The 57671-nt window shown below is 33.3% G+C and carries 52 protein-coding genes, 1 tRNA gene and 1 pseudogene (2 of these 54 cut by a window edge); 27 read left to right on the top strand and 27 right to left on the bottom strand.

Annotated features, from left to right (window positions below; genetic code table 11):
- From IPJ23_16140 to IPJ23_16190, 11 genes are all read right to left on the bottom strand, one after another.
- Positions 1-277 carry the 5' portion of a Type 1 glutamine amidotransferase-like domain-containing protein gene (locus tag IPJ23_16140; protein MBK7632200.1) on the bottom strand. The gene continues 1799 nt to the left of window position 1, outside the view, so only the first 277 of its 2076 coding nucleotides appear in the window; the start codon lies at positions 275-277; the stop codon falls past the left edge of the window.
- A 12-nt stretch (positions 278-289) separates the two neighbouring features.
- Positions 290-1507: a hypothetical protein gene (locus IPJ23_16145; protein ID MBK7632201.1), complete on the bottom strand. Its 1218-nt coding sequence runs from the start codon at positions 1505-1507 to the stop codon at positions 290-292.
- A 12-nt stretch (positions 1508-1519) separates the two neighbouring features.
- Positions 1520-2515: a PorV/PorQ family protein gene (locus IPJ23_16150; GenBank protein ID MBK7632202.1), complete on the bottom strand. Its 996-nt coding sequence runs from the start codon at positions 2513-2515 to the stop codon at positions 1520-1522.
- Between the two features lie 18 nt (positions 2516-2533).
- On the bottom strand, positions 2534-5278 hold the full coding sequence (locus IPJ23_16155) for a hypothetical protein (GenBank protein MBK7632203.1): 2745 nt from the start codon (positions 5276-5278) through the stop codon (positions 2534-2536).
- Positions 5279-5301: 23 nt separating this feature from the next.
- Positions 5302-7761, bottom strand: a complete 2460-nt coding sequence (locus IPJ23_16160) for a TonB-dependent receptor (GenBank protein MBK7632204.1) — start codon at positions 7759-7761, stop codon at positions 5302-5304.
- Positions 7761-8627: a MurR/RpiR family transcriptional regulator gene (locus IPJ23_16165; GenBank protein MBK7632205.1), complete on the bottom strand. Its 867-nt coding sequence runs from the start codon at positions 8625-8627 to the stop codon at positions 7761-7763. Before IPJ23_16165 ends, IPJ23_16160 begins: the two co-directional genes overlap by 1 nt.
- A 43-nt stretch (positions 8628-8670) precedes the next feature.
- Positions 8671-9786, bottom strand: coding sequence for a T9SS type A sorting domain-containing protein (locus IPJ23_16170; GenBank protein ID MBK7632206.1), 1116 nt, complete (start codon positions 9784-9786; stop codon positions 8671-8673).
- A gap of 53 nt (positions 9787-9839) precedes the next feature.
- Positions 9840-11252: a putative basic amino acid antiporter YfcC gene (yfcC, locus tag IPJ23_16175; protein ID MBK7632207.1), complete on the bottom strand. Its 1413-nt coding sequence runs from the start codon at positions 11250-11252 to the stop codon at positions 9840-9842.
- Positions 11249-12103: a cyanophycinase gene (locus tag IPJ23_16180; GenBank protein ID MBK7632208.1), complete on the bottom strand. Its 855-nt coding sequence runs from the start codon at positions 12101-12103 to the stop codon at positions 11249-11251. Before IPJ23_16180 ends, yfcC begins: the two co-directional genes overlap by 4 nt.
- Before the next feature lie 5 nt (positions 12104-12108).
- Positions 12109-13203: a M20/M25/M40 family metallo-hydrolase gene (locus IPJ23_16185; GenBank protein ID MBK7632209.1), complete on the bottom strand. Its 1095-nt coding sequence runs from the start codon at positions 13201-13203 to the stop codon at positions 12109-12111.
- Between the two features lie 103 nt (positions 13204-13306).
- Positions 13307-13660, bottom strand: coding sequence for a hypothetical protein (locus tag IPJ23_16190; GenBank protein MBK7632210.1), 354 nt, complete (start codon positions 13658-13660; stop codon positions 13307-13309).
- Between the two features lie 122 nt (positions 13661-13782).
- On the opposite strand from IPJ23_16190, the gene IPJ23_16195 reads away from it, so the two are divergent.
- The 7 genes from IPJ23_16195 (at position 13783) to IPJ23_16225 (ending at position 20635) form a co-directional block, all read left to right on the top strand.
- Positions 13783-14424: a TetR/AcrR family transcriptional regulator gene (locus IPJ23_16195; GenBank protein ID MBK7632211.1), complete on the top strand. Its 642-nt coding sequence runs from the start codon at positions 13783-13785 to the stop codon at positions 14422-14424.
- A 2-nt stretch (positions 14425-14426) separates the two neighbouring features.
- Complete coding sequence (locus IPJ23_16200) at positions 14427-15689, top strand: TolC family protein (GenBank protein ID MBK7632212.1); 1263 nt, start codon at positions 14427-14429, stop codon at positions 15687-15689.
- A gap of 20 nt (positions 15690-15709) precedes the next feature.
- A complete protein-coding gene (locus IPJ23_16205; protein MBK7632213.1) occupies positions 15710-16609 on the top strand; it encodes an HlyD family efflux transporter periplasmic adaptor subunit in 900 nt (299 codons plus the stop codon).
- 1 nt (position 16610) lies between these two features.
- A complete protein-coding gene (locus IPJ23_16210) occupies positions 16611-17561 on the top strand; it encodes an ABC transporter ATP-binding protein (protein MBK7632214.1) in 951 nt (316 codons plus the stop codon).
- A 103-nt stretch (positions 17562-17664) separates the two neighbouring features.
- Positions 17665-18408, top strand: a complete 744-nt coding sequence (locus IPJ23_16215) for an ABC transporter ATP-binding protein (GenBank protein MBK7632215.1) — start codon at positions 17665-17667, stop codon at positions 18406-18408.
- 5 nt (positions 18409-18413) lie between these two features.
- Positions 18414-19520, top strand: coding sequence for an ABC transporter permease (locus IPJ23_16220; GenBank protein MBK7632216.1), 1107 nt, complete (start codon positions 18414-18416; stop codon positions 19518-19520).
- Complete coding sequence (locus IPJ23_16225) at positions 19517-20635, top strand: ABC transporter permease (GenBank protein ID MBK7632217.1); 1119 nt, start codon at positions 19517-19519, stop codon at positions 20633-20635. Before IPJ23_16220 ends, IPJ23_16225 begins: the two co-directional genes overlap by 4 nt.
- Before the next feature lie 127 nt (positions 20636-20762).
- On the opposite strand, the gene IPJ23_16230 is transcribed toward IPJ23_16225, so the two are convergent.
- On the bottom strand, positions 20763-21689 hold the full coding sequence (locus IPJ23_16230; protein ID MBK7632218.1) for a hypothetical protein: 927 nt from the start codon (positions 21687-21689) through the stop codon (positions 20763-20765).
- 268 nt (positions 21690-21957) lie between these two features.
- On the opposite strand from IPJ23_16230, the gene IPJ23_16235 reads away from it, so the two are divergent.
- From IPJ23_16235 to gpmA, 13 genes are all read left to right on the top strand, one after another.
- The gene (locus IPJ23_16235; protein ID MBK7632219.1) at positions 21958-23250 is read left to right on the top strand and encodes an adenylate/guanylate cyclase domain-containing protein; all 1293 of its coding nucleotides are present in this window, start codon (positions 21958-21960) and stop codon (positions 23248-23250) included.
- A 72-nt stretch (positions 23251-23322) separates the two neighbouring features.
- Positions 23323-23757 (top strand): thioesterase family protein, encoded by a 435-nt coding sequence (locus IPJ23_16240; protein MBK7632220.1) that lies wholly within the window; start codon positions 23323-23325, stop codon positions 23755-23757.
- Between the two features lie 20 nt (positions 23758-23777).
- On the top strand, positions 23778-24725 hold the full coding sequence (locus tag IPJ23_16245) for an AEC family transporter (GenBank protein MBK7632221.1): 948 nt from the start codon (positions 23778-23780) through the stop codon (positions 24723-24725).
- Positions 24726-24930: 205 nt separating this feature from the next.
- Complete coding sequence (locus IPJ23_16250) at positions 24931-25245, top strand: MTH1187 family thiamine-binding protein (protein ID MBK7632222.1); 315 nt, start codon at positions 24931-24933, stop codon at positions 25243-25245.
- 144 nt (positions 25246-25389) lie between these two features.
- A complete protein-coding gene (locus IPJ23_16255) occupies positions 25390-27690 on the top strand; it encodes a putative monovalent cation/H+ antiporter subunit A (protein MBK7632223.1) in 2301 nt (766 codons plus the stop codon).
- Entirely contained in the window at positions 27690-28103 is a 414-nt protein-coding gene (locus IPJ23_16260; protein ID MBK7632224.1) for a Na+/H+ antiporter subunit B, read from the top strand. The genes IPJ23_16255 and IPJ23_16260 overlap by 1 nt, the downstream gene beginning before the upstream one ends.
- Positions 28103-28465: a Na+/H+ antiporter subunit C gene (locus IPJ23_16265; protein MBK7632225.1), complete on the top strand. Its 363-nt coding sequence runs from the start codon at positions 28103-28105 to the stop codon at positions 28463-28465. The genes IPJ23_16260 and IPJ23_16265 overlap by 1 nt, the downstream gene beginning before the upstream one ends.
- Positions 28465-29973 carry a Na+/H+ antiporter subunit D gene (locus IPJ23_16270; GenBank protein ID MBK7632226.1) on the top strand — a complete coding sequence of 503 codons (1509 nt, stop codon included), beginning with the start codon at positions 28465-28467 and terminating at the stop codon, positions 29971-29973. Before IPJ23_16265 ends, IPJ23_16270 begins: the two co-directional genes overlap by 1 nt.
- Positions 29973-30449: a Na+/H+ antiporter subunit E gene (locus tag IPJ23_16275; GenBank protein ID MBK7632227.1), complete on the top strand. Its 477-nt coding sequence runs from the start codon at positions 29973-29975 to the stop codon at positions 30447-30449. The genes IPJ23_16270 and IPJ23_16275 overlap by 1 nt, the downstream gene beginning before the upstream one ends.
- A complete protein-coding gene (locus IPJ23_16280) occupies positions 30446-30718 on the top strand; it encodes a cation:proton antiporter (protein MBK7632228.1) in 273 nt (90 codons plus the stop codon). The genes IPJ23_16275 and IPJ23_16280 overlap by 4 nt, the downstream gene beginning before the upstream one ends.
- A complete protein-coding gene (locus IPJ23_16285) occupies positions 30715-31062 on the top strand; it encodes a monovalent cation/H(+) antiporter subunit G (protein MBK7632229.1) in 348 nt (115 codons plus the stop codon). The genes IPJ23_16280 and IPJ23_16285 overlap by 4 nt, the downstream gene beginning before the upstream one ends.
- 64 nt (positions 31063-31126) lie before the next feature.
- The gene (locus tag IPJ23_16290; GenBank protein MBK7632230.1) at positions 31127-31432 is read left to right on the top strand and encodes a zf-TFIIB domain-containing protein; all 306 of its coding nucleotides are present in this window, start codon (positions 31127-31129) and stop codon (positions 31430-31432) included.
- A gap of 94 nt (positions 31433-31526) precedes the next feature.
- Positions 31527-32273, top strand: coding sequence for a 2,3-diphosphoglycerate-dependent phosphoglycerate mutase (gene gpmA, locus IPJ23_16295; GenBank protein MBK7632231.1), 747 nt, complete (start codon positions 31527-31529; stop codon positions 32271-32273).
- A 107-nt stretch (positions 32274-32380) separates the two neighbouring features.
- Here the strand turns inward: gpmA and IPJ23_16300 are convergent, their stop codons facing one another.
- Entirely contained in the window at positions 32381-33346 is a 966-nt protein-coding gene (locus tag IPJ23_16300; protein ID MBK7632232.1) for a hypothetical protein, read from the bottom strand.
- Positions 33347-33608: 262 nt separating this feature from the next.
- Between IPJ23_16300 and IPJ23_16305 the strand changes: the two genes are divergently transcribed.
- Together IPJ23_16305 and IPJ23_16310 are read left to right on the top strand one after the other, a co-directional pair.
- Positions 33609-34028 carry a hypothetical protein gene (locus tag IPJ23_16305; protein MBK7632233.1) on the top strand — a complete coding sequence of 140 codons (420 nt, stop codon included), beginning with the start codon at positions 33609-33611 and terminating at the stop codon, positions 34026-34028.
- Between the two features lie 127 nt (positions 34029-34155).
- A complete protein-coding gene (locus IPJ23_16310) occupies positions 34156-35199 on the top strand; it encodes a PorV/PorQ family protein (GenBank protein MBK7632234.1) in 1044 nt (347 codons plus the stop codon).
- 82 nt (positions 35200-35281) lie between these two features.
- On the opposite strand, the gene IPJ23_16315 is transcribed toward IPJ23_16310, so the two are convergent.
- From IPJ23_16315 to IPJ23_16325, 3 genes and pseudogenes are all read right to left on the bottom strand, one after another.
- Positions 35282-35812 (bottom strand): TlpA family protein disulfide reductase, encoded by a 531-nt coding sequence (locus IPJ23_16315; protein ID MBK7632235.1) that lies wholly within the window; start codon positions 35810-35812, stop codon positions 35282-35284.
- A 20-nt stretch (positions 35813-35832) separates the two neighbouring features.
- Positions 35833-36060: a hypothetical protein gene (locus IPJ23_16320; protein ID MBK7632236.1), complete on the bottom strand. Its 228-nt coding sequence runs from the start codon at positions 36058-36060 to the stop codon at positions 35833-35835.
- Between the two features lie 120 nt (positions 36061-36180).
- Positions 36181-37673 (bottom strand): annotated as a pseudogene (locus IPJ23_16325) (glycosidase).
- Between the two features lie 453 nt (positions 37674-38126).
- On the opposite strand from IPJ23_16325, the gene IPJ23_16330 reads away from it, so the two are divergent.
- The 4 genes from IPJ23_16330 to IPJ23_16345 all read left to right on the top strand — a co-directional run bounded on the left by IPJ23_16330 (position 38127) and on the right by IPJ23_16345 (position 42139).
- Entirely contained in the window at positions 38127-39110 is a 984-nt protein-coding gene (locus tag IPJ23_16330) for a hypothetical protein (GenBank protein ID MBK7632237.1), read from the top strand.
- Positions 39111-39123: 13 nt separating this feature from the next.
- A complete protein-coding gene (locus IPJ23_16335; GenBank protein ID MBK7632238.1) occupies positions 39124-40071 on the top strand; it encodes a hypothetical protein in 948 nt (315 codons plus the stop codon).
- A 53-nt stretch (positions 40072-40124) separates the two neighbouring features.
- The gene (locus tag IPJ23_16340; GenBank protein ID MBK7632239.1) at positions 40125-41264 is read left to right on the top strand and encodes a hypothetical protein; all 1140 of its coding nucleotides are present in this window, start codon (positions 40125-40127) and stop codon (positions 41262-41264) included.
- Positions 41265-41371: 107 nt separating this feature from the next.
- Positions 41372-42139 carry a hypothetical protein gene (locus IPJ23_16345; GenBank protein MBK7632240.1) on the top strand — a complete coding sequence of 256 codons (768 nt, stop codon included), beginning with the start codon at positions 41372-41374 and terminating at the stop codon, positions 42137-42139.
- 6 nt (positions 42140-42145) lie between these two features.
- Here IPJ23_16345 and hisN read toward each other — a convergent pair whose 3' ends face one another.
- The gene (gene hisN, locus IPJ23_16350; protein ID MBK7632241.1) at positions 42146-42907 is read right to left on the bottom strand and encodes a histidinol-phosphatase; all 762 of its coding nucleotides are present in this window, start codon (positions 42905-42907) and stop codon (positions 42146-42148) included.
- A 108-nt stretch (positions 42908-43015) separates the two neighbouring features.
- Between hisN and IPJ23_16355 the strand changes: the two genes are divergently transcribed.
- Positions 43016-43102: transfer RNA gene (locus tag IPJ23_16355), tRNA-Ser, on the top strand.
- Positions 43103-43244: 142 nt separating this feature from the next.
- Here the strand turns inward: IPJ23_16355 and IPJ23_16360 are convergent.
- From IPJ23_16360 to IPJ23_16405, 10 genes are all read right to left on the bottom strand, one after another.
- On the bottom strand, positions 43245-46712 hold the full coding sequence (locus tag IPJ23_16360) for a hypothetical protein (protein MBK7632242.1): 3468 nt from the start codon (positions 46710-46712) through the stop codon (positions 43245-43247).
- Positions 46713-46829: 117 nt separating this feature from the next.
- The gene (locus IPJ23_16365; protein ID MBK7632243.1) at positions 46830-47438 is read right to left on the bottom strand and encodes a T9SS type A sorting domain-containing protein; all 609 of its coding nucleotides are present in this window, start codon (positions 47436-47438) and stop codon (positions 46830-46832) included.
- An 836-nt stretch (positions 47439-48274) separates the two neighbouring features.
- Positions 48275-49876: a T9SS type A sorting domain-containing protein gene (locus tag IPJ23_16370; protein MBK7632244.1), complete on the bottom strand. Its 1602-nt coding sequence runs from the start codon at positions 49874-49876 to the stop codon at positions 48275-48277.
- Between the two features lie 96 nt (positions 49877-49972).
- The gene (locus IPJ23_16375) at positions 49973-51094 is read right to left on the bottom strand and encodes a glycosyl hydrolase family 17 (GenBank protein ID MBK7632245.1); all 1122 of its coding nucleotides are present in this window, start codon (positions 51092-51094) and stop codon (positions 49973-49975) included.
- A gap of 37 nt (positions 51095-51131) precedes the next feature.
- On the bottom strand, positions 51132-52295 hold the full coding sequence (locus tag IPJ23_16380) for a hypothetical protein (GenBank protein ID MBK7632246.1): 1164 nt from the start codon (positions 52293-52295) through the stop codon (positions 51132-51134).
- Between the two features lie 16 nt (positions 52296-52311).
- Positions 52312-54000 (bottom strand): glycosyl hydrolase, encoded by a 1689-nt coding sequence (locus IPJ23_16385; GenBank protein MBK7632247.1) that lies wholly within the window; start codon positions 53998-54000, stop codon positions 52312-52314.
- 13 nt (positions 54001-54013) lie between these two features.
- Positions 54014-54907: a glycosyl hydrolase gene (locus tag IPJ23_16390; protein ID MBK7632248.1), complete on the bottom strand. Its 894-nt coding sequence runs from the start codon at positions 54905-54907 to the stop codon at positions 54014-54016.
- A gap of 12 nt (positions 54908-54919) precedes the next feature.
- Positions 54920-55402 (bottom strand): universal stress protein, encoded by a 483-nt coding sequence (locus tag IPJ23_16395; GenBank protein MBK7632249.1) that lies wholly within the window; start codon positions 55400-55402, stop codon positions 54920-54922.
- A gap of 52 nt (positions 55403-55454) precedes the next feature.
- Complete coding sequence (locus IPJ23_16400) at positions 55455-56492, bottom strand: substrate-binding domain-containing protein (protein MBK7632250.1); 1038 nt, start codon at positions 56490-56492, stop codon at positions 55455-55457.
- Positions 56493-56512: 20 nt separating this feature from the next.
- Positions 56513-57671 carry the 3' portion of an MFS transporter gene (locus tag IPJ23_16405; protein ID MBK7632251.1) on the bottom strand. 314 nt of this gene lie beyond the right edge of the window, so the window shows 1159 of its 1473 coding nt (coding positions 315-1473); the start codon falls outside the window, past its right edge; its stop codon occupies positions 56513-56515.

Consider the following 57671-nt stretch of genomic DNA (forward strand, 5'->3'; position numbering starts at 1 on the left):
TTGCAGCTGCAATTGTAGCTATGGTTTTATTGTAAGCAGTATCAGCACCGAATGAAATAAAATAAGTAGGAAGCCATTCCGTTGCACTACTTGCACCAAGGATAATAATTTTTCCGCTATCTGATTTTTGAACTACCCAACTATATGGTGCATCACTCCAATCATTATAATCTTCACTACCGCCGCCAATTGCACAAACATAGCCTTGAGCATTTAGATTAAGAGTAAGATTATAAAATAAAATGAAAAGGAAGATTATTTTAGATATTAATTTCACTATGGGCGGTCATCAATTAAGATGAAACTTTGATTTGATTTCATTGTAAACATCGTTATCAATCCAATTATAAAATTTTTTTGCTTCAGAATATTTGAACCCATTTTTTCTAAAATCGGTTAAAATACTTTTTGCTTTCGCAAGAACTTGTTCCTCAATTGGAATCAATTTTTGACGAACACCCGAATTTTCTTTATTCATCAGCGCAGATAAATTTAAATAATTTTCACTAGCATCATTTTGTGATGAAAAAACTTTATCCTTCAACTGAAGCGCAACATTGCATAAAGGTGCATTGCCGGTTTCATCTGCTTGTAGAACTTTAGGCATTGTTCCATCTTCAAGAAGCCAAACGGGAATTATAACTGACGTAAGTGGAAAACCGAGTATTGTCCACATTGTTGTATAAGATGCAGATTCACCTTTTTTAATTCCTTGCACAACTATTGCCGCAGAACTGGAATGTCTTGGAATGTAATCTCTGAAGAAAATGTAATTTGATTCTTTCGCATTTGCAGGTAAGGATTTTTCGAGATCAGTTTTTGTAAACGAATGAACTAGACATCTTGGAACATCATTTATTAAAAATTCAAATGATACTTTTCCATCCTTTGTTTGATTTTCAAAAAGTTCGCTTGCGGTAGTATATCTTATATAACCATAACCTTTGTTTTCTTCACCAGCAATAGAAAAGTTAGTTCTTATAAGATATCCATTTGGTGCAACTGAAGGGTTATTTACATCATACTTTATAAATTTATAATTGTCAGTTTCATAATACGCTGCTCCACCGTTTGCATCGATAACTCCAAAGTTTGCTTCAACACCAAGAGGTTTTGATAATCCATTTAACATTTTCTCAAAATCTTCAAGTGTTGCACAAGTTTCCAAAGCCAATTTCATAATCCTGCCTTCAAGATCAGAAAGTGTTGTTGTGTCATCCATCTTCAAGTTGTAAGATGCTGAATTCATAATTCCAAAACCAGCAGCATTAAATCCACACCAAACATCTTTGTTTTCCTTATCTTCAGAATTAACAAGTCCTATGAATCTATATTTCCCATCAAAGAAATAAACTAATTTATTTTGTAAAGCATCTGCATCACGATTTTTTAACAGTAATGGTCTTCCATCTTCAGTTACTTTGCCGGATACTACAGCAGTTGTGCAAGGGTTAATCGAAATACTTGCAGTTAAAAAAATAAATAATGCAAATAATTTTTTTTTCATAAATCAATCTTTTTAAAAACTTAAATTAACAGATATCCTATGAACACTTGGCAAAATATCATATAAGGAAAATGCATAATCAAAATAAACTGCACTGCCGCCTAACGGAACATTAGCGCCGGCACCAAATGTAAAATCCTGATCATCGTAATTATATTTATAACCTGCACGAACAAAAAATCTATCGAAAAAGGAAAACTCAGTACCAAAATGTGCACGTTCAGCATTATCATTTGGATGAGTTACATCAATAGCACCTTTCATCTTTACAAAATCATATTCAAATACATCAAATCCAATTCCCACTTGAAAGTTTAACGGCAGTGGAAATTCTTGAGTATTTAAACTGCTGGGAATTAATCTGGTATTAGGATAATTCTCGTCCTTTGATGCCGTAAAATCAAGATCCGGACCTTCAAATTTCATATCAGCACCAAAATTTGTCATAGACATTGCGATAGTAAGATTTTGAAAATCTAACCTATATTGAGTCCCGATATCAAAGGCTACACCAGTTGCAGATTCATTCCAGATTCTCTGATTTATATATTTTACAGTTACGCCAACACTAAATCTATCCGTTAAATACTTTGCATACGAAATTCCAAGGGCAATATCACCGGCATCAAAATATCTTCCTGTTCCGTTTGGTTGCTCTTCAGTTGTTATCTCCATATCACCAGATGTAAAAAGGACCATACTGGCAGCGAACACACCCACATCACCTGCATTATAAACCAATGAAGCCGCATTAAAATCAAATAGATCAAACCAATTCATATAAGAAAAATGAGCCTGAACATTATTCACTTTTACTATCCCTGCTGGATTCCAGAATATAGCTGATGCGTCATCTGCAAGTCCAACAATAGCGCCACCCATTGCTTCTGAACGTGCACCTACAGGCAATTGAAGAAACTGAGCCCCGGAAGTGCCAAGATTTGGATTTTGAGCCATGGCAGTTCCAAAATAAATTATTGTTAACAAAATTATGGTTGATATTTTCATATAATCTCCTGCATCAGCTTATTTGATTATTGCAAATCGTTCTTTGTACTCGGAATCTTTTGTCTTAACGACATAGATATACATTCCGGCAGCTAATTCTCTTCCACCTTCTGTTCTCAAATCCCAGGCTTCAGTACCATTTGTTGCATTGTGCTCAAGTGTTTTTATCAAGTCAGCATCAATAGTAAAGATGTAAATAGTACATTCAGGAGGAAGATTTACAAATTGAATTTGTCTCAAGGGTTCTTTTCTTAACTCACCAAATTCAGGTTCATAGAGAGACGAAACTAAATATGGATTTGGCACCACTCTAATCTTATTCAACTCATTTGCAACTTGTTGAATATCCACCTTTGATCCTGCAATTTTAAGTGAATAAGAATCTTTAATATTTGGCTGCACAGGTTTAATTGTCTCAACAGAAAATTTATTTCCTGCTGCGGGCGGTGAGTTTGTCGGAAAAGTAATTTGCCCTTCGATTCCATCAAAGTAAAAAGTATCGCCGGAATACAATGTATCCAATTGTACAGTAGTTTCACTAACTGATAATAAGACAAACCCATTTCCATTTACTGCTCCGTTTCCTTCTATGGAAGCAATATAGATTTTTTCTAAAACTGAATCAGAATAAAGAACTTCAAAATCCATCTCAACATTATCCGTTCCACCAATTCTTGAAACACTCTTTAAAATTTCGGGTTGAACTAATTGTAAAGAAATTCCATCTGTAGTTGTTTGGATTTGATTAATTTGATATGATCTTTTGTTGATTACTGTATCTGAATTATTTCTTACAGTTGTCATTGAGTAGTTAATTGCGATTACATCTCCTGTTTGAGGCAAGCTATCCATTGGGGTTCCTAGCGAATCTTTAAGTCTAACTCTTAATCCATCATTTAAGATTAAAAAACTAAGAGCATTTGGTGGATTGTAAGTATAGCCCTCTCTAATTACTGTATTTGTCGTTATGTTTACTAAATCAAATCTATTCGGAGCAGTAAATTCAAGTGCATATTTGTATGGTTTTGTAGCATTTGTATCAGTAACAGTTACTGTTACATCTGTAACTAGGTCGCCAAATTCTTTTTTAGGTTCAAAACTAAACGCTGTTTTATATTCATTTCCTGCAAGTGATTCATCATCAATTACAGAGGCATTAAGTATATAGTTAGAGTTTCCCGTATTTAAATTTATTATATCTATAGGTGTTACTGAAGTTCTTCCGATGGCCTCTGATCTTGGAATTACGGAAACTGTATTTACTGCCATAAGATTATTTCCAATCGCACTTTCTAAGCTTTCAAAAGATGAATCTCCTTTATCGTATGCTGTAATCGAATACCAATATTCAATTCCATTTACTAGGTTTGTATCAGTATAACTATATTGTAAACCGGTATTGTTTCCTGCAGAATTAATTATATCGTAATCCGCTATCTTTTTCCAGGAGATTCCTTTATCATTGCTTTTATATAATCTATATCCTTCAAAATCATAGCCTGCTAATTGGTCAAAACTCTTTTCTGCAACATCATCCCAATATAAATTTGCCCTAAAATTGCCTTCAGTAGAATATAGATTAGGGCGATTAGGCGGTTTTGATAGATCAAAATTATTATCCATTGCAAATTGTGCTGTGTTTGCAGCAACAATCATTTCGGCATAGGTTTCACCTGCAACAAATGCTGTATAAAAAACTAATGTATCTCCACGATTTAAATTATATGGTCCTGAAGAAGTATTAGCCAGTAAATCTATTCCGGAAGCAGGAATAGTCGCTGGGTCATCATAATGTAAATTTGCGTTGTTGCCAATATGAAAATACTTATTACCAATGGATGAATTATATAGATTTGGGTCAGAAGACATATAACCATATTGGACAGTATCTTTATCGGATATATTATCATCATTATACAATAAATAGTGCATATCCGTCATACCGAGCTGTACACCGTTTACTTCAGGCGTTTTCAGAAACATAATTCCAAAATAACCAGTTTTCCCACCCGGCCACTCAGTCGAAGTTCCCTTATCATAAAAGTAAATAAGGTTTTTTTCCTTTATGAATCCAATCTTGTCATCATCGTATTCTGGTAGTCCGCCACTTACGTTTCCCACATCTATATCATTATGCAATGCAAAATATAATCCTTGCAAATCTTGTGAACCATGATTTGTGATTTCATATTTGAAGAACAACATATTCTTTGCGAAGTTAGATCCAAATGCATAACCTGTTTGTGCAATTTGTATCCCAAGAATGCTTACAGTGTTGTTACTATCATTAAAAACACAATAGCTGTCCTGATCAGACAAAATAATATTGTTTCCATTTGCATCTTTAATTGGCCACCCCTGCACAGGCCAGGATTCAGGGTCATCACTAAAAGCGATTCTAGCTATATCTCTATTAGTATATCCAAAGGCAGCTTCCCATTCTTCATTGGTAGTAAAGCGTGCTTGTACAACATTACCAGGAACTCCCACCATTTGATTTATCCTATAGATATAATGTTTAGTGCTGTTGATCGGAAACTCACCCGACGGACCTTGTGTAATTCTTCTTGGATAAAGTTTACCGCGGTTTTCAAAGAATAACCCTATATTGCTAGCATTATGAGTACCACCTGCACGATCTTCTATTCGTAATATTTTTTGTATAGGATCCTTATCCCCAAAATCTTTGTCATTTTGTTGTGCAATCACAAGACTGGATAAAGTAATCAGCACAATTAATTGTAAATAAAAAACTCTCATCATTTTTCTACCTTAAGAATGAATTATTAATTAAACCTCATTGTAAAACCTAAACGTATTGAACGAGGAGGGCCAAAGTTTGATGGATCCTGCATGTACTCAACTGAAGTATCACCTTCAGTAGTATAATCGGGTTCGCCTGTATCGCCATATACATAAAGCACATTTCTGTGATCAGTTAAGTTTAAAATTTCAGCAAATAATCTTAATCGCCATGAACTAGCAAACTCAAATTCTTTTCCGATCATTAAATCAATACCAAATAACCCAGGTTGTCTTAGTGAGTTTGCCTCTACAAAACCAATATCTCTGCCTGAAGGTGTATAAGGTGCGCCGGAACTTGCTTTTAGAATTAAACTGAAATCCATGTTTTCAAAAATTGGTGAGTTAAAAATAGTTGGTCCTTCATTTATGGGAATGGTATATGTGCCGCTTGCATTAAAAATATGTGTTCGATCCCAATTTAGATAATAAAGCTGAGTAGATTCTTGTGTTCCAGGATATTGTTCAGTTTCAGAAGAAGCGCTGCCTTTTACAACTGAATAGGTATATGTTAGACCACCCGAAAAATATCTTGTAGGTCTTACATCAAGAGTAAATTCAACTCCTTTATTATTAGCATAATCTTCATTTACATAAAGCGTATATCCTGTATATCGCCCATCAACAAATGGAAAATAATATCGTGTGCCAATTAGTCCTGTAATATCTCTATAATAAGCAGTCACATTCAATGCAACATTATCAGAAAATTGATGCGAAACACCGACTTCATAAGAAATTGTTCTTGTAGCATCCAGACTTGGCTGACCAAATAAAGGTTCTCTTACGTTAAGATCGTATTGATTATTCTCAAACATGGGTTCAAAATTTGGATTCTGAAAAAAGTGTCCGTACGAAAAATGAAGTTTCGTTCTATCCGAGATAGGATGAGCAATACCAAATCTTGGCGAAAATTGTGATCGTGATTCAACAGTTATAAGCGAATTGGGATCAAGCGGATCACTTCTGAAGATCACATTAGCGTTCAGATAATCATAACGTAAGCCAATATTTATTATTAGGTAAGGCAGTTCAATTTTATCCTGGATGTATGCAGCACCTTCAAAAGGTTCTGTATTGTAATCATCGATATAAGGAAAATTTCTTTTGGGATCATAAACATCATAGAGTTTAAGCCAGTGTTTTTTATAAGATGCGCCAAATTTAACTTCATTCATAGAACCCATTTGCCAAACTGCATCTGCTTTTAAATCCACATTTGCCGTTCTGCTTTCTAATAACTGAGGTGGATCTGATAGCTTATAAAATTCAAACCCGTTTCCGTATTCTTCAAAATACTCTGTTTGTGTTGAAGAAAGGTATTCTGATGTATCTTTATTTAAACCGGAATAATATCCCTGATTAAAGTAAGATGCTTTCACATCGTAGAAGAAATTATTTTGTACGGTATGCGTCAGATTCAACGAACTTTGCCAACTGTCGGTTCGAACTTTTTGATACTGCTCGGGGATGTATTTATAGGAATGACTGTAATTCTGCCTACTTCCTTTGCTCCCTCTATTCATTAATGAAATTTTAAAATAAGGTATTGTTGTTGAAGAAAGCTTGCTAAAAAATGAACTTGTTTTATCATATCCGAAAGGTAGATAACTTCCGTAATTATTAAGTTCTGCTGAAATAAAAAAATTATATTCTGGGCTTACAATTGGACCACTAATACTTCCGTTAACTCTATTCTCGTGAAGATCTGAATATCGATCAACCCAAAACTCGCTTGTTCTTGCTTCAAGTTTTGCAGAAAATTTATCTGTTCCGTTCCTTGTTACAATATTTACTACACCGCTAAGTGCATCGCCGTACTCAGCATTGAATGTACCGCTAAGCAAACTCATTTCCTGAATAGCATCGTTATTAATATTAGTTGCAAGTCCGCCAAGCAAAGGGTCATCAACTAAAGTTCCATCAATCATGTATGCAACTTCGTTTGATCTACCGCCTCTGACATGAAGATTTGATCCGCTTCCCGTCACTCCTGCCTGAAGTGAAAGTAATTCTGTAAACGTGGCAACAGGCAAATTTTCAATCTCTTCTCGAGTGATTACAGAAATACTACTTGTTACATCCTTCTGAATAAGTGGTGTACGTGCAGTTACAATTACTTCATCAACCATTATTGATTGAGGATTTAATTTAATCTGAAGAATTGTTGTTTGATCAACAGTAATAGATACATCCTGCATAAGGGTAGTTTCATAACCAATAAAGCTAAACTTTACATTATATCTTCCAGGTGAAATGTTCAGAATAACATACTCTCCATTAACATTTGTAGCTGCACCAAAATTTGTCCCTTCAATTATTATATTTGCACCAACTAAGGGTTCGCTGGTTTGGGCATCTTTAATAGTACCGGAAAGTTTACCGGTTGTACCTGAATAAACAAAAAACGGGATAAGTAGAAATAACAATAAAATATTTTTCATCAATAACTCCCGATTATTGTTAGATTTTGGTTAATCATAATTTCCTCTGATTCTTTAAGAACTTTTTTTGCTCTTTGTTTGTCTTTAATTGCACAGGCAGTAGCAATTGCATTTATCAGCACTGAAATAGCAGCAAAGGAGTTTGTAAAAAGCATATTCTCACTTTTCACAATCAAATTTGCTTTAGTAAAAAATGTAACTGGAGAAGCATGTTTATTTGTAATAGAAATAACATCAATTTTTCTTTTAGCGGCATACTCTGCAGCTTCAATCGTTTCTTTTGAGTAAGGTGGAAATGAAAATACTATCAGTAAATCTTTAGGATTTAGAAAGAGTATATGTTCATTAAATAGAGTATGAGAATGCTGTAACACTGATGAACTAATACCTACTTGAGTTAACTGGTAAGCCAATAGTTCAGATAACAAATAAGAGATCCCTAATCCTGCAGTAAAAACTCTTTCAGATTTTGAAATACGATCTATTACGTAATTAAATGTACCGCGTTCAATAAGATTTAGCGTATCATTAATATTTTTTATATCAAGATTAGCAACCTCGGTTAACAAATCTTCATCCGCTCTACGTTTTTCAAAAAGTGGAAAAATCTGTTTGTTAGTTAACTCTTTTTGTAATGATCCTGTTATTGAATCACGCAGTTCACTAAATCCTTTAAATCCTGCTCGTTGAGAAAATCTAACAATTGAAGCAACACTAGCCCCAGTGGCTAAAGACAAATCCTGCACATTTACGAAAGGAATTTTATCAAAATTATTGATAAAGTAGTCAGCAATTTTTTTCTGATTTTTTGGAAGAGAATTATACTTGCTTGTAATCTTTTCTTTTATTTCTTTATATCTATCCATAATAACAAAAGCTCACATTTTACTGTGAGCCTTTTTATAATTTCTATTTAATCAATGTCATTTTTTTAGAAATCACGCCAGCATCTGTCTGTAAGGAATAAATGTAAACTCCTGAAGTGATCTTTGATGCATCGAAATTATATGTGTGAGTTCCTGCATCAAGAGATTCATTTACAAGTTCGGCAACTTGTTCACCAAGAGTGCTAAATATTTTTAAGACCACATTTGATCTTTGCGGCAATCCAAAAGAAATTTTTGTAGATGGATTAAATGGATTAGGATAATTTTGATCAAGTGTAAAATTTTTAGGAATATTGTTTAAATCAGATTCTACTGAAACTATCTGGAAATATTTTTGTTGAGCAAGTTGCATATTTGCCAGCATTTCTGTCTGATCTACACCGATAGCCACGGCAAAATAAAAGGTTAATGAATCTCCGCTAGTCAAGTTCTGAGGTGCTTGCGATGTAATTATAACGGGACCATCAGCAGTATTAGAAACATATTGTGGATCTATTGTTCCATGATTCAACCATCCCCAATAACTTGCATCAACCTCATAACCATCATACCATTCAAATGCAGTCATTGAAGCGAGGGGATGAGAAAGTAATTTATAACCCACATTCGTTTCACCACGATGAGATCTGATAATATTATTTGTTAAATCATAAGAAACAGTATCAAAACCGTAAAGACTATCAACGAACGGAATTATATCACATCCGACTATTGCATCAAAAGCGCTTGTCTCTCGATTTACAGCAGTAAACTTTAACAACACATATGAGGCATTATTCCAACCCAAAACTGTTAACTTCTCAAGAATATCTGGTGCTGCTCCTGAATAAGCATTGTTATATTCACCATAAATTTCAAAATCACTATTCTGAGGGCTAGTTACCAAAACTGTTGGAACTTCAACATCGACATCATTCTGATAATCGAATACTTCATTTTCACTTTTACCAACAAGAATGGAAATTCTTTCTACCTGTCGTTTACCTAAATTATCAGGAGTAAGCAGCCGTACACGTCCATATGTTCCAATCGAAACACCCAAAGTGCCAGTATCGAAAGATGCCTGCGCTAGTAAATCACTAGTTTCTAGTAGAAATAAAACAGCAATCAAAAAAATAGATAGTACAAGTTTTTTCATGGCGTAACCTCTCTTTTTATTAATTAATCAATATATAATTGCTATCAAAGTACTCAATTCCATCCCATCAGATTTGGCGGAATAAGTAAAAGTAATCCCAAAAGCATTAAAATTATTTGTAGTGGAATAACCCATTTTGCCCATTTTTCCCATGGAACTTTTGCCATAGATAATGCACCCATAGTTACAGCAGAAGTTGGTATAATAATATTTGTATACTCCCCAAATTGAAAAGCTAAAATTGCCGTTTGTCTTGAAACTCCAGCTAAATCTGCCAGAGGCGCCATAATAGGCATTGTTAAAGCTGCTTGTCCGCTGCCGGAATGAACAAAGAAATTAATTACTGCTTGCACCAAAAACATTTTTTGTGATGCAAAAATTGGAGATGATGATTGAATGAACGGTGCAAGTCCGTAAAGAACTGTATCAATAATATGTCCATCTCTCGAAATAACCAAAGTTGCTCTTGCAAGTGCAACTATAAGAGCTGTTCCAACTAAATCTTTAGCGCCATCAATAAAACTTTTAATTAGTTCATCACTTTTTAATCCACCTATAATTCCTGCAGCTATTCCCATAATAAAAAATGCGGCAGAAATTTCTTCAATATACCAGCCCAATGAAATAACACCAACAACAATCATTACTAAAGAAAGAGCAAATGTTAGAAGCACTAATTTATGTCTTACTGTAAAAAGATTTTCATTATCGTAAACTGCTTCAAAATGTTCATTCTTTCTTCGCTCGTTATCAGCTTCATACATCGGACTGATTTCAGGTTTGCGGGAAAGTTTTTTCATGTAGTACAGTAAAAAAGCAATTGCAACAATGGTAGAAATCAACCAGCAAATTATACGATAGCCGATTCCTGAAAATAAAGGAACATCTGCAATACCTTGTGCAATACCGACGTTAAATGGATTTAAATATGCACTTGCAAAACCAACGTGCGCACCAACAAGTGGAATTGCAACACCAATTATGGAATCGTAACCAAGTGCAAGGCATATTGGTACTATTATTAGCACAAATGGAATAATTTCCTCATTCATTCCAAATGTTGCGCCGCCAAGCGAAAACATAAATATTAAAACCGGAATAAACATTTTTTGCAAAAACGATGACGAACGATGTGCCCTTGCTAATTTGTTGATTAGAGAATTTATCGCATCAGTTTTTGCAAGCACATTAAATGCACCGCCCACTATTAATATAAATCCAATAATTAATCCGGCTTCAACAAATCCTTTTAGTGGTGCGATAAATAAATCAAAGAAACCTTGCGGATTGCTGTTTACATATTTGAATGAGTTTTGTACAACTACTTCTCTTCCGTTTACAACTGCTCGTTCATATTCACCGCCGGGAATTACCCAAGTCATTCCTGCAATCAGAACAAGCAGTGAAAAAATTAATAAATAAGTGTTCGGAACACGAAACTTAAATTTCTTTTTTACTTCACTCATTCAATTACTTTTTTAGTTTTCATATCAAACTTATCGCCGTTGATTAATACATTAAGTTTCATATCGGAGATCCCAAGATTTCCGTGTTTATCTTCGCGTATATTTTTCCCGTCTGTTGGATCATAAACTAAAACCTGGTTGTTGCCGATAACTTCAAAAGTTTCATTAGGATAGACTATAATTCCTGTCGATTCATCAATTGCAATTCCAAAAAGATTTGGATGTTCAATCACAGCGGAAATTGTTCTGTTGTGTCTTTTACGTTTTAAAAAATGCTGATCAATAATTGCATTTTTAATAAATCCGAATCCTCTTTTTGTTTCGATGTTATTTTTTTCAATTGTAATAAATGCATCGTTTGAATCAGGATTAACTAATTCATTTCCGGTAATCATAACTTCGCTCATAATTGCGGCACCCGCACTCGATCCACCAACAACTCCGCCGTTATTATAAATATCAAAAACTTTTTGCAGCAATTTTGTATCAAGCATATCTCTAGCAAGATCGCTTTGATCGCCGCCAGTAAAGAAAACTGCATTTGCCCAATCCATTTTTTTTAAGTTAGCTTCATCATCAGCAGTTTCTCTTGTAAATAAAATATAGTCTGCTTTTGCTCCTAACTTGTTAAAAGTTTTTTGTTCTATTTCACTATTAAGTTTTGGTTCTGAACCAGCGTTTGGAATAATTATTATTCTTGCATCAGGTCCGCCTGCAAGCTCAACAAACTTTTTTTCTATTTCATGAGTTTGCTTGCCGCCAACAATAACAAGTTTGCCTTTTGTTTGTGTAAAGCTTTGTTGATTAAAAACAAAAAGTAAAACAAGTAAGACCAAAAATATTTTTTTCATTTTAATTAATCCTTCTTAACAAGTTCAAGTGCAATTTCTGCTGATTTTATTAAATCTTCTATGAAAATAAACTCATCATTTGAATGAGGATTTTGTGCCCCAATACCAAGATTTATAGATTCAATTCCTCTTCCGTTGAGTGAATTTGCATCGCTTCCGCCGAGTGAAATTTTAGGAGTAGGTTCAAGACCAACTTTTTTAATTGCACGCACAGTTTCTTTAAATACAAAAGAAGACTCCGGAATAGTGTACGGTACAAAATCCCAAAAATAATCAATCTCAATCTTTGCCCCGATTTTTTCAGCCTCACCCTTAAAGATGTTTACCAAAAGGTTAAAATTATCTTCTGCTTTCTTTAAATTGAATGATCTTACCTCACCTTCAAGTTCCGTGAGTTCAGGAATTACATTAACAGCTGAGCCGCTGTTGAGAGTTCCGATATTCATAGTGGTTTCTTCATCAATTCTACCAAGCGGAAGCTGGCTAATTGCTTTAGCTGCAACCTGCATTGAATTGATCCCTTTTTCAGGTGCAATTCCTGAGTGCGAAGCTTTTCCAATAATTTTTATTTTTAATCCAATTGCACCGCAGGCAGAATAAATAAAATTTCCAGGTCTGTATCCTGAATCAAATATAAACCCGTTTTTTATCTCACCATTAATTCCAAGATTCTTGGAGCCGAAGAGAGTTGTTTCCTCGCAAGTTGTAAATGCAACTGTAAAATCTTTAACTGGAATTTTTTCTTTTGCAATGTTTTCAAGAGTATAAAGCAAAATAGAAATACCGGCTCTATTATCAACTCCAAGGACTGTATCACCGGACGAAATAATTTTGTCCTCTAAAATAATTGGTCTAACATTTTCTGTCGGGCGGGCTGTATCCATATGTGAAAGCATTACAAATTTTCCACCGCTGCCTATTTTACAGATAAGATTACCTGTATTACTATTTGTAAATTCTTTTGAATTGTCTTCACTTACCTGATAACCCAATTTTGAAAGAAATGATTTTATATAGTCTGCGATAGGTTTTTCACTGCCGGAGAGCGCGTTGATTTTGGCAACTTCTAAGAAAAGATCTATTAATCTTTGATTGTTCATCTGTAACTCTAATTACAAATTGAATATTTGTTGTAATAACTGTTACAGAATTACAAAAAATATTTTCTTAAGTCAAGACAAACTGAAAAAATATATTTTTGAATTATTCGTCGTCGGAATAAGTTTCTAAATCACTCTTTTTGATGTAACCATCTTTTATAAGATTATCAGCTGATTTATAAAGAATAACTGTTAACTCATTTGTTCCGGAAAAACCAGTTGATTCAATTTTAATACCATTAAGCTCTTTGCTTACTTTAATTTTTGAAATTAATTTATCATCTGCGATAAGAGATTTTTCAAATTTTGCTTTTTTGCCCTGGAGATTCGACAAAGCATAATAAACACCTTTCTTGGCATTAACCAATGCCGATTCAATATCGCTTTCAGTTTTTGATTGTGAAAAAACTATTTGTGTTAAAAAAATGATTGGTAAAACAAGCAGATAAAATTTCATAAAGCCTCGCTCTTTATTTAATTATAATGTAAAATTTAGAATTATTGAGATTAACTGCAAATTTGTGATATCAATTACAATTTTAGTAATAGTTCTTGACAAATCAGCATAAGAGTTTTAATTTGGAAACTAGAAAAACGAAAATAGTTTCCAAAGGAAATATGGAAGAAAAAGACAAAATAATTGAACAAATTGAAGACAAACTTTTCAGCGAAGGTTTTTATAAAACTACGATGGATGAAGTTGCCTCAGAGCTTGGGATGAGCAAAAAAACAGTTTATAAATTCTTTCCTTCCAAAGATGATTTGGTGATGGCAATTGCCAAACATTTTATGGGAAAAATGAAAGCCAAAATTCTTCCGGCATTAAATTCAGATAAGAACGCAATAGAAAAATTGGGCGAACTTATAAAAATTCTTGCAGACGCATCCGAAAAAATATCTAATAAGCGTATGGAAGAAATGAAAAAACACTTTCCGGAAATTTGGAATGAGGTAGATAGTTTTCGCACTAAAATGATGTTTGAGAATATTACGAAGATTATAAATCAGGGGAAAGCTGAAGGATTATTTATTGATTATCCAACATCAATTATAATGAATATGCTTGTTGCTTCTGTAAGGTCTGTTGTCAATCCCGAATTTATATTGAATAATAATTTCTCAATAATTGATGCGGCACGAACGGCTTTTAAAATTCTTATTGGTGGAATTGTTACTGAAAAAGGTAGAAAAGTTTTTAATCAAACAATAAATAAGATTTAGTTATGAAAAGATTATTAGTCATTCCAATATTTTTATTAAGTGTTGGACTTATAAAACCTCAAACAACAACAACTCTTGATGAATGTTACAACAGAGCACGTGAAAATTATCCGCTTATTGCACAAAAAGATTACATCAATAAAAGTAAAGATTATTCAGTAAGTAATATCTGGAATGGATACTTTCCGCAGATAACGATTAACGCACAAGCAACTTATCAATCCGATGTAACAGCACTTCCGATTTCATTTCCTGGAATAACAATCGATAAGCTCACAAAAGATCAATACAAAGTTGTGGCAGATGTAACGCAAACCATTTATGATGGTGGAATAATGAGTTCGCATTCCGGACTACAAAAATCATTAGCTGAAGTTGATAATCAAAAACTTGAAATTGAATTACTTAAAGTTAAAGAACGAGTTAACCAAATTTATTTTGGAATTCTTTTACTGGATGAACAGCTTAAACAAATTGTTTATGTAAAAAATGATTTGAATTTAAGTTTATCAAAACTTAATGCTGCTTTAGAATTTGGTACCACTTTAAAATCTAATGTTGATGTTTTAAAAGCAGAATTGCTCAAAACTAATCAGAAAGAGATTGAATTAATTTCATCTCGTACTGCTTTTATACAAATGCTTAGTTTATTAATAAATCAGGATATAGATGAATCAACAGAATTTGAACAACCTCTGAATAATAATGTTTCTTCGGAGGTTGAAATTAATCGCCCTGAATTAAAATTATTTGCATCACAACAAAGTATGATTAATAATCAGGATGGATTAACGATTTCCAAAATTCTGCCTAAAGCAAGTTTGTTTTTTCAAGGTGGATATGGTAAACCAACTCTTAATATGTTACAAAATCAATTTGATTGGTTTTATATAACAGGTGCACGCTTAACATGGTCGTTATCAAATCTTTACAGTTATGGAAATGAAAAAGAGATAAATGAACTAAACAAAAAAATAATTGATGCGCAGAAAGAAACTTTTATTCTAAACACCAACATCACGGTTAAGCAACAACTTCAGGAAATTGAAAAACTAAAAAAGCTAATTTCTGTTGACATAGCTATTATTGATTTAAGAACTTCTGTTAAAGAGGCTTCAAAATCTCAACTTGAAAATGGAGTAATAACATCAAACGATTTTATCCGTGAACTAAATGCAGAAGATACAGCGATACAAAATTTAGCTATTCATAAAACACAGCTTTTATTAGCTCAGTTCAACTATCAAATCACAACCGGAAATTAATTACTAATTAAGAGATGAAAATGAAAAATAAAATAATATTTACTATCCCCATGCTGCTTTCACTTATTCTTTTTGCCTGCTCAAACGGTAATGACGATTTTGATGCCACAGGGACTTTTGAATCTGAAGAAGTTATTGTCTCTTCAGAGGCGATGGGAAAGCTTGTAATGTTTGATGTTGATGAAGGATATATTCTTAAACAAAATCAAATAGTTGGTGTGGTCGATACAACTCAATTATATCTAAAGAAAAAACAGCTTCAATCAACTATTAAAGCTGTGTTAAGTAAACGGCCTGATGTTGCAACTCAGATTGCGGCATTACAACAGCAAATTGAAACTGCCGAAACCGAACAGAAACGAATTGAAAATCTTGTAAAATCAAATGCAGCAACTACAAAACAACTTGATGATATTAATGCACAGCTTGAAGTTTTACAAAAACAATACAATGCAACAAAATCCAGTTTAACCATTACAAGAAATGGAATACAGAGTGAAACACTTCCATTGATAGCACAAGTTGAACAGATTGAAGACCAGATAAATAAAAGTAAGATTAAAAACCCAATTGATGGAACAGTTTTAACCTGTTATGCAAAACAAGATGAGATAGCAACAAACGGAAAAGCTCTTTACAAAATTGCAAATTTATCCGAAATGACTTTACGTGCTTACGTTAATGGTGATCAGCTTGGACAGATAAAACTTGGACAAAATGTAAAAGTATTTGTTGATAAAGGTAACGGCGAACAGAAAGAAATGAGCGGAGAAATTTATTGGGTTTCATCAAAAGCTGAGTTCACTCCAAAAACAATCCAGACTAAAGATGAACGTGCAAATCTTGTCTATGCTATTAAAGTCAGAGTTAAAAATGATGGTTACTTAAAAATTGGAATGTACGGCGAAGTAAAATTTTGATATGAATACAATTGAAGTAAAAAATATCGTTAAGACTTATCCAACAAAAAAAACAAAAGTTACCGCTGTTGATGATGTTTCGTTCTCATTAAAAGAAGGTGAGTTGTTTGGATTAATTGGTCCGGATGGAGCCGGTAAATCATCAATTTTCAGAATTCTAACAACCTTACTTTTAGCAGATAGCGGAAGTGCTTCAGTAATGGAGCTTGATGTTGTAAAAGATTATAAAGAAATTAGAAAAATTGTTGGCTACATGCCGGGCAGGTTTTCGCTTTATCAGGATTTAACTGTTGAAGAAAATTTAGAATTTTTCGCTACAATATTTAATACCACCATTGAGGAAAACTATAATTTAATCGCTGATATTTATATACAACTCGAACCTTTCAAGAAACGTCGTGCTGGAAAACTTAGCGGCGGAATGAAACAGAAACTTGCTCTTTGCTGTGCACTAATTCACAAACCAAAAGTATTATTTCTGGATGAACCAACCACCGGTGTAGATCCTGTATCCAGAAAAGAATTTTGGGAAATGTTGAAACGATTAAAAGAGCAAGGAATAAGTATTCTTGTATCGACACCTTATATGGATGAAGCAAAACTTTGTGATAGGATTGCGCTTATTCAAAATGGCAAACTTTTAGAAATAGATACACCGCAAAATATTGTTGATAGATTTGATAACAATCTTTATGCTGTTCGTTCTGATAATATGTTTAAGCTCCTAACAGATTTAAGAAGTTTTCCTGAAACAAAATCGTGTTTTGCATTTGGGGATAAACATCACCTTGTTTTAAATGATAATAATTTTGATTTGAATAAACTCAAATCTTATTTACAAAATCAAAGTAATCTGGAAATAAAAAAAATTGAGCCAGGAATAGAGGATTGCTTTATGCAATTAATGAAAGCCCAGCCGGATGCTATCACCAAGATTGAGAGTGGAGTTTAGTTATTCCTACGAAAGTGGGAATCCATTTTACTTAATGAATTTAGACTCCTGTTTTCATGGGAATGACAAATGAATCAAGTTTCTTATGTAATTGAAATAAAAAATGAATAATAAAATTGTAATTAAAACAGATAAACTCACAAAAAAATTTGGAGATTTTATCGCAGCTAATGAACTGACTTTTGAAGTTTACAAAGGTGAGATCTTTGGCTTTTTAGGGGCTAATGGCGCTGGTAAAACCACGGCTATGAAAATGCTCATAGGTATTTCAAAACCAAGTTCCGGTAATGCTAACATTGCGGGTTTCGATGTTTATAAAGACACAGAAAATATAAAAAGAAGTATCGGATATATGAGTCAAAAATTTTCTCTTTATGAGGACCTAACTGTAAAGGAAAATATTACTCTGTTTGGTGGAATTTATGGACTAAGTAATAGCGAAATCGAAACGAAATGTAATGAGCTGTTGGAAAAATTAAACTTACAAAATGATGCAAATAAATTAGTCAGTTCTCTTCCGCTTGGCTGGAAACAAAAGCTGGCGTTCAGCACTGCAATATTTCACACACCTAAAATTGTTTTTCTTGATGAACCAACAGGCGGTGTTGATCCAATTACCAGAAGACAATTTTGGGATATGATTTACGAAGCTGCTCATAACGGAATAACGGTTTTTGTAACAACGCATTATATGGATGAAGCGGAGTACTGCGATCGTGTTTCAATAATGGTTGATGGAGTGATTAAAGCATTGGATTCACCGGCAGGATTAAAAAAACAATTCAATGCTAAATCTATGGACGAGGTATTTGTGAAACTTGCCCGAAGTGCGAAAAGAGGAGATTGATCTTTATGAAACAGCTTTTAACGTTTGTAAAAAAAGAGTTCCACCACATCCTGCGAGATAAGCGTTCGATGCTTGTACTTTTGGGTTTACCCATTGTGCAATTGTTAATATTTGGATTTGCAATTACAACTGAAACCCGAAACTGCAATATTGCAATTTTAGATAATTCAAAAGATGAGGCAACGCAAAATATTATTACTCGAATTGAAAGCAGTACTTACTTTGATATTGAAAGAACTCTTTCATCCAACGATCAAATTGAAAAAACATTTAAGACGGGACGAATAAAATTAGCAATTGTTTTTCAATCAAATTTTCAAAACGATCTTTTGCATACAAACAAAGCACAAATTCAAATTATAACGGATGCCTCTGATCCTAATCAGGCAACCACTTTAACTAATTATGTAAGTGCGATTGTAAGGGAGTATCAACAAGAATTAAATCAAAACAAGGATTTACCCTACACAATTAACACGGAAATCAGAATGCTTTACAATCCACAGTTAAAAGGAGAGTATTCTTCTGTGCCAGGTGTAATGGGTATGATTCTGCTGCTAATCTCTGCAATGATGACATCCATTTCAATAGTTAAGGAAAAAGAAATAGGAACAATGGAAGTTCTTCTCGTCTCCCCTATGAAGCCTTCGATAGTTATTGCAAGTAAAGTTATTCCTTACTTTATAGTTTCACTAATAAATGTAATCACAATTTTACTAATTAGTAATTTTGTTTTTGGAATTCCAATTCAAGGAAGCTTTCTACTTTTAGGTTTTATAACAGTTATATACATCATATGCGCATTATCTTTGGGGATTTTAATATCCACGGTAACAAGTTCTCAACAAGCTGCGATGATTATTTCTTTAATGGGTTTGATGCTGCCTGTTGTAATGCTTAGCGGATACGCTTTTCCTATTGCAAATATGCCTCTAATACTGCAGATCATTTCTAATGTCATTCCAGCTAAATGGTATATAATTATGGTTAAAGATGTGATGATAAAAGGAATTGGTCTTTTCGAAATTTGGCAAGAGTTATTAATAATTATTGGAATGACAACATTCTTTTTAGGTCTCAGTATAAAACGATTTAAGGTTAGGTTGCAATGAGGACTTTATTTTTTTTATTAAGAAAAGAATTTCTGCAGATACTACGTAATAAACTTATGATTAGAATGATATTTGCGTTGCCCGTAGTACAATTAATTATTCTGCCAAATGCAGCTAATTATGAGATGAAAAATATAAATATGAGTATTGTTGATCATGATCATTCCGAATATTCAAGACAACTGATTAACAAATTTACATCTTCAGGTTATTTTCAACTCACAAATGTTTCTGAAACCTATAAAGATGCTTTAGTAGTAGTTGAAGAAGATAAAGCAGATCTGATAGTAGAAATTCCGCAAGGTTTTGAAAGGGATTTAATAAGAGATAATAAATCCAAAACTATGATTGTTGCTAATGCCATAAACGGACAAGCTTCAGGACTTTCAGTTTCTTATGCTAATGCAATTATACAGGATTTTAACAGCGAAGTTAGAGTAGAGTGGATACAAACACCTCGTTTAAATCCACAACCTATAATTGAAATAACCACCAGCAACTGGTTTAATCCTAAAATGAACTACAAGTATTTTATGGTTCCCGGTGTTTTGGTTTTATTGGTTACATTAGTTGGGTTTCTTTTAACAGCAATTAATATTGTTAAAGAAAAAGAAGACGGAACAATTGAACAATTAAATGTCTCTCCTATTAAAAAGTATCAATTTATTTTAGGCAAACTAATTCCTTTTTGGATTATTGGGAACATTGTACTTTCTATAGGATTTGGTATCAGCTACATTGTTTATGGAATCTTTCCAGCAGGCAATCCTTTTTTAATTTATTTATTTGCAGCTGTATACTTAATTGCACTTTTAGGATTTGGACTATTAGTTTCTACATTTGCAGAAACCCAGCAGCAGGCAATGTTTATTTCATATTTCATTATGACAGTTTTTATTCTGCTTGGCGGACTATTTGCACCAATTGAGAATATGCCCGGTTGGGCACGCATACTTGCATACCTGAATCCCGTAAGCTACTTTATTGAAGTGATGAGAATGATAGTATTAAAAGGAAGCGGCTTTACAGATATTTTAAGATATCTTTGTATTATATCTTTGTTCGCAATTGGTTTTAATACGCTGGCAATTTTGAATTATAAAAAGACAGTTTAATGGTTAAATCGATTTGTAGAGAGTATTGAGGTTTTATTGCTTAATATTTAAGGGCAGATTGGTATAATAAACTTATATAGTAAAATAGCCGCTCTAAGAGCGGCTTCATAAAAAAATTTTTTATTTCTTATTGCTGAATTCTCATCATAACGCTGTTACCGTTCCTTATTGCGGTGTTAATCATTCCATTTTCGTGTTCAACTTCACCAAAATCCATTTGGGAAACCTCTGCTCTTAAACCGTCTGCCTGAATTCCATTTAGAATACTTTGAATCTGTTGAGCAGAAAATGTATAAGTGCCGGTGTTTGTCTTCAGTATAATAAACATTACGTGATCCATTGGCGGTTTGGGGTCTTTGCCAGGTCCTCCTGGTTTTCCACCGGGTCCTTTACCAGATTTTAAACCTGGCATTAATCTAATTCCAACTTTTCCTTCATTACCACCTTCCCAATTAATTGTAAGATCTTCAGTAGGATTTATAAATTCACCAAACGTTGGACTCGTTATATTCATTAATGCAGAAGGTGATGTTAAGGTAATTGTAATAGGTGCAAAATTTTCTGAACCAGATACTTCAAATTGGTAATCAGTGTTAGGCACAAATTCAAGCATGTTCTCTGACTCACATTTACCGAAAGGTCTTTCAAATAAACTGTAAGCTACTCCACGCATAGAATGACTATGTTTGTACATTTCAACCTGATTACCGGAATAATTAATAAATATGCTTCCCATATCCAGACCAAACTTTCTTAAATGCTGCAGATCAGTTCCTCTTTCACCAAAAGCTACTGCAAATGCCATTCCTTTTATTCCTGAACTATCCATAAAAGGTCTGAAAATTTCATTCCAACCAATTGAAAATACTCCGGCAGCACTATCTAACGGCCTCCCGCCATCTTTCATTAAAGCAAGATCGTTATCGACAGTTTCAAAACTCAGCTGATCACTTAAGAAATCATTTCTATCAGGCGAATTCAATTCAGATTTACATCCAAATAAAAAGATTGTTACTAATAATCCTGCAAAAATGATTTTGGTTTTGCTATACATAATTTTACTCCGATTTTATAGTTGAAAGTTAAATCAACTTGTTAGACAATTTAAGGTAATAGAAAGCTTAATTTAATGGGGAATAGTTTTTATGGTTTAACGAGAATTGCAATAAATTACAAAACTTTATTAGTTTATTATATGAATTATTTATTTATCGGTTAAAGATGGATCCTAAATTGATTGAATAGATAAGATTAGAGAATATAGTTTCTATTTTGATAGTATGACCACAGACAATAAAGTCAGCAAAAAAAATAATTGAAAAATGATTAAAAACACTACAAAACTTTTTGAAGAAATATTCTCAGAAGAAATAATTTCAAACGAAAGTTTTCGCTCAAAAGTGCTTGCTGGTATAATTGGGTTTTTAATTGTATTAGTATTATTGCTTTCGATAGTTTTTAATAAACAGTTTAAAGACATCTCCCATTTTCCTATTATAATTGAGTTAACATTAATTATACTGGGAGCTATATTTATACGTGCTTTGTTTGTTAGTCGTGCTGTAAAACGTTGGAACCGTTACGGAGTTAAAGCATTTATACTTATCAGATATGTTAACGCACTTATCGAAATAAGTATTCCGAGCGTTATACTAATTATATATTCTTTCCAACTTCCATCTGTGTATCCGCTTTTTACGCCACTTGCATTATTGTATTTTTTAATCATAATGCTTTCCTCTCTTGAGCTTGATTTTAAACTTTGTGTTTTTACAGGAACTGTTGCCGCAATTCAATATCTTGCAATTGCTTGGTACCTAACTACAAAACCTTTCCCTGATGAATTTATAAGCGCTGTTTCTTTCTTCCCTTCTTACATAGGTACAGCAGCTTTATTTTTTGTTTCCGGTCATACTGCGGGATTAATAACTAATCAAATAAAAAAAGGATTACTAAAGCATTATAAAGTACGTGAGGAAAGAAATGAAATTCAAAAACTTTTTGGTCAGCAAATTTCTATAGAAGTTGTAAATGAATTGGTAGAAAATAAGTTTGAAGTTCAAAGTAGAGTTAGATTTGCTGCAATTATGTTTTTGGATATAAGAAATTTTTCAATCTTTGCTCAAAATAAATCGCCCGAAGAAATTATCGCATATCAGAATAATGTTTTCTCTTTTATTATAGAAATAATAAATAGAAATAAAGGTATAGTAAACCAAATTATGGGTGATGGTTTGATGGCTATTTTTGGAGCTCCGATTGAGCATGATAATGATTGCCAGCTTGCAGTAAATGCAGCGTTAGAAATACATAAAGAACTAAAAAGAAGAAGCGACAACGGAATAATTCCCGAAACCGTAATAAGAATCGGAATAAATGCGGGTGAGGTTGTAACCGGGAATGTCGGAACAAGTGAACGAAAGCAATATTCGATTACCGGTCAGCCTGTAATAATTGCCGCGAGACTTGAACAAATAAATAAAGAACTTAACTCAACAATTCTAATTTCAGAATCCGTTTATAAAAATGCTCATATAGATTTTGAACCTATCAGGCACAATGATGTTATCATCAAAGGATTACCAGCTCCAATAAACATCTATCAATTAATTTGATAAACCTTCTAATCAAAAAGATTATATCTATTTTCATTATTTTAGTGTATTCAAATTAAAAATATTGTTACCATGCAACGAATAAAAATAGACCTGCCAAATAAATTTATTTTTACTACAGAAATTTCTGTTAGAGTTTATGATGTGAACTTTGCCGGACATTTGAGCAACGACTCTATCCTTTCTATGGTACACGAAGCAAGAATTTTATTTCTAAAAAATTGGGGCTTCTCCGAAGTTGATACATGCGGCGCTGGAATAATAATGTTTGATGCCGCACTGCAATATAAATCACAGGGTTATCACGGGGACATTTTAGTTTTTGAAGTAATAGTTGATAATTTTATTAAAACCGGATGTGACTTTATTTTTAGAATAACTAACAAAGAAACCGGAAAAGAAATTGCTCGCGCTAAAACCGGCATTGCTTTTTTTGATTACAAAACAAATAAACTTGTTTCCGTACCTGAAAAATTTAAAGAGCTATTTGACAATCAAAATAAATAGAAATGTAATGGGTTACTCTTTTGCTTGATAATATATTATTTACTGCAAACATTGTTGCACCGGTTTTTTTAATAATCGCGGTTGGATTTTTTGCAAGAAAAAGAAAAATAATAAATGAAATTTTTGTAGATGTAACTTCAAAATTTGTTTTTCAAATATCACTTCCGGTTTTTATTTTTCTTAAAATTTCAGTTCTGGATTTATCACAAGTGTTTGAGTTTAGCCAAATCGCATACATATATGCCGGAACAACAATCACTTACTTATTAATTTGGCTCGGCACAATTCCCTATATTAAAACTCCTGCTGACAAAAGTGCATTTATTCAAGGGGCGTTCAGGGGTAATTACGCGATTGTTGGACTTGCTCTTATTTCTAATTTATTTGGACACGATGCGCTTGGTAAAGCCACAATAATTTTAGCCTTTTTACTCCCTTTATATAATGTACTTGCAGTAATTGTATTAACAATTCCATTGCGTACTAAAGAAAAATCAATAATAAAATCAGCGTTTATTGATATACTATTAAACCCACTGATACTCGCAGTTATTTTCGCACTTCCATTTTCATACTATAAAATCAATCTACCAAATATGTTTGTTTCAACAGGAACTTTTCTTGCAGATCTTGCTTTGCCGCTTGCATTAATTGGAATCGGAGGTTCATTAAACACAGATAATTTAAAACGAGCTTCAAATCTGGCATTCTCAGCTTCAGTAATAAAAATTATTGTAATTCCAATCCTCCTAACCTTTGGCGCTTACCTGTTGGGATATAAAAGTACTGATTTGGGAATAATGTTTATCTTGTTTGCATGTCCAACCGCAATTGCAAGCTTTGTTATGGCTGATGTAATGGGTGCAAACTCTAAACTTGCAGGAAACATAATTATGATATCAACGCTTGGATCTGTATTTACAATATCATTAGGAATATTAGTACTAAAAAGTTTTAGTTTGATATAAAAAAGAAATAGTCATTGCGAATCTAACTTTAGTTGGGTGAAGCAATCCATCAAAGACAGATTGTTTCGTCATCCCCTTGGGATTCCTCGCAATGACATCCAATAAACTTATCTTCACAAAGCCTAATCTTAATTGCACATTATCTTATTAGTTATAATTAATTATTTTTATCTTATAACAATCATTTACTGAAATAAGGATTTAAATGAAAGTAATAGTAGATTTTTGCATTGTACCAATTGGAGTTGGTTTATCTGTTTCAAAATATGTTGCAGAATGTGAAAAAATTCTTAAGCAAGCTGGTTTAAATACTATGCTCCATGCTTATGGAACAAACATTGAAGGTGAGTGGGATGATGTGTTCTCAGCTGTTAAAAAATGTCATGAAAAAGTTCACGAAATGGGTGCACCAAGAATTTCCACAACATTGAGAGTGGGAACCAGAATTGATCGTGAGCAAACAATGGAAGATAAAATAAAAAGTGTACAGCTTAAGATTTCAAAAGACAATATAGTTTGATACTTGTTTACAGATAATAATGAATCGTACAATTAGTAAGTATTTTTTTAATTTTGGAACTAACAAGCTATACTTTTAGTTTTATTTTTAGTTATTTTCTTATCATATATCCACAAAAAAAAGTTTATAAAGTAAAATATTTTGATGCTAAACCTTTTAATAATAGGATTTATTGCTTCAGCTCTTGCTCCTTTTATTTATAAAAGAACAAAGAATTATTTCGGATGGATTGCTGCATCTTTTCCGCTTTACATGTTCATAAGTTTCTTTCTTAAATACAATGAAATTGTATCGGGAAATGTTATTAAAGAAGCTACTAACTGGATTCCTTCACTAGGAATTAATTTTACTTTCCTGCTTGATGGATTAAGTCTTACCTTCGTTTTGATAATCACTCTAATTGGAACAGCAGTTTTTCTATATGCAGGCAGCTATATGAAAGACTACGAACAGACGGGAAGATTTTATTTATACATCGGTGTGTTTATGACATCGATGATCGGACTTGTGCTTTCTGATAATATGATTACTCTTTTTGTATTCTGGGAATTAACAAGCATTAGCTCATATTTATTGATTGGGTTTAATCATCACAAAGAATCATCAAGAAAATCAGCGCTGCAGGCTTTACTTGTAACGGGCGGAGGCGGACTTGCATTAATGGCTGGATTAATTCTTCTCGCTCAAGTCTCCGGAAGCTTTGAGATTTCTGCTCTTTACAATATGCATTCTACAATTGTTGGTTCGAGTCTTTATCCAGCAATCGTGATTTTAGTTCTGCTTGGTGCCTTTACAAAATCCGCTCAATTCCCTTTCCACTTTTGGTTACCGAATGCAATGGAAGCTCCTACTCCCGTAAGTGCATATTTACATTCTGCAACGATGGTGAAAGCAGGAATTTATTTAATTGCAAGACTAAATCACGCAATTGGCGGAACTGTTTTGTGGCAGGATACAATTCTTGTTGCAGGAACAATCACGATGTTCATTGCTGCTCTACTGGCATTCAAACAAACTGATCTAAAAAAACTTCTGGCTTACTCAACTTTAAGTGTGCTTGGCACTTTAACAATGCTTTTGGGAATCGGATCAAACCTTGCGATAAAAGCCTTCTTCATTTTTCTTGTGGCTCATTCACTTTATAAAGGAACTTTATTTCTGGTTGCCGGAACTTTGGATCACGAAACAGGTACCCGTGATGTTTCAATACTCGGTGGATTAAGGAAATTTCTACCCGTTACAATGATAGCTGCGCTGCTTGCATCGTTTTCTATGATGGGAATTATTCCGCTCGTTGGATTTATTGGCAAAGAAACCGTTTACTCCTCGATACTGGAAGTTGAAAATTTCAGATTCTTCTTACTTGCGCTTGCTGTAATTTCAAATGCTTTTGTTGTAATGGTTACAATTCTTGTTGGAATAAAACCGTTCTTCGGGAATCTTCTTCCAACTCCTAAATCGCCACACGAAGCGCCATTAAAAATGCTTATTGGACCTCTTGTTCTTTCTGTGTTTGGATTATTATCAGGGATGTTTCCTAATGTCTTCATTCAAAAATTACTTGATCAAACAACAATCAGCATAATAGCTGAGGAGTTGGGAATAACAGTTAAACTTTGGCATGGATTCAATTTTGTTTTACTATTAAGCTTTATAACTCTTGCGTTAGGAATAAGCATCTACTATTTCAGGAAACAAATTATCCAAGCGCTTGATAACATTTCTCTTACGAAATTTATAAAACCTTCATACTGGTATGAAAGGATATTAAATGGAACACTATCATTTGCAAAGCTGCAAACAAAAGTTCTTCAAAACGGCTATTTAAGATATTATATCATATTTATAATTCTTACAACTTTGGGCTTAGCTGGATATACTTTGTTCAGAAGTCCTGGGATTGGTTCATTAGTAATTAATCTTGACATAACTATTTATGAATTGATTATTGCCCTTATGATAATTGCTTCAACTATTCTTGTAATCACTTCAGATTCAAGATTAAAAGCAATTGTATCTCTTGGAGTAGTAGGTTTTGCAATGGGAATTATTTTTATTCTTTACAGCGCTCCAGATCTCGCACTAACAACTTTTGCAATTGAAACATTAACAGTTATACTTTTTGTACTTGTTCTTTATAAACTCCCAAAGTACTTAAAGTTTTCCAAACCAGTCGTCAAAATCAGAGATGCAATAATTGCAGGTAGTGTTGGAATTTTTATGACGATGATCGTTCTACTTGTAACAGCTGGTGAAATGCAATCAGAATTAAAAAAATATTTTGCCGATGCAAGTCTACCTGAAGGTAAAGGTAGAAATATAGTAAATGTTATTCTTGTTGATTTCCGTGCAATTGATACGCTTGGAGAGATTGCTGTACTTGCAGTTGCTGCTATCGGTGTTTATGCTCTGCTTAAGTTAAGGCTGAAGGAGAGTGATAAATAATGTATTCAATTATTCTTTCAACCGCTTCAAGATATCTTCTTCCCTTAATGCTGATATTTTCATTCTTTCTTTTACTACGCGGACACAATGAACCCGGTGGTGGATTCGTTGGAGGACTTGTAGCAGCCGCTGCTTATGCACTTTACTTAATAGCAAATGGTGTTGAAGAAGCAAAGAAATTACTTAAAGCTGAACCAATTAAATTAATTGCGATAGGATTACTTCTTGCTATTGTCAGTGCATTCATATCTGTGATTAATGGTCAGAATTTTATGACTGGCGTATGGGCTAATAATGAATTTCCAGTTATTGGTAAAGTCGGTACTCCACTTTTGTTTGATCTCGGCGTTTACTTTCTTGTACTTGGAATAGTCACTAAAATTATTTTTTCAATTGCAGAGGAGGATAAATAATGACGTTTCTTCTCGCAATATTAGTTGGCGTTCTTTATACAGCAGGAATTTATATGATCCTGCGCAGAAGTCTGGTTAAAGTAATTATCGGATTAATCTTTTTGGGACACGCTGCAAATCTTTTAATATTTACAATTGGAAGAGTTACAAAAGGTTTTCCCGCTTTCGTTCCTGCTGATGGAACAAAATTAGTTGAACCATTTGCCGATCCTTTACCTCAGGCATTAATACTTACAGCTATCGTTATTGGTTTTGGTGTGCAGGCATTTGCAATAGTTCTTTTCAAACGTGCTTATCAAACTGTTGGAACAGATGATCTTGATGAAATGAAATCAACAGATGAACTGAAAGAGGATAAGTAATGAATCTGATTATTGTACTGCCGATAATAGTTCCTCTTTTATTTGCGGTAAGTATGCTTTTCTTCTGGAAGAATGTACGAGTTCATAAAATATTGAATGTTATTGCATCAATATTTTCTTTAGTTGTTGCCGGACTGCTTCTTTCGGACGTAAACAGTTCAGGTATTTTATCTCTTCAAGTTGGAAGCTGGCGGGCACCATTCGGTATATCACTGGTTGCTGATCTTCTTGCCTCAATTATGGTTTTGATAACGGCCGTAATCGGATTAGCGACATCAATTTATTCTCTCGGCTCAATGGATGAACAGCGCGAGAAGTTTCTGTACTATCCTCTGCTTCAATTTCTTTTGATGGGAATTAACGGTGCCTTTTTAACTGGAGATATTTTCAATCTTTACGTTTGGTTTGAAGTAATGTTAATTTCATCTTTCGTGCTTCTCGCTTTAGGAGGAAAACGTGAACAACTTGAAGGCGCAATCAAATATGTTACTCTGAACCTTGTCTCGTCAGCAATTTTTCTTGCCGCAGTTGGAATACTGTACGGAATTGTCGGTACACTCAATATGGCAGATATTGCCCGGAAGATTCCTTTAGTTGAACATAAAGAATTAGTTACTGTTGTATCCTTTTTATTTATGGTTGCATTTGGAATTAAAGCTGCTGTGTTTCCACTTTTCTTCTGGCTTCCGGCATCATATCATACTCCGCCAATTGCTGTCTCAGCAATCTTTGCAGGACTGCTTACTAAAGTTGGTGTTTATGCTTTAATAAGAGTATTCACATTAATATTTGTTCAGGATACAAATTTTACTCATACTGTACTTTTAGTAATTGCAGGATTTACAATGTTAACGGGAGTGCTTGGTGCAGCATCGCAAAACGATATGAGAAAAATTCTTTCATTCCACATCATCAGCCAAATTGGTTATATGATTATGGGACTTGCTTTATTTTCTCCACTAGCAATTGCGGGAGCAATTTTCTATATCATTCACCACATAATTGTAAAGACAAACTTATTCCTTGTTAGCGGCGTTGTGGATAAGATGAAAGGAAGCTTTGAGCTTAAAAAGATTGGCGGACTTTATAAATATTATCCTTTGCTTGGATTGCTGTTTTTAATTCCTGCACTTTCACTAGCTGGTATTCCGCCCCTTTCAGGTTTCTGGGCAAAGTTTGTTGTGATAAAAGCAGGTTTAGAATTAAATCAAATGTTTATTGTCGTTGTAGCATTGATTGTAGGATTGCTCACTCTCTTTTCAATGACAAAAATCTGGAACGAAGCTTTCTGGAAAAATGATCCGCGTGGCAATGAAAACATACTTGATGATTCTTTTTCATCGGTTTCAATTTCCAAAAAAGTATTGATATTCAGCCCGATTATAGTTTTAGCTTTGATTACGATTATAATAGGGTTAAATGCTGAACCATTTATTAACATTGCAAATAATGCTGCAGCACAATTGCTGAATCCAAATGAATATATTACAAAAGTGTTAGGATTGTAATGAAGAACCAGTTTTTATTAAATATTCTTTTAGCAATTGCATGGATGCTACTAAGCGGAGAAGTTACTGCCGAAAATTTTATTGAAGGTTTGATTATTGGTTACTTAATTCTCTGGATTTCAAAATCTGCTTTGGGAGGAACGAGCTACTTTAGGAAAATTCCGAAAGCTATAGGTTTCTTTTTCTACTTTGTTAAAGAACTTATAGTTGCTAATCTTAAAGTTGCATTCGATATAGTAACTCCAAAAGATTATATGCAACCGGGAATTGTTGCCGTCCCTTTAGATGCAGAAACGGATATGGAAATTACGCTTCTTGCAAACTTAATTACATTAACTCCCGGCACACTAAGTCTTGATGTTTCAAAGGATAAAAAGGTTTTGTACATCCACACACTTTATTTTGATGACACAGAAAAGTTCATAGCAGAAATAAAAAATGGAATGGAGAAAAGACTTCTTGAGGTGCTGCGATGAGTTTCCTTGAAATTGCAGTAAACATTTCAATAATAGTAATTGGTATATCGCTGATACTTATTTTTATCAGACTTGCAATTGGTCCATCTATTGAAGATCGCATTGTTGCGCTTGATCTATTAGCTGCAAATGCTATTGGTTTTGTTGCAGTTTATGCAATTCAAAATAAGACTACTACTTTTCTTGATGTGGGAATAATTGTGGCTCTTCTGGCGTTTCTGGGAACTGTCGCTTTTGCTTATTACCTGGAAAGGAGCACAAGAAAGTGATAGAAATTTTAAGCGGAATAGTAATTCTTCTTGGTGCATTTTTCATCCTGATATCTGCAATTGGAATAATCCGAATGCCCGATCTTTATACACGAATGTCTGCAACAACAAAAGCATCTACATTAGGAGTTGGGCTTGTCCTTCTCGGAACAGCTTTGTTCTGGCAGGATATAGGAATTTCTGCAAGAGCGATTATCATAATTACTTTTTTATTTTTAACTGCACCTGTTGCAGCACATATAATTGGAAGAGCAGCTTACTTTGATAAAGTTCCACTGTGGAAAAACACCAAAGTTGATGAACTAAAAGGTAAGTATGATGAAAAAACTCATGAGCTCAAATAAAATTCATTCTAAATAAAAAATAAATCATAACATTTCACCGACAAATTAAAGAAGGAGATTTAACATGCCTGTTAAACCCAGTGACAAAGAAGAGGAATACTTCACAAAAATAGAGTTAGAACGAAGAAAAAAAATTGAAGTTGAGAAACTAAAAAAAATGGCTGAAGAGGAGAAGAAAAAACTAAAGGAACTTCACTTTATGAGGTGTCCTAAGTGCGGTATGGAACTCGGTGAAGTTGATTACAAAGGAATCCATGTTGATAAATGTTTCCAGTGTGAAGGCATTTGGCTTGATGCAGGTGAACTTGAACTGATTGCAAAACTGGAAAAAGGAACACTGGATAAACTATTTGGTGTTTTCAAAAGATAATTTATTTGTGCTAGGAATATTCATTTCACATATGATCAGCCTTTCATATTTTTATGTGTGAAAAATATATTTATTTAAAAGTATTGGAGATTAAATGTACAAAGTAGTTTTATTACGTCACGGAGAAAGTACCTGGAATAAAGAAAATCGTTTTACTGGCTGGACTGATGTTGATCTTTCTGAAAAAGGATTAGCAGAAGCAAAAAACGCTGGTGAAGTTTTAAAAAATGAAGGCTATAAATTTGATATCGCATACACATCTGTCCTTAAAAGAGCAATCAGAACTTTATGGATAACACTTGATGGATTGGATTTAATGTGGATTCCTGTTATTCGCCATTGGCGATTGAACGAAAGACATTACGGCGCTTTACAGGGATTAAACAAAGCTGAAACCGCTCAGAAGTTTGGTGAGGAACAGGTTAAGATCTGGCGTAGAAGCTACGACACACAGCCACCAGCATTAGAAAAAACCGATGATAGATTTCCTGGTAAAGATCCGCGTTATGCTGATCTTAAGGAAAATGAACTTCCACTTACTGAATGTTTAAAGGATACTGTTGCGCGTTTTGTCCCTTATTGGGAAGGTACAATTGCCCCGATGGTAAAATCGGGTAAACGTGTTTTGATTACAGCACACGGAAATAGTCTAAGAGCGTTAGTTAAATATTTTGATAACATTCCTGAAAATGAAATTGTTGAGTTAAATATTCCCACAGGAATTCCGTTAGTTTACGAGTTGGATGAAAATTTAAAGCCAATAAAACATTATTATCTTGGTGATCAGGATGCAATAGCAAAAGCCGCTGCTGCCGTTGCCAATCAGGGGAAAGTAAAATAAGTAAGCCCCCTAAATCCCCCTAAGCGACAATTTAATTATTATTCTTTTTACGCAAAGAGATGACAACTTTTTGGTTGAAAAAGTTGTCATCTCATTTTTATTTAGAACTACTTACCAACATTCTCACAGGGTATTTTATATTGATCCCCAACTCCATCAAACTTAGTTTTACCAAATTTACCACCAACATAATCCTGCTGAAATGTTACAAGTTTCCAAACAGTGCAACTTCCATCAGCATTTTTAACTGCAATTGTAGCTCTTATATATCGATGAAGTATAACCCCAGTTAATTCATTTCTGCGGATTGTCCAATCAGGATCAATTATAACCAAACGAATGATATCTCCTTTAATTCTATCCTTATAAGTGTTGGAATTTTTTATTACCGAAATCATATCTGCTTCAAGTTTTTTATCAACCATTTCTGCTTTTGGCATAACTGCATCTTTAGTTTTTAGATTATCTGCCACTTTATTTAGTTGCGTTGATAAATTATTATAAGTATCAAATTCACTTCCGCTTATAGTAAATTTCCCTTCTGCAACAGGGCTATAATTAATATTTATTCTAACAATTATTGTGTGATTACCCGTTGAAAGTTTTCCCAAAGCAAGCGAATATTTAACAGGTCCATAAAAATCGCTTCCAAACTTTTCATAATACAAATCCTTATTACCATAAGCTGTAATTGATTCTATGCTTGGTGCTATATCAATCAGTAAATGTTTGTCTGATAATGCGGTGCCTGAAACCTGCAGATTGCTGAACTCCAGTTGCTCTTCAAAAGGCTGTTGATAATCATACAATGGTGGTTTAAGTTCATATAAAAATACTTCAACATTAACTTTTTTAGAATTTTTGTTACTGCTTAAAGCTGTTATGGTGTTTGGTAGAAATGCTACTGAATAAATATTATCACCAGAATTAAATTTTATTAAAAGATTTGCTGGTTTATTTGGATCAATAAGTTTGTTTGAAAAAATTATTTCTCCGGAATTTTGAGGGTATAGATTTGAAGAGATTAGAATAGTGAGAAAGAAAAACAAAACAAACAGAAGTTTGGTCTTCATAGCATTCTCCAGAAATTATTTTTAGCTATTTAGTTATTCGTTACATATTTGGGAAAAATATGTTATTCAAACTTAAAAATAATTTGGAGAATCATAAATTAAATTTATTGAATACATGTTAACTGCTCATAAATAACAACATTAAACACTTGCTAATTATTAGGTGAACTTTTGAATAATGTTTTTCATAAACAAAAAAAATTTGTTTGTAATTACTTAGAAAATACTCTAAGTTTAATCACAGATGAAAAGGAGTTGAACAATGAAAACATTATTTTTCTTTATCGTCATTCCTCTTTTTGTTTACAGTTGTTCCGAAGATCCAAATAATGCAAATACAGGGATTACACTAAAGACAAACAAAACATCATACACAAACAATGAAGCTATTACCTTTACAGTAATTAATTATAATCCCACAACCGCGTATCTTGCAAGCTGCTGTACTTCTGTGGCTTATTATATCGATAAGGATGAAAATGGAAATTGGGTTGAATATTCCAATTTTGGTATGCCTTGCCTCGCACTTTGTCCTGGAATTGATCTATCTGTTAGCTTTATGGAGACGATTGTTGATAGCGTTAGAGTTAATGAGAGCGGTAAATTTCGCATTAGAACATTCTATAATTTGGATGATATTCAATCGAATGAATTACTCAGTAGTGCATTTACAATTCAGTAAGGTTTAGATTAATTTGTAAATATTAGAATATTCAGTTTATTCTAATTAATTTAGCCTTGACTTTATATCTCAAATTCTCAATTTTCTCCATTAAGTTTATATACTTTGCTAACAGGAGTTATAATTTATGTTCAAAAAATCGGCTTTTCTTCTATCAACTCTTATAATACTTAGCACATCATTGCAAGCACAAACCGTAATTGCAAAATATGCCGGTGAGTTTATGGCTCTTGGTGTTGGCGGGCGAGCGCTTGGAATGGGAGGCTCATTTGTTGCCGTTGCTAACGATGTTACATCAGGTTATTACAACCCTGCAGGGCTTGCAAATATCAATTATCCGCAGTTTGCTTTAATGCACTCAGAACAATTTGGCAATTTAGTTAATTACGATTACGGTGCGGTAGCTATTCCATTTCAGGAAGATATGAGTTTTGGATTAAGCGTTATGAGACTTGGTGTGGATGGAATTCCTGATACAAGAGAAGCGTTAGTGAATCCCGAAGGTAATGTGGTTTATGATATTACCGATCCAAGAAACAGAATTAATCCTTCCTTAATTAATGAATTCAGCAATCAGGACTGGGCATTTTATTTAACATTTGCTAAAAGACAAACAGAAGATTTTTATTGGGGAATTAATGCAAAAATTATCAGAAGAGATTTAGCTGAGTATGGCGCAACCGGAATTGGTTTTGATGTTGGCGCTTATTATACACCAATGGAAAATTTATTTCTTGGCGCTAATCTGCAAGATGCCACAACAACCTTAGTGGCTTGGAGCACAGGTAGAAACGAACTTGTATCACCAACTTTAAAAGTTGGCGCGGCGTATAAAGTTGTAGAATTTCTTGGTGGATACATTATGCCAGCTTTAGATTTTGATATTAGATTTGAGAACAGACAATTTGCCTCAAACTTTAATGTTGGTCCCGTTAGTTTTGATATGCACGCCGGAATAGAATACACATTTCAGAATTTAGTTTATGTTAGAGGCGGATATAATGACGTTAAACAATTTACAGTTGGTGCGGGAGTAAAATTACCAAAACTTAATATTGATTATTCTTTTGCAAGATTTAATGAATCAGCAGTAGAAAGACTAGACGATTCTCATAGAATATCAATAACGTTAACTTTAGAAGAACCAAGATTTTTAAGAAGCGGTTCTTAAGTTTTTGTACAACGAGACGGAACAAAAAAATCCTTATTCGCTTTTATGAATAAGGATTTTTTATTTTAAATCAGATTTAAAATTACTTTAACAATTCTTTAATCTTGTTCACATAAGTATCTTTTGGAACAAGCCCAACATGTTTATCAACCACATTTCCTTTTTTATCAATTATAAAAGCTGTGGGTATTCCTTCAATACCACCATATGCTGAAACTACTTTTTCATCACCATAAACAATAGGATAATTTATTCCGTAGCTTTTTACAAAACTAGGAACATCTTTTATTGTTTTTTCACCATCTAACGAAATACCAATTATAATAACATCTTTAGTAAAATCATTTTGAATTGAAACAAGATCAGGGATTCCTTTTCTGCATGGAGGGCACCATGTTGCCCAAAAATCTATTATTACAACTTTACCCTTATAATCAGAAAGCTTTATAGTCTTACCTTCAAATGATTTTAACGAAAAATCAGGTGCTTTATCACCATCAGGATTATTAATACTATTTTCAGAATTAACTGGCTTTCCTTTTGTGTTATTATTTTCAATGCTAAAAGTATTTATACTTAACGTAATTAAAATTATCAAAACTAGTTTTATCATATCTTCAGTTTCCTTTCATTTTAGGATTTATCTTGCAGAGTTATTTTGTATAGGCGTATAATTTGGGGGTACGGACCCTCTTCAGGTTCAGTTCTGGTATTATTAACAATAAAAAATACAATTAAAGTGATTATTGTAATTACAGTCCAAATTGTACTTTTTAACTTTGGGTCCATACCAGGTTTTTTATCAACAACCTGTTTACCGATTTTTCGTTCACGATTTATATTATTGTTTTTTTTTGCCATAACTCAATCTGTTTGATGCCTAATTTATTTATTGGTTTCGCTAACATAAAAATGAAAGGTTAAAATTAAAAGAGATTATAAGGTAGAAATTATTCCGATTTCTATATTGTGATCTAAATTCTACTCGGCTTCGGCTTCACAAAAAGAAAAAATGTGACTGTTGAAAGCTTTAAGTTCAATAAATAATCCTTTTTCAGAAATTTCTTTTACTGATCGTTTATAATTGATGTTATTAATAAGATCTGATAGAATTATTTCGTCAGAATCGGATTTTATTTCAAACTTTAGCCTACACCGCGATGTGGAATTATTATAATTTACAACAACTATTCTCAAATCATTACCTAAACGCCATTCCCATGCAAGTAAATTATCATAAGTATAATCATTTTCAGCCACAGAATGCGGCTCGAGTAGTTTCCAATTTCCATTTCTAAAAACTTCTGCTTTTGTGATTTTAAAAAGATTACGATAAAATTCCTTAATCTTTTCATCTTGCTTTTCTTCAGGTTCTCTACCAAGCTGAACAGGTAATTTTACTTTTTTACCATCGCATTGCCCATCAAAATAAAAAGTAATACCGGAAATCGTACTTGCAACCACGGCAGCAGCAATTGATCTTTCTCTACCAAATTTTACTAACGCACGATCTTCATCGTGATTTTCTAAAAATCTAACTGATTTTTCCTGATAGGTAATTTCAGCTTGTAAATGCTCCTTAATACTATGAATATTACCCGCGATCAGTCTATCCGTTAACCGTTTATCATAAGTAAAATCGAATCCAAGATTTTGCAACTGCCATTCAAGGTCCCAATAAGTTTCTGCTATAAAAATAAAATCATCCTTTTTTTTTTTACTGCGGTGATAGCTTCTTCCCAAAACTCTTTATCGGGTTTTTCAAATCCATACTTTTTAAGTACGCCAATCCACGTGTTATAAAAAATATTATTAAGCGGAAGCATTGCCATATCGCATCTTACACCGTCACATAAATCAGTAAGTTCAATTAAAACAGAAGTAAGATAATTACGTGCTTCTGTGCTGTAAAAGTTTACTTGTGCGGTGTCTTTCCATGGGGGGAACAATGGATCTCTTCCGTGGGCAAGATATTCATTACTGTTATCAGGTGAAGGATAAAATGTGTAAGGATCATTTTTAAAAATATATTCATCCGCAGGAAGAAAAATTTCTTTGTTTGTCCATATCAAAGATGATTTAGCGCTAAAGTGATTACAAATAAAATCAAGTATAAGATTAATCCCAGCATCATTTAATCTTTTCTTAAAAGATAATAAATCTTCTTTATTTCCCAATAAAGGATTTATCTCATACCTATCGATTGAATAGGGTGAGCCAATAACATCCTCTTTCTTCCAATCTTTTAATGCGTCGTTGTATGATGAAATTAGTTCGGGCTCAAAACAGTATTCATCTATTACAGATTTATTATTATCCCAAACACCCATAAGCCAAATCATATCAATACCGAGCTCTTTCCACTTGGTAAATTCATCATCGGGTATAGTTGAGAGTTTACAGTAGTTCCCAAATCGTTTTATCCATACCCGGGCATTTATCTCCAATAATCTTGGATTTTTACTTAGTTTCATTTCCACTTAACTGTTAACAAATTATATTTATCGAAAGATGTACTTTAAAGATAGAAATAAATTAAATATCAAATTATAGATTCAAAAACATATTAAATAATTAGGATTCTTCAGGTAATAATTACGGAATTGTAAAGAATTTTTAACCTATTGTAGAAAATTGGAATACTTTACAAAATATTTAATTTGGATCGAACAAATTATTGTCTGGTAATTCAATATTTTTAGGCTTAAAATTATTATGCGTTATTAAATAGCTCTTTAATTAATTGAAATTGATGCTTTTAAATTGATTAGTTTAATCCGCTAAAAAAGATAATTCGAAACACAAAAAACAATTAAAGGAGTATTGGTATGATAATTGTCTTAAACACAATCCGTTTTGGTTAGTTGAAAATTAATTTTATGCATTTTCTATAAATATAGTTTTATAAAGAAATTTTGAGGAGACTGATGTCAAACACAACTATTAAACAAAAAGACAATACAACAAAAAGTCTTTTAAATCCTGATGTAGCGAACAATGAACTTGAGTTAGAACTTGAGGAATACACAAAATCCGCAATAAGAAATATTAAGTTTACAATAATATTAAAACCCGCTATAATATCATTTCTTGCACTATTTATATCATTTTATTTGGATCTATCAGAAGTGCCAATTTTAGGTAATATTACAATTGATCTTGCAAAATCGCTTTTTCCTTCATGGCAGCCTGCAACTGGTGATATTGTACCGTTTAAATTTTGGTGGCTTCCATTGGTTGCTTATTCTTTTTTTGTGTTGATCTCATTTTTTGCGTACAATAAATTAAAATTAGAAATAATACGTACTCCTGCTTCAGGCACAATTGATAGGATAATTAATTCCTACACAAGTATTATTGATAGTTTAGCAACAGCACTACCACTTATAGGCGCAGCTATACTTTTAATAAGCATTAAACTTGGCGAAGAAATATTTTTGGGATTATCAGTTCCATTTGAAGTAAAAGCTCTGATTGTACTTGCACTTGGAAAATTATTTGAACCAGTGTTAGATCAACTTGGTGTTGAATTTCAAACAGTTGTAAATCATGTTTCTGATATTAGAGACAAATATTTTTCAAGAATTCAGGTTGAAAACTCTAAAAATATTTTAAAACAACTTAATAGCGGCGGTGCTGGAGTTGGCGGAAAAGAATTATCATTAGCGGATGTTGAAAAATTTAAATTGTTAGTTGAGCAATCAGCAAAACTTAGCGAAATAATGAACAAGAATTTTACATCGATAAGTGTACTTGCAGATAAAGTAAATCAGATTGAAGGCGTGAGTTCACAAAAAATTGTTGAACTTAACGGATTAGCAAATGCATTAAATCAGGCTTCACGATCATTAGGTGATGAGAAAACATTAACCGGATTAAAACATTTAGAAGCAATTGTATTAAAGAAATAAAAAAGATTTTAAAATGATTAATAAAAACAGAGACAGTAAATTTGTTATTTACCAGGTGCTCTATATTTTCGTTATAACAGTACTTGCATTAAAAGGTGCAGATCTAGATTTGCGAAGAGTTGCATTAGAAGAGGATACAGTTCAAAAAGAAGTTAGAGACTCTTTGATGGCAGTTTTGGATTCACTTTATGCACTTGGTATAGACTTTTCAATTAAAATTGATCCGAATGTTGTTGTTGAGAACGAACAGATGAGACAACAGTTAGCAGCCCTTAATAAAAGATTAGAAACAATTAAAGATTATGTTCCGCCTCCACCACCCGAAGAAATGAAAGAAGAAATAGTTGAAGAGCAAACAAAATTGCCTTCGCCAATTTCTAACAAACAAACTTACATTCAGCATACTTGGAATATCGCTAGGAATACCGGAACAGTGCCTGTAAGTATTTATGATCCAAAAAATACAAATACACCAATTGCAGTTGTGCCTGCCGGGCAGGAAAAGAAATTCGATCTCACTGATCAAACAGAAGTTATAATAAAATTTGGATCGCAGGAAGAAAGAATAAAAGTTCTTCCAAACAAAGTACCGGAAATTAAAATTGAACGCGTAACTACAAAAATGAATTCAGCAGATATTTATGTTAAAGATTTGCAACGTATAACAGCATTTAAGGTTACTATTGTGGATCAAAGACCGGATCAGCTTAAAGTTACCTATGCAGGTCCAATCTCTGTTTCCGGGCCAACAAAAGATAGTAACGGAAATTTAATCTATAATGTATCATTAAAAATCGCATCGACAGAAAATGCTTTTGATGACTGGTTAGATAAAAATGGCAATCTAAGAGAAGCTGATGGAAGATATAAAGTTAATTTCTTCTTCACAGCTGTTGATGAAAGATCAAAAGACAGAGTTCAAGTTGGTGACTCGTTCTTCTTTACAGAGTTTTCTAATTAATTATTCAGGTATATAGTAAAATGAAAGCATCTAAGCTATTTGTTGTATTCTTAATTATTGTATTCAATCTCGGATTTAATTCTATCTATGCCCAGGAAGAAGAAGAGCAAATAAGATATTATCAAATGGAACCATTGGATGATAGTTTGTTCATAAATATTCAGGAAGTACTTTTTATTGATCCACCTGATCCTAAGGCTGAGATAGTTGTCGATTTGAGAGATGCTAATAACCAAACTATTTCAATAAAAAGTGTTTTGTATCCTTTTCTTGCAGTTCCACCAGAACTAAGAGCTAGAATAATCACATATCCGTTCAAATTAAATTTAGAGGAAGATATTAATTACGGAAGTGTTTTTACAAGAGTGTTTCAAAAGATTAGAATAAGTAAAGTTACGCAGCCTCCAACAAAAATGCAGATATCCCCTACTCTTGGTTATATAAATCCATTCTTTCAATTACAGGGAGGTGAGAGATTGGGATTATCGTTAAAACAAGATGTTGGTTTATCTCTTGGTATCGGAACACCATATTCCGGTGCGCTAGAAACAAATATGATGGAAGTTAATTTCCATATACTTGGGGTAAAGGCTGGAATTTTTAGTCACATCGACGCTATGATTGAGGCAGTAAAAGATCAAAATCATAATAACGTAATTGTGAGTGAAGGTTTTCAAGTTAACTATGTGGTTCCTTTCGGAAATTTTTTTGAATTTGGATATTTCAAAGCCACCTCGAAAATCAGTGATGATCGACGAAACAGATATCTTAACGTTACTGAAGGAACAACAGTTCTAAATCCTGATTCAACTGCAAGATATCAAGCTAGAATTATTGATAACGAGCAATCTTATCTTAATTGGGAATTCCGTTATCCGATATCCGTACTAGGATCTACCAGAGGCAGAGTTTATGTTGCTCAATATCTTGATGAGTGGCACTTTGGATTTGCCTTACGAGAAGCATCACTTGCTGGAAGTACTTTTGATCTTAGTTTTGATGGAATACCTCAAAGTAAATATCGCGAACCTCAGTACAATATCAATCTTTTAGTACAAAAGATAATGGAAGGATGGGGTTTTAGTGCCTTTGCTATTGGTCCATCTGCAAGTTTATCAAGACTAGATAGCGGCAGTTTTGGCTTTACAAAAATATTTGTGAACATTAGATTTAAAATCGGAACTTCGCTTTAATAAAATCAATTATTTGAGCCCCGTATCTGACGGGGCTTTTTATTTTTAAACTTTTTGTCTGCTAATAATCTTCTTAACTTTACTTACAAAATTATTCAAAGACGAAAATGAAAAAACAAACTATTATACTGTGGATAGCTTCTTTTGTAATTGTATTTATGTCAGTTTACATAGCGAACATTCTTGATAAAGAATATCCAATAACATCTACTTTTGGAATTGATGGCAAAAAAGTTTCTTACAGATTTGAGAAAGTGCATTATGGAAAAGATGATTATAATGTAATCATTCGTACTGATGTTACAGAACTTACAGGAAAAGTTTTTTGGGAAAATTATGGTGATAGTTCTTGGCACTCAAAAGAATTAAAAAAATCTAATTTAATTTTATCTGGAAATATTCCAGCTTTGCAACCTGAACATAAACTAAATTATTATATTATACTTTATTACAAGGATAAGACATACACTTTACCACAAAATAAAAACTCAAAATTAACTTTAACCTTTTTTGGAAAGATTCCATCAGTTATAAATGTACTTGAATATTTATTACTTTTTTCAGGTCTGATTTTAGCTATGAGAACGGGGTTGGAGTTTTTTAATGACGGAAAGAATTCAAAAAAGTTTGGTGTGTTAACTGTTGTAGTATTTTTAACTCTTATTGCATTAATAAATCCATTGTACCTTACTTACAAGTTTGGATTTATGAATTCTTCAATACCGCCAATAAGCAGACTATTTATATGGGGTGATATAACCCTATTTACTTTATGGGTAGTGACACTAATAATAATTTTTAGATCTGAGAAATTTAAATCTTTCCCGTTAGTTTCTTCAATCCTAACTTTATTAATTGTTGTGCTTTTTAGATAATAATAATCATTCATTAAGAAGTTTTATAACTTCAGAATGGATTTCTTGATTCGATGCAACGATACTATTTCCAGTAGCAGGATCATTCGCTTGATAATCAGTTATCGTACCTCCTGCCCCGTTGATGATTGGAATTAATGCCATCGAATCCCAAACACTCATAATCGGATCGATCATAATATCAGCAAAACCTGTTGCCAATAAATAGTAGCCGTAACAATCACCCCAGTTTCTATAAAGTTTAACTTTATTAGTTAGTTTGTCAAATGATTTTTGATTTTGATACTTGCCAATATTTAAATGATCAGTTGTTAGTAAAGTTGCTTCAGAAATTTTGGAACAATCTCTAACTCTGGTTTCAATTCCGTTTAATAAACAAATTTTATTATCGCCAATTAAAAATTCATTTAATATTGGATGATTAATAGCGCCGATAATAGGTTTACCATTTTTTAGAAGGGCGATTAAGGTTCCAAAACTAAGTGCGCCGGAAATAAAACTTTTTGTACCGTCGATAGGATCAAGCACCCAAACATATTCAGCATCTGAATTGTAGTTACCAAACTCTTCACCAATAAGGCCATGACTAGGAAATTCTTTTTGGATAAGAGAACGCATTTTTTCTTCCGCAAGTTTATCAGCAATTGTAACAGGAGATTGATCCAATTTGCTTTCAACGCTTATGGAAGTTCTAAAATATTTCCTGATAATAGGAGAACTTTGGTCAACAAGTAACTTAAAGAAAGGGTTGAATTCATTTATATTCATAACAAAACCTAAAATAATATGCTATAAAATAGCCAAAATCAGTTTGTAGAAACAGCAAGTATAATTATATTTGGCACTCAAATTTGTTCTTATAAGTTAAACATTCTCGGAGAGTTGGCAGAGCGGTTGAATGCGGCGGTCTTGAAAACCGTTAAGGATGCAAGTCCTTCCGGGGTTCGAATCCCTGACTCTCCGCATAAAATATTAGCTCAAAATAATTTATTTTGAGCTTTTTTATTCCCCTTCTTTGGGTTTATCAAACATCCTTAAAGTTTACAATATGAAATTAAAAAGTTTTACCGCGGTAATACAATAACTGCAATAAATTGAATTTTAATTATCCTTTTAACTTTTTACTATCAATAAATACCTCTACTCTGCTAATCTTTCCTTCTCTATTGAATATTAATTGACTTATATCTTTACCAAGGTCTAGATTTTTCATTTCAATTTTATCTTCATCCATTTCATAGACAACTAGTTTTTCGGTATCTGAAAGTTTAAATATAAACGGCACCTGGCAATATGTAACGCCAAAGGAATTCTTTTTACATTTTATTTTTTGTTCAATTCCATTTACATCATAATAGCTGAATGTTTCTTCATCCTTAAGTAATTCATCTTTCTTAAGAAGTGATGTATTAAATAATATTTTTCCTGCTTTAATATGAAAACCTAATTCTCTGAATCTGGAAATTATATCTTCTTTAACCTGGCCTGTCATACCAGGCTGCTGAACACCGGCAAATGAAGGTGTATGCGAATATGGATCAGTTGGAAAGGCTCCGTATTCATCAGGCTGTTTACCAGATCCTATACCATCTTTAATATCGTAATAGAATTTTTTTAATTTTTCAAGTTGTTCTTTCTTGGAGGATTTTTTCTCCGCATTAAAATAGACTTCCTGAACTGCCAATAAAAGTTTTGAAACCATGTGCCAATAAATTGAACCTAAGCCTTCGTATTTATAAAATGTATTGGCTCTTCCTGTAAATTCCTTATGATTAAATGTTCTCTCGTATATTTCCAAAACTATTGAACGTTCCTCCTCAGCGTATTTTTTTAGTTTAGGATCACTCAACGATTCAAGCTTCATTTTTAGTTCATCTGAATTGATAATATCATTTTGAAAATGAACCCCTCCGTCTATATCCTTATAAATAATTTCTTTGTTTCCTTCAGATATCAATAAGTTTAACAATTTAGACTTTTTAATTAAATCAATTGCAATTTTATTCTTATCAACAAACAGAGGTAATTTCTTGTTGGGATAAAGTATATAACTGTTTTGATCCTGCCTGTAAAGTCTGCTTTTCTTTAGTGCAGTTAACAGTTCAATGGAATTCTTTGTTGATAAATATCCCGAACTTAGTACCGCTACCTGCCCTTCAAGCATTTCATATAAATTAGTTACTTTTAATTCATTTTTAGAGATATGCAAAATATTGTAGGAATGATAGAATCTATCCTCTCTTCTATTTTCATCAATTGTTAGCTCAATTAGAGAAAGGCATAATTTGCAAAATTCAATAATCTTTTCAGTCGATATTTCTTGCTTCTCGCTGGTAAATCCATTTTTATAAATTTTTGTTCGATATTCGGAACCTACCATACCTAATTGATCAACAATGTTTTTTCTATCACGGTCGCTTATAGTCCCTTTCTTAATCTTATAGGCTTCAAATAATGTTTTGTTAATACCGTTAAAGAATTGTGCAAGTTCATTTGAAAGATAGAATTTATCTTTTGATGTTTCAGTCAATAATTCTTTAATAAAGTTAACATAGTGTCGTATGTAATAGAGTGTAACCATCGAGATGCCATATCCAACCAGCGCATTTTTTGCATCGTTCCACTCTGGTCTTTGCGTATTCATCCAGATGCCACCGCCAGGAATAAAATTAGACATTTTCGTTAAAAGAGTAAGCAGCAGTTTTTCTATCAAATTAACTTGTACTAATGAATGATCTGCCTTCTTAAGAAATTTTGAATCTGAGCCGTAAAGTTTTTCTTCTTTCTTTAGTTGTTTATCTAAAGCGTAGTCAAACACAATAGTATTTCGTGGATCTTTTAGAATTTCTTGGTATTCCTTAATCCGATAAGGGACATTTGCGAAAGTAAAAATATCAGTATCCAATAGCTGCTCTAGAGAATGAGGATTATATTCCTTTGATAGTTCCAGCAACTTTAAAGAATAAATTATTTGATGGTCACCCCAATAGCCTATATTTGCCCAGGGATTATGTGGTTCTTGTTCTTCCCAATCAAATCCATCCCGAAAAACACGATAGGGATTGTAACCATCCGCAGTTGAATCATTCAAGAATTTAGCAATCATGGACTCCAGAAATTTAGGGTATGATAAAGCAAGAGCTTCCCAATTCTGAAATATATCTCTCCAGTTACCCTGATAGTTTAAGATCTTCTCATTATTCTTGTTCTTAATATCGATAGAAAACTGGTTCCATGGTCTGCTGGGATCACCATGCCTTCTGCTAAAGGTTAAAGGCAGATATTCGATAGCTAATCGTGTAAAATGAGAATCACCAATATCACTCACTTTACTCAGTAATTCTGAATTAGAAATCTGATCTTGAAGTGTATCAAAAAATTTACTATGAACATCCAGCACAAAAGGATTTGCATTTTTTACAAATGAAATAAAATCATGTTTTTCAATGATATAAGAATCGTTAAAAATGCCGCCGCGCATAACATTGAATAGAACATTAGAAAAATGTCTTGCAGTAATTAATTTATTTTCAGTAAGCTGTAATCCATCTGATTGAGCAACAATATTAATGAGCCTTACATTGCTTTCTTTGGAATCGTTAATAACCTGTTCGTAAGCATTCTTTTCTTTTTTAGTTTTTATAAGTTCAACCAAACTGCCTGCATTCTGATTCACTTCCGCAGCAAACAACCAGTTAACAGAAGATGCTGGTTTAATCTTAAATCTTGAAATAATTAGAAAAGATCCTCGTATTCCATTAATACTATTTTCCTGATCAACAGGAATATTTTTCCTAAAATTTGAAATTTGTTTTGAACATAATAAATATTTTTCTACATCTATTCCGGCAGACCATGCCGTTGAAGTTTTTAATGATTCCGCTGGTTGTGCTCGATCGGATGGGATTGAACTAAGAGAGAATACACCAATTCCTGCTTCAACAATTAACTCATTCTTTTTGTATCCATCGACTAATGTGCTGAATCCTGATTGAAGTTGTTGTGAAACCCCTGATGGTAAAATATTTTGAATACCGTCTAATATTTCAATTTCTTTTTTACTATTAGCTTCATTAAAAATTTTGGAGGTTTTAATAATTCCATATTTTTCACTGCAAGTCCAGCCATATTGAAACTTAATTTCAAGATCGTGATTAATTTCTTCAAAAATTATTTGTGTGCTTGAAATGTTTTTATAAAGATTTCTGGTAACAGAATAAATGCCGGAGTAGTTTTCAGAAAAAGGTTCCCATAAATAAAGTTTCTTATTTTCCAATATTCTTACGATAGTTTTACTTCCCGTAATTTCATTAATATCGTGAAGTGTATCGTCATTAGTATAAGGGAAAATAGCATTGTCAGAATTCTTTCTGCCGGCTGTAATGCCTCCTTTGCTGGAGATATACATCCAATGATCAGTGGCACTTACTATGCTGATTAAGAAAGGAGACATTTTATCAAAATTTGAGATCTTATAGAATGTCTCATCGTTGATATTAATAAAATCACCTTCGACCGGTGAGTTATTTATTTGAACTTTTTGTGTTCCGATAAAGAGTTGTTTTTTATTCATACTGTTAATATAAACTTCAAAATTGGTTTCTCACTGTTGTTTTTTGGTATGCAATATTAAGAAAAATATATGCTGATGTCTGTTTGTTCAAACATCAGCATAATAAATCTTATCCGGTTATTTCATCAGGATCATTTTTTTCGTAGCGGTAAAATTATCTGTTTTTATTGAATACATATAAACACCGTTACTTAAATTACTTGCATCAAATCTAACTTCATACTTTCCAGCAGATTGACTTTGATTTACGAGCGTAGCAACTTCGTTACCAATAACATCATAAACTTTAAGAGTTACAAAAGAATTTTGTGGAATGCTGTAACTAATCAATGTTGATGGATTGAATGGGTTGGGATAATTCTGTCCCAATTCAAAGTCTGATGGTGTTGCTCCAATTATTTCTTTAACATCTGATATGGTTGTTGAAAAGTAAATATTATCCAGATAGATAGTTCCGTTACCATCAAATTTCAGCTGGAATACATTAGCTAAATCAACAGGTGCAAAATCGCTAAGAGGTATATCTACACTCTCCCAGGTTTCTGTTGTTCCAGGTGGAACTAATACCACTCTTGTTTCAACAGGTCCCGGACTTATCACAGATACGCCCAAATCAGTGGAACTTGAATTCCAGAAATCAATATGTAAGTACTGCATACCAGCAGCGGTTAGATTTTGATTGCTTCCTAATTCAATTCCCTGGTAGTTTAAGTTAATGTATTTCATAGTAGTATCTCCCTGAATTTGCAGAAAAGATACAGCAGTAGCTTGTCCCCAATTAGGGTTAAGGTTGGTCCCTGGTATATCGTTGTATACATCACTGAATACTGATATAACATTGCTTGCAGGGAGGGTTGGTGATGGTGCTGCAACTGTTGGAACGCCCACTAAAATTTCCTGAGAGAATGTAATATTATCAAAATAAATAATATTATCTTGAGTTCTTGCAGCAAAATCAGGGAATATTACAATTTGATCTAATTGACCTTCAGATGGAGGAGGATTAAGATAGCCGGCAAAGTTAAAAGTAAGCTCTTCCCACTGATTAACCAAAGTATTAGCTACTTTAATTTCTCCCTGTGACCAACCATTTGCTGATACTAACTTGATTCCTACATCGCTAATAACGGATTTCCAAACCATTATTTTTATTGTAGAATTGGTCGCATCAAGCACAAATGGCCCAAGATCGGTTGTACCGTGAGCTGATTCACAACCAGCATAGGGTTGACCTGATTGCAAAGCTGTAAATTTAGCGACTGTTGCAGATGTATTAGCTCCGGTCATATCTGGGTTTGGGATAATTTCCACTGCTGGGTTTGTAGCATTTTCAAAAACCGTCCATGTCCAAGTTGCTCCGAACCCGCCTGACTCAAAATCAATCGGGTTATTTTGTCCTGAGACTATTCCGTTCACTGCAACGAAGAATAGCAGAACATATAAATAATTTAGTACTTTTTTCATTTTTTTTCCTTTGAAATTTATTGTTAATATTTTTCTAATTTTGTCGTGTTACCTTAGGATTTTCTCACCTCCTTTACACCACAATTAAATTCTAAAACTTACTTAAGTAAGATCATCTTCTTAATATCTATAAAATTAGTTCCGTCATTTCCGTTAGCTTCAATCCTATAAAAATAAATACCGCTATTGAATCCTGTTGCTCTAAAGTCATATGTATGAACTCCTGCACTAATATACTTATTAATTAGTGTCATAACTTCCTGTCCTAGAACATCAAATATTTTTAGAATAACATTTGCATCTGAAGCAAGTGAAAACATGATTTCTGTATTTGGGTTAAAAGGATTGGGATAGTTTTGATGTAATAAATATATGTCAGGTGTAATTATATCTATTTCAACAAGATCTGAATATTCAAAAGTCCCATCATAGTCGATCTGTTTTAACCTGTAATAATATGTGCCAGGATTAAGGTTAACATCTGAGAACGAATAAATCATTGGTTCTGTAGTTGTACCAGAACCAGCAACAAAACCTATTGACTCGTATTCAGATATAGACTTTCTTTCTATCTGAAAACCACTGTTATTACTCTCGGTGGCTGTTTTCCAAATTAGTTGAACATCATTATTATTTACAGTTGCCGTGAACGATGTTAACTCAACAGGAACTATTCCACTCCAAAAGTAAATATTATCTAAATAAATGGTACCATTACCATCAAATTTAAACTGGAAAACATTAGTAAGATCAACCGGGGCAAAGTTACTCAGGAGTATATCTCTGCTCACCCAGGTTTCTGTTGTACCCGGTGGAACTAATGATACCCTGGCTTCTACAGGTCCCGGACTAATTAGATATACACCTAAATCAGTGGAATTTGCGTTCCAGAAATCAATATGCAAGTAGAGCATACCGGCACTAGTTAGATTCTGACTACTTCCTAATTCGATTCCCTGGTAGTTTAAATTCATATAACGCATTGTAGTATCTCCCTGAATTGTAGGAAAAGAGACTGCTGTAGATTGCCCCCAATTAGGATTGAGATTTGTTCCTGGTATATCCGGATAAACATCACTGAAGACTGATAAAACAGTACTAGCAGGAACTATTGGGGTCGGAGCATGAACTGTTGGTTGGGGAATTACAGTAACCTGTCCATCGGGAACCTGAATATTATCTATATAGATAGTATTATCCTGTGATCTTGCAAGAAAATCAGGGATGATTACAAGTCGATTATATGTGTTTCCTATTACACTTGAAAAGTCGAATGTTATTTCTTCCCATTGATTGAGAACCGTATTTGTACCTATAAGTTCTGTGGGGGTTCCTGTAGCGCCCTCAACTTTAAAGTGAACGGGACTTATTACAGGTTTCCAAACCATAATTTTCACAGTAGAGTTTGTGGCATCAAAAGTAAATTGACCATCGTCATCAGTAAAAAATAATGCCCATGGATTTCCTGCTTGTCTTGCTATGAATTTAGCAACCATAGGCGATGTGTTGATACCACCGCTTACCGGGTTTGCGATGAACTCGAGAGGCGGGTTATCAGCATTTTCTGATACTGTCCAATCCCAATCAGCACCAACCCCAGCTGGTTCAAAATTAATAGTATGCGTAGGCTGTGCAAAAACAACACTGCCAATCACAAGAAAAAACATTAAAGTAAGTAAGCTAGTTAGATCTTTTTTCATTTTTTTCTCCTTGAAATAAATTAATTATTATTATCCATTTTCGATTCTGTCACTGTATTCTATCTTTAAAAAACCAAGTAAACTGTCTCATCGTCATCATTTTTGCATTTGATAGTTCTTAATATAATTTTTAAAAGATTCTTTAGCTGTTCTGTTTTCATAAAAAACTCCCCAGTGTTTTTCAATTTCATGAGGGCCTGATGCTTCTCCACCTCCTTTCCAGGGTTCATCAAAAGCTTCAAATAGAAATGTTGTTACTTTATTTTGATCTATCCATTCTGATATTTTCATAAGAAATTCTTCCTGTGCCGCATAACCAACTTCACCTTTTATCAATGAGCCTTGCTCACCATCACCGGTTTTGGTCGAATCATAATCTGTGGCCCATCCTATCTCACCTAAAACTATAGTCTTATCAGGATGGAATTTTTTAATTTCATTATAGAAAATATTGTTCATCCATTCAATTGAATTAGCAAGTGTTTTTCCATTCCAAAGTGGATAAATGTGGACTACAATAAAATCCACTTCAGAGGCAACGGATTTACTTATTGGTTTATTCCAAAAATTATAATCATCTGCAGTGGTAACCGGCACGCTTGTATTATTTCTAACTGTTCTCAAATAATTAATAAGATGAGATGTTTCCAATCTATGAGCGGACCAATAAACCTGGGTTTCATTCCCGACACTTATTGCTGAAATAATATCAGAATATTGATTACCCAATCTTATTGCATTCATGACCTGCTTAATATTTTCAGGCTTTCGGTTTGGCGATTTTGTTTCATCCTCTAACCAAACTCCCAGCATAACTCTAATGGGTAATCTATTATTTTTAATTACTTTTAATATTCTCTCAGAGTCATCATCAGAACTGTAAACTCTTATCAAATTCCAGTGATTCAGTATTATTTTTAAGTCCTCAAGAATTTCGGATTCACTTGGACCCTTAATACCGGGAGCCTGGCCTTTACGGTAGCAGCCATAGGAGATTGCATTACCAATCCACTTTCCATTTAAGTAAGGATCAAATTTCCTGATTATAAATGGCTCCTGTCTTTTGGTCGTTAAATCTTTTTCGAGATTTAATTTTATTGTTTCCATTGATTCTATTTTATTTTCAACTCGTTTTTTTTCAACATTCTCTACTTCTTTTGATTGACATCCAAACAAGATCAGAGAAATTATAATTATTTGAAGAATTTTAATGTTCATTTTTTATCAGTTATTGAATTTGTAACTGATTATTATATCACCGAAGTAAACTAACAGATACGTATTCAACTCTTATAAATTGATTATTAATTGAGTCTCTGCCTTCGTTAAGAATATATTCTTTACAGTTACCTAAAGAATTTTCTGTCTCATCAAATTCACTTCCAGCCCATTTACCGCAAAGTGTAATATTGAATATCATCTTTAAATTTTTGAATTCACATTTGTTCATTCCGTTGCAGATTTGGCACTGCCATTCATTATGAATTTCATTTTCACAATCAGTATCGGTTTCTAATAATTGAACATAATTTTTCAGATTAGTTTTATTCCAAATCTCAGGATTGGGTTCGCTGCTTAAAGGTCCGCCTTTTAATCTAACATCATCTTGTGGCGGCCAATAGTAAAAACTAATAGTTCCCTTTTCCCATAAGCAGGCAAAGGTTCCTTCAGGAGAACTGACTTGATATGATTTTCCGCTGCAACCGGAATTTGGATCGGTAACAGTTGCATTTCCACAGTTGATGATAATACCGTCATTATTCCATTCAGATTCACACATTTGCGGACAGGTGTGAATAGTATTATGAATTATGTTATTTCCATTGATAGTTTCAATGATATCTATTTCGCCTGAGGCAGGCCAATCAGTGCAATTAACAGGACTCGGAGTATTATAGAATTGCCCCACACCTGAATATTTGCTAAGACTTTCATCTAATAATGGATTAATATTTTTTTTGTAAAGCCATTCATCCTGTCTGCTTCCATTCAACCACCAGGCAGGCCAAACACCATTCGCAGAAGGAAGCTTGCCTTTGAAAACAAATAAGATTTTCTGAACATCATCGTTAAGATTGAAATATGGTTTTGAGGTGAATCGGAAGGAGTCAAAACCTAAAGAATCATCTCTGCTTTTAATAAAACCATAAAGTCCATCATTTTCTGATAGTTTTATTATATCATCATTAACCCATTTCACCCGGTCATAAACTACATCACCTTGTGTAGGATCATTGTGTGGGAATGTTGTAAAGAAATAATTCTCGACTTCCGTGATACTATAGCTTTGTTTCTCAAAATCTAAAGCGAAAAATTTATTTTCATAATTAACTGAGTTATTACTTTGTGCAACACACACTCCAACGACTAAAGTTTGAGTCGTAAGTAAAACTAAAACTATGTTGTTGTAATTTATCATCATCTAAAAATTCTAATCAAAGTTGAATCTGAATTGTCTGAACTGAATTCGGAACCATTTTAATCTTTGCATATTGATCACCAATCTGAATACTAAACTCCAATGGTTCTTTTGTTGTATTTAATAACTGTACGGTGAGCAAATTAGAATCATTAATAGTTGCACAAGTATGCAATGCATCCTCATCTAATCCATCCAGTATTTTTTCAGTCTGCACGGCTTTGTCTCCAGGCCTGATCGTTCTGCTAAACTGTGCAAGTAAATAGTAGATAGGAGTATAATAAATATGTTTACTTTCTGTATCGATCATTATTGGCGCGCCGCAAAAGTTTCCAACGTGATTTGGTCCGCCTCTTTGATCCAGTACAACATTCCAATCGATCCATCCCTTTAACCAGTGATCGATGCTTACAATTATGTTTCTTGCATATCTATGAACTGGAGTATAAATAGGATGATCTTCAGAGTTAACACCCTGCCACAAAGCTGAGTAACCCCAATCGGTTGCATTTTCATTCCACCAGAATGAATCATTATCAAACCACTGTTTTTCTTTAAATCTTTCAGGATCTGTAATACCATTTGGAGCATCTTTTCCTAAGTCATCTATGCAGCCTTCAGTATGTATAATTGCTTTATCCGGAAATTTTGCATTAACTTTTTCAAAAACATCTTCATAAACTTTTTTAGTGCTTTCATACCAATGCACTGCAGAACCATAAATATATTTTGCAGTTTCTTTATCCCCCAGTATGACGTCAGTCCAATGCTCTAAGCCGTCTCTGTTCTGATCATAGATAAGAAGATTTACATTTTTAAATCCGTTATCAACAAGCTTTGGTCCCAAATAATTTTTAATAAATAAATTTTGAGATTCCGGAGTAAAATGCATGCTCTCCCACTGTCCGTTATTTCCGTGAGGCTCATTAACAGGAGTTATTCCCCAGATATCAACACCTTCTTTTTTATATTCTTTCAAATATCTTATAAGATAATCGGCATAAGTTTTTTCATACTGGGGTTTAAGCTTACCACCTGTACCTTGAAAATTATTCTCAGGCGTTCCTTTAATAAAATAATCTTCAATGTCTTTCATCCAGGGCGGAGCCGTCCATGCAGAAGCAACTATTCTGAGTTCACTATCATCTTGTCTGTTTTTAATTTCAATCGCTTCCTTAATCATTGGTAATAAATCATAAGTTGGGTCTTGTATACCAGGATACTTATCAGGATTAAAACCTTCTTTATCGGGTTCAATATTAAAACTTGTTAATTCAGTATCACCTTTTTTATCCAGGTAAGAATATTTTCCTTCAACACAAAAATCGCAGGAACCGATATGAGTTCTGGTAAGAGAAAAATTTGCACCTGTTTCACCAAAAATTTTCTCCATCACTTCTGCTCTGGTCTTTTTATCCAGATGTGCTAAAACAAAAGCAGATGCTTCAGTAAATGATGATCCAATTCCATCTATTTCTTGCTTAATGATTTCAGGATTAATTTTTATTAAGTTCCCTTTCGGTGCCTGTCCTGTTTTAAAAGTAAAATTTTGCTTTTGAGCAATCTTATCTCCAGCCTCTGAGGTAACATAATTTTCTTTACTTTCCAATACTTTTTTGCTCTGATCACAGGAAACTATGATTGCCGCAGCAATAAGAATAATTGGGAAGAAATGTATTGTTTTTATAAGTAATTGTGTTTCCATACTTGTTCTATTCTTACTGATTACCGAATTTGAGATTACCGTCTTTATCCCACAATCCCCAGTAAGCTCCAACATCGCCTTCTTTTTCTATTTTCCATGTTTCATCAAAACTAGCAAAATAGAATACATCAATGTTATCCTGACTAGCCCAATTAAAAGTGTTGATGAAGTACGTCAATGCATTTTCATATGAAGGTACAGCATTGCGGTCGGGCGAACCTAAATTAGGCCATCCGGTTTCACTTATTATTACTTTTTTACCCTTTGCAGCATTAACTGCTAAGTGATACATATTTTTTAAGTAAGCTAAAGAATGCTCTAATGGGTAACCTTCCCAGAATGGATAACAATTTGCCAGAATAACATCGCATACACTGCAAATGCGGGGATGGTTTACGAACTCATAATATGCATCAACATAACCCACAGGTACGTTAGAGATTTCATGTTTAACATTTTGAATATGCTTTATAATTTCATCCTCAGTTAAATCTCCACGAAGCAATACCTCATTGCCAACAGCAACTATATCAGCATATCCTGCTTTAGCTACTTTAATTATACTTTCAATCTCTTTTTCATTTTTTTCTTTATCATTCCCCAGCCATGCTCCCACAAGTGTCTTTATGCCGTGCTTATGGGCTATTTTTGGAATATGTTCATTACCATCAACACAGGAAAAAGATCTCACCCACTTAACGTATGGTTTGATAATTTTCATTCTTGTTTCTATTTGTTCTTCTGAAATAATAGAGCCCGGACTTTGACTTTCTAAGTACGCACTGAAAGAGATTCCATGTATACCTTGCTTTAATAATTTCAGAAAAGCTGATTCAAGTTCGGCTTTAGTTAAATTAATAACGTCAATGCCGGATAATATGCTTTGTTGAGAGCCGCTTCGGGACATTTTACCTCTTCTTTAAATATTATGAATAACTAAAACAGGAATCTTAGATTTATGTAAAACTCTGTTTACTGTGCTTCCGATAGTTGCGTCATCAAATGCTGTTTTGCCTTTAAATCCCATAACGATCAAATCGCAATTTTGTTCTTCAGCAACATTTAAAATTATCTTTACTGGATTTCCTCTTTCCACAAGGATATTTATATCTTTTATGCAATCCTTACCAAAGGTACTTGTGATTTTCTTAATAATTTTTTTGCGGGTATTAGAGGTAAAATCTTTTGCTTCCGTAAATTTCCTATTTATGCTGGATGACCTTGCGAGTCCTACATCAAAAGTTAATATATCTATTAATTCAGTATTAAGCACGTAAAGGAAAGTTAGTTTAGCTTTATATTGTTTTGCAATTCCCAGAGCATGGCCAAACACTTCTTTCCAGGTTTCAGAAAATTCTGTTGTATACAGAATATTTTTATATGTAATCTCAGATATTTGCATTTTTACTCCGAATTTTTTCTCTAAACCAATTAATAATTTTTTATTCAATTACTTACATTATTAAATATTTTTCGGATATCTCTGTGTAACCCCATGCCCTTAATTGTCTGGACCAGCCGCCTAGATTTTTAATAGTTACCGGAATTGTATTCAGTCTGATTATTTTTTCTACCTTCTTCTTCAAATAAATTTTGTCTATCACTGTTTGAACAGTTATTTCACCCCAGGTGAATGTTGGTTGGCCTAATAATACCTGAACATAATTCTTTTCGATATACTCGAGTTGAACAGGAAGTGCATCAACAGCTACAATTTTTATTTTGCCGGGTTCAATAATGCTTTTTAATTTTTCTCCAAAGAAAGCCCAGCTTCCTACCATAACCCAACCCTTCAGATCTGGATGAGCTTTGATAACTTCAGTCATTATAGCAATCGCATCAGCTTCTGTTTCGGGATGATAATATGTGCCAATTATTTCAATACCGGGGTAATCAGCAGCGGCACTCTTTATTCCTCTAACTCTTTCTTGAAGATTATTGGCAGTCTTGTTTCCTCCCAGAATTGCGATTTTGCCTTTCTTATCAATCAATCCTGCTAATTCATTCATCAACTTTTTACCCATCTCTAAATCATCAGGACCATAAAATGCAAATCGCTTGGAATTAGGAGCATCACTGTCAAAAGTCATAACCGGTATACCTTTATCGACTGCATAATTAATTGCCTGTGTTAGTGTATCTTCATCAGAACAAGAAACAATAATAGCTTTAGTAAGATTTTTAACAACGTCACGTATTATTTCAGCCTGTCCTGAAGCACTTTCATTTTCAGGTGTCCGCCAATCAATAACAACTTTCAGCTTACTGTATTTTTCGTTAAGAGCTTCTGCTGTCTTTAATGCGCCGGTTTTTGCTGTTATAAATACAGGGTTTGCTGAGCTCTTGGCTATCATTGTGATAACAATTGTCTTTTTATCTTTTATTCCATCATCAGATTGATTGCAGCCAAATGATATTGTTAATAGAGCAATTAAGAATAAAGCAGACAGCTGATTGATTATTTTTTTATTATTAAAAATTCTTTGTTTCATCTTATTTCCTAAAAGAATTATCAAATGTTCGGAGCTATTTTTTCAACATTGATCGTTTTATTTCTGCGCTTTTCTAATTCGCTTCTTATTTCATAAGATCTCTCTTCGGTAATTTTGAAAGAAGCAACAGAGAAAATTGCGATCAGTGCACCGACTGCAGGTATACCAACATCAACTACTCTCATCCAGAAAAAAGTGCTGGAAGTTTGAGCACCACCATAATCAACAATGAAACCGGTACCATTCAACAGAAAACCTGAAATTCCAAATGCTATAGCCATTCCAAGTTTTACCATCCACCAGTAAATTGATCCGAACATACCTTCACGTCTTTCGCCGGTTTCAAGCTCATCAAGATCACATACATCTGCTATCATTGATCCCATTAAAGTAAACAGTGCACCCATTCCAACTGCAATAAAAGGTGCTGGTATAACTACTATCCAGGGAACCATTGGATCATAACAGAACCATTTTAAAAGGCTGCCGAACATCATTATAGATGTAGCAATTATAAATGTTTTTCTTTTACCGATCTTGGACGAAATCCAGGTGACACCTGCTATTGCAGCTAAAGTTGAAATTGTCGTAACTGTTCCAAACAAACCCATGTATTTAGCACCCATACCCTTATCCCCACCGCATACATAAAATATTGTAATGTAAGAACTGAATGCTCCAACGAGCATAATCCCATTAAACAGAAAAAATGTGCCCGAACAAAGCTTTAGAAATTCGACTCGTTTAATTGTTATTAGTAACCCCTTAAAGAAAAGCGCAATATTCTTTTTTAGGCCTTCCACAAATTTGTTCTTTATTTTTACCTCTTTGTCCTCTCCAACAAATTTTTCTCTCGTAAATATCGCAGGCATAATACCAACCACAGCAACAAAGACTCCGATTATAATCGCAAGTGTTCGTGCACCTTGTACTGAATCAGAGAAAAATCTATCATTTTCCATAAATGCATAGAACCACGGAAGTGTTATCCATGCGAACTGTCCCATAAAATTCATTACGCCCATTAAGCGTGTTCGTTCATGATAATCAGAGGTAAGCTCATAACCTAGTGCAACCCAGGGTGTTGCAAACATCGTATAAAATAAATAGAAGATGATTGAACCAATAAGGAAAAACCAGAAGTAAAACATTTCGCTGTAGCCTTCAGGCAGCTGCCAC

This window comes from Ignavibacteriales bacterium, assembly GCA_016709765.1.
GTDB lineage: Bacteria > Bacteroidota > Ignavibacteria > Ignavibacteriales > Ignavibacteriaceae > IGN3.

Excerpts from the sequence above, each read along its gene's own strand:
- IPJ23_16215 (MBK7632215.1), top strand. The coding sequence starts at position 17,665 with ATGAATAATAAAATTGTAATTAAAACAGATAAACTCACAAAAAAATTT.
- hisN (MBK7632241.1), bottom strand. The coding sequence starts at position 42,907 with ATGAATATAAATGAATTCAACCCTTTCTTTAAGTTACTTGTTGACCAA.
- IPJ23_16395 (MBK7632249.1), bottom strand. The coding sequence starts at position 55,402 with ATGCAAATATCTGAGATTACATATAAAAATATTCTGTATACAACAGAA.
- IPJ23_16365 (MBK7632243.1), bottom strand. The coding sequence starts at position 47,438 with ATGAAATACATTAACTTAAACTACCAGGGAATTGAATTAGGAAGCAAT.
- IPJ23_16345 (MBK7632240.1), top strand. The coding sequence starts at position 41,372 with ATGAAAAAACAAACTATTATACTGTGGATAGCTTCTTTTGTAATTGTA.
- IPJ23_16275 (MBK7632227.1), top strand. The coding sequence starts at position 29,973 with ATGAAGAACCAGTTTTTATTAAATATTCTTTTAGCAATTGCATGGATG.
- IPJ23_16230 (MBK7632218.1), bottom strand. The coding sequence starts at position 21,689 with ATGTATAGCAAAACCAAAATCATTTTTGCAGGATTATTAGTAACAATC.
- IPJ23_16375 (MBK7632245.1), bottom strand. The coding sequence starts at position 51,094 with ATGAACATTAAAATTCTTCAAATAATTATAATTTCTCTGATCTTGTTT.
- IPJ23_16250 (MBK7632222.1), top strand. The coding sequence starts at position 24,931 with ATGAAAGTAATAGTAGATTTTTGCATTGTACCAATTGGAGTTGGTTTA.
- IPJ23_16305 (MBK7632233.1), top strand. The coding sequence starts at position 33,609 with ATGAAAACATTATTTTTCTTTATCGTCATTCCTCTTTTTGTTTACAGT.
- IPJ23_16320 (MBK7632236.1), bottom strand. The coding sequence starts at position 36,060 with ATGGCAAAAAAAAACAATAATATAAATCGTGAACGAAAAATCGGTAAA.
- IPJ23_16335 (MBK7632238.1), top strand. The coding sequence starts at position 39,124 with ATGATTAATAAAAACAGAGACAGTAAATTTGTTATTTACCAGGTGCTC.
- IPJ23_16400 (MBK7632250.1), bottom strand. The coding sequence starts at position 56,492 with ATGAAACAAAGAATTTTTAATAATAAAAAAATAATCAATCAGCTGTCT.
- IPJ23_16385 (MBK7632247.1), bottom strand. The coding sequence starts at position 54,000 with ATGGAAACACAATTACTTATAAAAACAATACATTTCTTCCCAATTATT.
- IPJ23_16185 (MBK7632209.1), bottom strand. The coding sequence starts at position 13,203 with ATGAACAATCAAAGATTAATAGATCTTTTCTTAGAAGTTGCCAAAATC.
- IPJ23_16220 (MBK7632216.1), top strand. The coding sequence starts at position 18,414 with ATGAAACAGCTTTTAACGTTTGTAAAAAAAGAGTTCCACCACATCCTG.
- IPJ23_16360 (MBK7632242.1), bottom strand. The coding sequence starts at position 46,712 with ATGAATAAAAAACAACTCTTTATCGGAACACAAAAAGTTCAAATAAAT.
- IPJ23_16145 (MBK7632201.1), bottom strand. The coding sequence starts at position 1,507 with ATGAAAAAAAAATTATTTGCATTATTTATTTTTTTAACTGCAAGTATT.
- IPJ23_16155 (MBK7632203.1), bottom strand. The coding sequence starts at position 5,278 with ATGATGAGAGTTTTTTATTTACAATTAATTGTGCTGATTACTTTATCC.
- IPJ23_16225 (MBK7632217.1), top strand. The coding sequence starts at position 19,517 with ATGAGGACTTTATTTTTTTTATTAAGAAAAGAATTTCTGCAGATACTA.
- IPJ23_16190 (MBK7632210.1), bottom strand. The coding sequence starts at position 13,660 with ATGAAATTTTATCTGCTTGTTTTACCAATCATTTTTTTAACACAAATA.
- IPJ23_16210 (MBK7632214.1), top strand. The coding sequence starts at position 16,611 with ATGAATACAATTGAAGTAAAAAATATCGTTAAGACTTATCCAACAAAA.
- IPJ23_16370 (MBK7632244.1), bottom strand. The coding sequence starts at position 49,876 with ATGAAAAAAGATCTAACTAGCTTACTTACTTTAATGTTTTTTCTTGTG.
- IPJ23_16150 (MBK7632202.1), bottom strand. The coding sequence starts at position 2,515 with ATGAAAATATCAACCATAATTTTGTTAACAATAATTTATTTTGGAACT.
- gpmA (MBK7632231.1), top strand. The coding sequence starts at position 31,527 with ATGTACAAAGTAGTTTTATTACGTCACGGAGAAAGTACCTGGAATAAA.
- IPJ23_16170 (MBK7632206.1), bottom strand. The coding sequence starts at position 9,786 with ATGAAAAAACTTGTACTATCTATTTTTTTGATTGCTGTTTTATTTCTA.
- IPJ23_16280 (MBK7632228.1), top strand. The coding sequence starts at position 30,446 with ATGAGTTTCCTTGAAATTGCAGTAAACATTTCAATAATAGTAATTGGT.
- IPJ23_16235 (MBK7632219.1), top strand. The coding sequence starts at position 21,958 with ATGATTAAAAACACTACAAAACTTTTTGAAGAAATATTCTCAGAAGAA.
- IPJ23_16160 (MBK7632204.1), bottom strand. The coding sequence starts at position 7,761 with ATGAAAAATATTTTATTGTTATTTCTACTTATCCCGTTTTTTGTTTAT.
- IPJ23_16200 (MBK7632212.1), top strand. The coding sequence starts at position 14,427 with ATGAAAAGATTATTAGTCATTCCAATATTTTTATTAAGTGTTGGACTT.
- IPJ23_16390 (MBK7632248.1), bottom strand. The coding sequence starts at position 54,907 with ATGTCCCGAAGCGGCTCTCAACAAAGCATATTATCCGGCATTGACGTT.
- IPJ23_16315 (MBK7632235.1), bottom strand. The coding sequence starts at position 35,812 with ATGATAAAACTAGTTTTGATAATTTTAATTACGTTAAGTATAAATACT.
- IPJ23_16310 (MBK7632234.1), top strand. The coding sequence starts at position 34,156 with ATGTTCAAAAAATCGGCTTTTCTTCTATCAACTCTTATAATACTTAGC.
- IPJ23_16265 (MBK7632225.1), top strand. The coding sequence starts at position 28,103 with ATGACGTTTCTTCTCGCAATATTAGTTGGCGTTCTTTATACAGCAGGA.
- IPJ23_16240 (MBK7632220.1), top strand. The coding sequence starts at position 23,323 with ATGCAACGAATAAAAATAGACCTGCCAAATAAATTTATTTTTACTACA.
- IPJ23_16255 (MBK7632223.1), top strand. The coding sequence starts at position 25,390 with ATGCTAAACCTTTTAATAATAGGATTTATTGCTTCAGCTCTTGCTCCT.
- yfcC (MBK7632207.1), bottom strand. The coding sequence starts at position 11,252 with ATGAGTGAAGTAAAAAAGAAATTTAAGTTTCGTGTTCCGAACACTTAT.
- IPJ23_16165 (MBK7632205.1), bottom strand. The coding sequence starts at position 8,627 with ATGGATAGATATAAAGAAATAAAAGAAAAGATTACAAGCAAGTATAAT.
- IPJ23_16270 (MBK7632226.1), top strand. The coding sequence starts at position 28,465 with ATGAATCTGATTATTGTACTGCCGATAATAGTTCCTCTTTTATTTGCG.
- IPJ23_16180 (MBK7632208.1), bottom strand. The coding sequence starts at position 12,103 with ATGAAAAAAATATTTTTGGTCTTACTTGTTTTACTTTTTGTTTTTAAT.
- IPJ23_16260 (MBK7632224.1), top strand. The coding sequence starts at position 27,690 with ATGTATTCAATTATTCTTTCAACCGCTTCAAGATATCTTCTTCCCTTA.
- IPJ23_16330 (MBK7632237.1), top strand. The coding sequence starts at position 38,127 with ATGTCAAACACAACTATTAAACAAAAAGACAATACAACAAAAAGTCTT.
- IPJ23_16290 (MBK7632230.1), top strand. The coding sequence starts at position 31,127 with ATGCCTGTTAAACCCAGTGACAAAGAAGAGGAATACTTCACAAAAATA.
- IPJ23_16205 (MBK7632213.1), top strand. The coding sequence starts at position 15,710 with ATGAAAAATAAAATAATATTTACTATCCCCATGCTGCTTTCACTTATT.
- IPJ23_16380 (MBK7632246.1), bottom strand. The coding sequence starts at position 52,295 with ATGATAAATTACAACAACATAGTTTTAGTTTTACTTACGACTCAAACT.
- IPJ23_16300 (MBK7632232.1), bottom strand. The coding sequence starts at position 33,346 with ATGAAGACCAAACTTCTGTTTGTTTTGTTTTTCTTTCTCACTATTCTA.